The organism is Streptomyces sp. NPDC034037 (assembly GCF_055575715.1).
Window position 1 is genome coordinate 1 of record NZ_JBVISC010000005.1, and the last position, 56,371, is coordinate 56,371.

The window sequence follows — 56,371 nt, forward strand, 5'->3', positions numbered from 1 at the left end:
CGGTTCCCGCTCCGGCCTTTCGGCTTTCGCGTTTCCCTTTCCGGCGGTTCCGACTCTATCAGATCCTTTCGGGCCTGATTCCCGGTCAGAGCGGGTTGTCTTCGCGGCTGTTGGGCCGTTCCGACGAGTGAGACTTTAGCGGAATCCTGGCTCCCGACCTAATCGGGGGCGCCCTCTCGAACGCCGATTCCTCATTTCGCAAATACGCATGAAAACGAGCCGAAGGCGGATCCCGTGAGGGAACGCGACGTCGATCGCTTGAATGGTTGTTGCGGAATGGCCGCCCGGGGACCGACCAGCTGGTGGTCGGCGCTCACGTCGGGCAACTCGGAGAACACTACGTACCCCCTCCAGGAGTGTCAACTCCCTGCCGGGGTGCCCTCCCGGCGCTACCCTGGGGCCCATGACAACGCACGCGTGCACCCAGCTGTGGTGGGCCGCCTGACGGCGGCCGTACTCACGCGCGTGTACCCAACGGCCGCCGCCTCGGCGGCCGTTCGTGTCTCTCCCCCCGGAGGGCCCGGAGCCCGGTCGTCGGGCCGGCGGCCCGGAGCAGGAGGCGGAGAGATGACGAGGATCTTCAGCGGGGTCAAGCCGACGGGGCATCTGACCCTGGGCAACTACCTGGGGGCCGTCCGGCGGTGGGCCGAGGTCGACCAGTACCGCGCCGACGCGCTGTTCAGCGTCGTGGACCTGCACGCGCTGACCGTGGACCACGATCCCGGCCGGGTGCGCAGGCTCAGCAGGCAGGCGGCGACGCTGCTGCTCGCCTCCGGGATCGATCCCGGACGGGCCACCGTCTTCGTCCAGAGCCATGTCGACGAGCACGCCCGGCTCTCGTACCTGCTGGAGTGCGTCGCCACGGACGGCGAGATGCGGCGGATGATCCAGTACAAGGAGAAGTCCGTGCGGGAGCGGGCGCGGGGCGGGAGTGTGCGGCTTTCGCTGCTCACCTATCCCGTGCTGATGGCGGCGGACATCCTCGCGTACGGGGCCGACGAGGTGCCGGTGGGTGAGGACCAGACGCAGCACGTCGAACTCACCAGGGATCTGGCGGTGCGGTTCAACCAGCGCTACGGGCAGACCTTCGTGGTGCCGCGGGCGACGCCGCCCGAGGTCGCCGCGCGGGTCATGGACCTGCAGGACCCGGCGTCGAAGATGGGCAAGTCCCACGAGGCCGGGGCGGGGATCGTCTATCTGCTGGACGAGCCCGACGTCGTGCGGAAGAAGATCCTGCGGGCGGTCACCGACAGCGGGAGCGAGGTCGCGTTCGACCGTGCGGCCAAGCCCGGGGTCTCGAATCTCCTGGAGATCCTCGCCGCCTGCCAAGGGGCGGACCCGGAGGCACTGAGCGGTGCGTACACCTCGTACGGCGCGTTGAAGAAGGACACCGCCGATGCCGTGGTGGAGCTGCTCAGGCCGGTGCAGGAGCGGCACAAGGAGCTGATGGCGGACCCCTCCTATGTGGAGGGGGTGCTGCGGCAGGGGGCCGAGCGGGCCCGGCGGATGGCGCGGCCCACGGTCGACGGCGCCTATCGGGCGATCGGTCTGCTGCCCCCGGAGAACGAGGCGCGATAGGCGCGGGGGCTGGTGGCGAGGCGCGACGCGAAATGCTGGCGCATCGTGACCTCGCTGCCGAAGCCGGCGCGGCGGGCGACCTCCGGCATGGGCAGGTCGGTGCGTTCCAGCAGCTTCTGGGCGGCCGCGACGCGCTGGTCCAGGAGCCACCGCAGGGGCGTCGTGCCGGTCGCCGCCGTGAAGTGGCGGGCGAAGGAGCGTGCCGACATGCCCGCGCGGACGGCGAGGCCGGCGACCGTGAGGGGCTCGTCCAGATGCCGGAGCGCGTACTCACGTACGGCGGCCAGGGTGTCGGCGTCGCGGTCGGCGCGCGGGGTGGGGTGCTCGATGAACTGGGCCTGCGTGCCCGTGCGGAAGGGGGCCGTGACCATGGAGCGCGCGATCGTCGCCGCCGCTTCGGAGCCGTGGGCGGTGCGGACCAGGTGCAGGCACAGGTCGATGCCGGCGGCTGTGCCCGCCGAGGTCCAGATGTTGTCGTCCTCGATGAAGAGGGCGTCGGGCTCGACGCCGACGCGGGGGTGATGGGCGCGCAGCAGGTCGACGAGGTTCCAGTGGGTGATCGCGCGGCGGCCGTCGAGGAGGCCCGCCTGGGCGAGGGCGAAGGCGCCGCCGCACAGCGCCGCGACGGTGATGCCGCGCGCGTGGGCCGTACGCAGGGCGTCGAGGACCGGCGGCGGTACGGGGGCGAGGTGGGCGTCCAGGCCCGGCACGACGACCAGATCGGCGCCGGTGAGCCGGGTCAGCCAGGCGAGGGTGCGGTCCGGGGTGAGGGTGAGGCCGCCCCGGAGGGGGACGGGCGCGGGGTCGGCGGCGACCCGGCGCAGCTCGAAGCGCGGGACGCCCCGGTCGGTGCGGTCGGTCCCCCAGACCTCGTTGATGACGGAGACGTCGAAGGCGCGGATGCCGGGGAAGGCGAGGAGGGCGATGCGCTGAGCGGGGCGGGCGGTCGCCGTCGCCGCCGCCGTGGAGTTCGTCGGGGCTTCCGTCGGGGCGGGCACGGTGGCAGTAAACCATCGATCGCTGGCTTTTGTGGCTCTGGGGCGGCGGGCGCGGGCGCGGCAGCATCGTGGTCATGGAGATCGCGGAGAACGCAGCACTGGTCGTGGTGGACGTACAGAAGGGGTTCGAGGAGGAGGAGTTCTGGGGGCCCCGGAACAATCCGGGGGCCGATGACAACATCGCCGCGCTGATCGACGCCTGGCAGGCCGCGGGGCGCCCGGTCGTCTTCGTACGGCATGACTCGCCGAAGCCGGCGTCGCCGTTGCGGCCGGGATACGCGGGGAACGGCTTCAAGGCGTACGTCGAGGAGCGGCGCGGGAAGGGCGCGGGGGCCGAGCTGCTGGTGACGAAGACGGTGAACTCGGCCTTCTACGGGACGCCGGACCTGGACGCGTGGTTCAAGGCCGAGGGGATCTCGCAGTTCGTGGTGGCCGGGATCCAGACGAACATGTGCGCGGAGACGACCGCCCGGATGGGCGGGAATCTCGGTTATGAGGTGTTGTTCGCGCTGGACGCCACCTACACCTTCGACCTGGAGGGGCCTTTCGGGTGGCGGCGCGAGGCGGAGGAGCTGGCGCAGGCCTCGGCGGTCACCCTGCACGGTGGTGGGTTCGCGCAGGTGGTGACCACCGCGGCGCTTCTCTCCTCGGAGGGCTGAGGGGGCCTTGGGCGGGCGGTGTCAGCTGTTGTTGCCGGAGGCCAGTTCGCGGCTGCGGTCGCGGGCCGCTTCCAGGGCCGCGATGAGGGCGGCGCGCACGCCGTGGTTCTCCAGTTCGCGGATCGCGTTGATCGTCGTGCCCGCCGGGGAGGTGACGGCCTCGCGGAGTTTCACCGGGTGCTCGCCGCTGTCGCGGAGCATTACGGAGGCGCCGACCGCCGCCTGGACGATCAGGTCGTGGGCCTTGTCGCGGGGCAGGCCGAGCAGGATGCCGGCGTCCGTCATGGCCTCGACGAGGAAGTAGAAGTAGGCCGGTCCCGAGCCGGACAGGGCGGTGCAGGCGTCCTGCTGCGTCTCGGGCACCCGCAGCGTCTTGCCGACGGCGCCGAAGATGCCCTCGGTGAGGGCGAGCGCGTCGGCGCTGGCGTGGCTGCCGGCCGAGATGACGGACATGCCCTCGTCCACGAGGACGGGGGTGTTCGGCATGACGCGCACGACGGGCGTCCCGTCGGCAAGGCGCTCCTCGATGAACGCGGTGGTGATGCCGGCGGCGGCGCTGATGACGAGGCGGTCGGGGGTGACGTGCGGGGCCAGTTCGTCGAGCAGCTTCGCCATGTCCTGCGGCTTGCAGGCGAGGATCAGGGTGTCGGCCCGCGTGGCGGCCTCGGCGTTGCTGACGGGGGCGACGCCGTAGCGGGTGCGCAGCTCGTCGGCGCGTTCCTGGCGGCGGGTGGTGACCAGCAGGTCGGCCGGCGCCCAGCCGCTGCGGATCATGCCGCTGAGCAGGGCTTCACCGATCTTTCCGGTGCCGAGGACTGCGACTTTCTGGCTCGTGGTGCGGCTCATGGGCGGGGCCTTCCGGGGTTGCGTCGTCCGGGGGCCATCCTCGCATCGGGCGGCGGCGGTCCGAGGGTGCGTCCGGTGGGCGGACGCGGCCCCGGGGGGCTCGGGGGGGCGGGGGTCAGGCCGTGCGGCGGCGCAGGGTGGCGGCGCCCAGGCCGAGGACCAGGACGGCACAGCCGGCGACGATGACGGCGTCGCGCACGAAGTCGCCGGTGATGTCGGGGTGGCGGAGCACTTCGTTCATGCCGTCGACGGCGTACGACATCGGCAGCACGTCGGAGATCTTCTCCAGGACCGGCTGCATGGCGTCCCGGGGTGCGAACAGGCCGCAGAGCAGGAGCTGGGGGAAGATCACCGCCGGCATGAACTGGACGGCCTGGAACTCGGACGCGGCGAACGCCGAGACGAACAGGCCGAGGGCGGTGCCCAGCAGGGCGTCGAGCAGGGCGACCAGGAGCAGCAGCCAGGCGGAGCCGGTGACGTCCAGGCCGAGGGCCCACAGGGCGAGGCCGGTGGCGAGGGCGGACTGGACGACGGCGAGGGCGCCGAAGGCGAGGGCGTAGCCGGCGATGAGGTCGCCCTTGCCGAGGGGCATGGCGAGGAGGCGTTCGAGGGTGCCGGAGGTGCGTTCGCGCAGGGTGGCGATCGAGGTCACCAGGAACATGGTGATGAGCGGGAAGATGCCGAGGAGCGAGGCGCCGATGGAGTCGAAGGTGCGCGGGGCGCCGTCGAACACGTAGCGCAGGAGCAGCAGCATCACGCAGGGGACCAGGACCATCAGGGCGATGGAGCGGGGGTCGTGGCGCAGCTGGCGCAGGACGCGGGCGGCGGTGGCGAGGGTGCGGTGGGTGTTCATCGGGGGCTCCTTGCCGTGTCCTGGTCGACGAGGTGGAGGAACGCCGCCTCGACCGTGTCGGATCCGGTGCGGGTGCGCAGCGCCTCGGGGGTGTCCTCGGCGAGGATGCGGCCCTCGCGCATGAGGAGGAGGCGGTGGCAGCGTTCCGCTTCGTCCATGACGTGGGAGGAGACGAGGATGGCGGCGCCCCGTTCGGCGGCGATGGTGTGGAAGAGGTGCCACAGGTCGCGGCGGAGCACGGGGTCGAGACCGACGGTCGGCTCGTCCAGTACGAGCAGTTCGGGGGTGCCGAGCAGGGCGACGGCGAGGGAGACGCGGCTGCGCTGGCCGCCGGAGAGCCGGCCGGCGAGGGCGTCGGCGTGGGTGGTCAGGTCGACGTCCTCGATGGCGCGGGTGACGTGTGCGCGGCGGCGTTCGGCCGCGGGGCCGCGGCCGGGGTCGAGGACGGCGGCGAAGTAGTCCAGGTTCTGGCGGACGGTCAGGTCGTCGTAGACGGACGGGGCCTGGGTGACGTAGCCGATGCGGGAGCGCAGGGCGGGGGCGCCGGCGGGCCTGCCGAGGACGCGCAGGGTGCCGGTGACCCTGGCCTGGGTGCCGGCGATCGCGCGCATGAGGGTGGACTTGCCGCAGCCGGAGGGGCCGAGGAGGCCGGTGATCCTGCCTCGGGGGACCGTGAAGTCGAGGCCGCGCAGGACGGTGCGGGGGCCTCGGGTGACGGTGAGGCCTTCGGCCTGGATGGCGGGGCCGTGCGGGGTGTCGTCCTCGGCGGACGGCGGGTCGGCCGACGGGGGCTTTTTATTCATCATGCGATGAATACTCCTCCGGGCGGGGCGGCTCGTCAAGAGTTATTCACCGGGTGATGAATAAAGTGCGGTTGGATCTGCCGGAGGGGTGCCGGGGCCGGGGGGCTGGCGGGGCGGGGGCCTGGCGGGGCCGGAGGTCTGGCGGGCCGGGGGCCTACTGGAGCCGGGGCTCTGCAAGAGCCGGGGGCCCGCCGAAGCCAGGGCTCTGCCGGGTCGGGGGCCTGCCGAAGCCAGGGCTCTGCCGGGTCGGGGGCCTGCCGGGCCCGGCCTGCCGGGCCGGGGCGTCTGCCGGAGCCGGGGCTCTGCCGGGGCCGGGGGCCTGCTGCCTCCGGGGGGGCTTGCGAGGCCGGGGGCCTACCGGGCCGGGGGCCTGCCAGGCCAGGGGCCCGGCAGGGTGATCGGACCCGGTCAGGGGCTCGCCCAGGCACGGCGGCCGGTTCAGGGCTTGCGCTTTTTGCGGGACGGGTTGCCCGCGCGGCGCGCGGCGCGCTTCTCGTACTGGGCGAGTGCCGCCTCGTACTCCTCGCGGTGCAGGCGCTCGCCCGGGGCCTCGGTCAGGGCGCGGAAGAAGTAGGCGAGGAGGCCGCCGATGAAGCCGATGGTGAGCAGGCCCCGTAGCTGCGCCTGGGACGCCGGGTCGTGCCGCTTGGTGAAGCCCTCCCAGGTGCGGCGGAAGGCGATCGCGCTGCAGATCGCGAACATCACGACGACCAGGAGGTTGACGACCGTCCCCACCTCCGCGATGACCAGCCCCTCGTAGGCGAAGCGCAGCACGAGGCAGCCGGCGGCGGCCGCGAGCAGCGAGCCGGCGGCGGCACCGGCCCGGCGCGCGCCGTAGCCGCCGTCGTGGGCGACCCACGTCGTGCCGAAGAAGCGGAGGGGCTCGGGGCGCGGGCCGGGGGCGGTGGTGTCTTCGCTCACCGTTTGATTATCGCCCCGCCCGTCACACAGCGGCGCGCCCTATTCGTCCCCCTCCTTGTCGTGCCCCTGTACCCGGCCGCTAGTTTGGGCGGCGTAAGCCGTAACGGGGGATCACGGGGAGGTCGGACCATGTCACTCCGTGGAGGAGATCCCGAGGAGATCGGCGGCTATCCGCTGGAGGCGCGGCTCGGCTCCGGCGGCATGGGCACGGTGTTCCTGGGGCGTACGGCTTCGGGGCGGCCGGTCGCGATCAAGCTGATCCACCAGCAGTTCGCGGACGACGAGGAGTTCCGGATCCGCTTCCGGCAGGAGGTGGCCGCCGCCCGGCGCGTCAGCGGCGCCTTCACCGCGGCCGTGATCGACGCCGACCCGGAGGCCGCCCACCCGTGGATGGCCACGACGTACATCGAGGGCCCCACGCTCGCCCAGCGCATCGCCCGGCACGGCCCGATCGGCGGCGCCGACCTGCGCAGGCTGGCCATCGGGCTCACGGAGGCGCTGCGGGACATCCACCGCGCGGGGGTCGTGCACCGGGACCTCAAGCCGTCGAACGTGGTCCTCTCCCCCGAGGGGCCGCGGGTCATCGACTTCGGCATCTCACGCGCCGCGGACCAGCAGACGCTGACGATGACGGGGCGGGTCATCGGGACGCCGCCGTTCATGTCGCCCGAGCAGTTGCAGGCGCCGCGCGGGGTCGGGCCGCGCTCCGACGTGTTCTCGCTGGGCACGCTGCTCGTCTACGCGGCGACGGGGCAGGGGCCCTTCGACGCGGACAGCCCGTACATGACGGCGTATCAAGTCGTGCACGAGCCGCCGTCCCTGGGCTCGGTGCCGGCCGCGCTGCGCGAGGTGGTCGAGCCGTGTCTGGCGAAGGACCCCAAGGACCGGCCCTCGGCGGACGAACTGCTGGTACCGCTGCGGGACCTGCCGGCGGACCTCGGGGGCGCGGCGGTCCCGGGCGCGCCGCGCCGCACCCGGGAGACGGACACCCAGCACCATCTGGCCACGGACGACGCGACCCCGCCGCCGACCACTCCCCAGTCGTCCGGCGACGGTGCGGCCGGCGCCGAGCCGGGCGCCGTGCGGCGGCCCGCCGGTGGCCGGCGCCGACTGCGGACCGTGCTGGCCGCCGTGGTCGCCGTCGCGGCGATCGGTACGGGCGCCGCGCTGATGCGGGCCGACGACACCGACAAGCCGGGCGGTGCGCGCGGCGAGGGAGGGGGCCGCGCTGTCGCGGCGACCGAGGCGCCGCTGCCGGACGGGTTCCGGCCGTGGCTCGAGAAGGTGCCGGGCGGTCGGGCCGACATCCCCGACGAGCTGCGGTGCGAGGCGCGCGGCGACGCGCTGTTCTGCGGGGGCGGCGGGGTCGTCGCGACCCGGATCGACGCCTCCGACGGCTCCCGGGTGTGGACGGAGAAGAGCCCGGGCGTCCCGGTCCAGGGCATGCACCTGGTGGGCGTCGCCGGTGACACGGTGCTCGGCTACCGCTTCGCGGCCGAGGGCGCGCCCGGCCCCGCCACCGAAGTGGTCGCCCTCGACGCGGACAAGGGCGAGGAGCTGTGGTCCGTGCCGTCCGGCGCGCAGTCGACGGCCGTGACGGGGCAGACGCGGGACGCCGTGGTGGTGGGTTCCGCCGTCGTGACGGTCGACGCGGACAACTCCCGCTTCGAGGCCCGGCGGGCGCGCAGCGGCAAGGTGCTCTGGCGGCGGCCGTTCCCCTCCGGCACGCGGTGCGCCCCGCTCGCGTCGCGCGCCCGGCTGTACGCGATGTGCGCGTCGGACGCCGAACTGGCCCAGGGCCCCGTGCGCCGACCCGCGCTGCGGACCATGGACCTGGCCTCCGGAGACCTCGGCGGGGCCGTCGCCGTCAAGGGGCCCGTGCTGCCGGCCGGTACGGCGGGTGACAGCCTCGTCTTCCTCCACCAGCGGATGGAGGGGCCGGCCTCGGTCGGCTTCGACGGCGTGACCCGCGTGGACCGGTCGCTGCGCAAGGTGACGTACACGCGGCTGGCGAAGGCGTACGAGGGGACGCCCGGGATGGCGGGCGGCACCGTCTATGTGAGTGGGCGGACCGGGCTCGTCACGGCCCTCGACCCGGTGAGCGGCCGCGAGAAGTGGGCCCGGCAGACGGGCGTCGAAGGGGCGTCGGGGCCGGTGGCGGGCGGCGACGGCGGGGCCCTGTACTTCAGCTCGGCCGGCGGTCGCGTCGTCGCGCTCTCCGCGCGCGGGGGCGAGCCGCTGTGGACGACGGACCCGCGGGCGGACGGTGTCGCGGGCGAGGTGAACGCCGCGCCGCGCGTCACCGTCGCCGGGCGCGTCCTGGTCGTCGCGGCGGCCCAGAACACGGTGTTCGCCTTCGACACGACGAGACCCCCGAAGTCCGGGTGACGGGCCCCCGGGTCTCCGGCTCCTCCTGCCTCGGGGCCTGGCGCGGGGCCCGGGTCCGGGTCCGGGACCGTGGCCGAGCCCAGGTCCGGGACCGTGGCCGAGTCCCGGGGCCTTACCCGGCGGCCCGGGTTCGGGCCCTTGTCCGAATTCGGGCCCTCGCCCGGGGCCGGGCCGTGGCCGCCCGCTGTCCCCCGTAAGGCTTCAGCAGCGCGGCGCCACGTAGCCGTTGCTGCCCGTGCGGACGTAGGTGTCCGAGACGTACCGGCCGCTGCCGATGCGGTCCCAGAGCTTGGAGGTGCCGGTCGGGCCGGTGACCGTCTCGCCCGGCTTCTGGCAGGCGATGGCGACCTGCGAGCCCGCCCTGAGGCGGCCCACCTTGGCGTACGAGGAGCCGGGTCCCGAACGGACGTTGACGTCCGCGGCGATCGTGTAGGTCCTGGCGGCCAGGATGGTCTCGACGGGCTCCGCCGTCCCGGCCAGACCCTCGGGTGTGATGACGTTCTCGCTCACAGTTCTCTCCCCCGTTGACGGACGGCGCGGGCCGTCCCTGGCATGTTCCTCACACCAAGGACGCGCCCGCGCCGCGAAAGGTTTCGGGGGGTCCGCCCGGGTTCAGCCGAGCTTCGACACGTCCCGCACCGCGCCCTTGTCGGCGCTGGTCGCCATCGCCGCGTACGCGCGCAGGGCCGCCGAGACCTTGCGCTCGCGCGCCTTGGGCTCGTACACGCCGCCCAGTGCCTCCCGGCGGCGCGCCAGCTCGGCGTCGTCGACGAGCAGCTCGATCGAGCGGTTCGGGATGTCGATGCGGATGCGGTCGCCGTCCTCGACCAGCGCGATCGTGCCGCCGGACGCCGCCTCGGGCGAGGCGTGGCCGATCGAGAGGCCGGAGGTGCCGCCGGAGAAGCGGCCGTCGGTGACCAGGGCGCAGACCTTGCCGAGGCCGCGGCCCTTCAGGAAGGAGGTGGGGTAGAGCATCTCCTGCATGCCGGGGCCGCCCTTGGGGCCCTCGTAGCGGATGACGACCACGTCGCCCGCCGTGACCGCCTTGTTGAGGATCTTCTCGACGGCCTCTTCCTGCGAGTCGCAGACGACCGCGGGGCCCTCGAAGGTCCAGATCGACTCGTCGACACCGGCGGTCTTCACGACGCAGCCGTCCACGGCGATGTTGCCCTTGAGGACGCCCAGGCCGCCGTCCTTGGAGTAGGCGTGGGCGACGTCGCGGATGCAGCCGTTCGCGGCGTCCGTGTCGAGGGTGTCCCAGCGCTCGGACTGGGAGAAGGCCTCGGCGGAGCGCTTGCAGCCGGGCGCCGCGTGCCACAGCTCCAGGGCCTCCTCCGAGGCGGAGCCGGAGCGGATGTCCCAGGTGTCCAGCCACTCCTTGATGGAGGGCGAGTGGACGGTGTGCACGTCCTCGTTGAGGAGGCCGCCGCGGTACAGCTCGCCGAGGAGCGCGGGGATGCCGCCGGCGCGGTGCACGTCCTCCATGTAGTACGTGGTGGTGGGCGCGGCGTTCGGGGCGACCTTGGCCAGGCAGGGGACGCGGCGCGAGACGGCGTCGATGTCGGACAGGTCGTAGTCGACCTCGGCCTCGCGGGCGGCCGCGAGCAGGTGCAGGATCGTGTTGGTGGAGCCGCCCATGGCGATGTCCAGGGCCATGGCGTTCTCGAACGCGGCGTGCGTGGCGATGTTGCGGGGCAGGACGGAGGCGTCGTCGCCGTCGTAGTACCGCTTGGTGATGTCCACGACCGTGGCGCCCGCGCGCTGGTACAGCTCCTTGCGGGCGGTGTGCGTGGCGAGGACCGAGCCGTTGCCCGGCAGGGAGAGGCCGATGGCCTCGGTCAGGCAGTTCATGGAGTTGGCGGTGAACATGCCGGAACAGGAGCCGCAGGTCGGACAGGCGTTCTCCTCGATGCGGAGGATGTCCTCGTCCGAGATGCTCTCGTCCACCGCGTCGCTGATCGCGTTGACCAGGTCGAGCTTGCGGACCGTGCCGTCGACGAGGGTGGCCTTGCCGGCCTCCATCGGGCCGCCGGAGACGAAGACCGTCGGGATGTTGAGGCGCAGGGCGGCCATCAGCATGCCGGGGGTGATCTTGTCGCAGTTGGAGATGCAGATCAGGGCGTCGGCGCAGTGGGCCTCGACCATGTACTCCACGGAGTCGGCGATGAGGTCGCGCGAGGGCAGGGAGTACAGCATCCCGCCGTGGCCCATGGCGATGCCGTCGTCCACCGCGATGGTGTTGAACTCGCGGGCGATGCCGCCCGCCTCGCGGATCGCCTCCGACACGATGCGGCCGACCGGCTGGAGGTGGGTGTGGCCGGGGACGAACTCCGTGAAGGAGTTGGCGACCGCGATGATCGGCTTGCGCCCGATGTCGGCCCCCGGTACACCGGAGGCGCGCATCAGGGCGCGGGCGCCCGCCATGTTGCGGCCGTGGGTGACTGTGCGGGACCTGAGCTCGGGCATCGTCGCTCGCTCCTTCGGCAGGGATGGGGCTGCTGTCGAGCGTACGCCGCGGCTCCGGGCTCCGGACAGCGTGTCCGAATGGCGGGACGGCCGTCTCACGGCGCAGGCGGCGGCCGTACGAACAGTGGGGTGCTGGCCGTACGAACGTCGGGGCGTCGGCCGTACGAACGTCGGGGCGTCGGCCGTACGAAGGCGGGGTGCCGGTCGTACGAAGGCGGGCCCCAGGGGTCGTACGAGCGGTCAGGCGCCGGTCAGGTGGCCCTGCACCACGGGGGCCACCCGGGCCACGATCTGCTCCATGTCCGCCGAGGCCAGCGGCTCGACCTTGATCACGTACCGCAGCATGGCGACGCCCACCAGCTGGGCGGCGGCCAGTTCGGCGCGCAGCTCCGCGTCCGGCAGTTCGAGCCGGCGCGCGATGCGGCCGAGCAGCTGGGCGGCGACGAGGCGGCGGAAGACCGCGGCGGCCGTCTCGTTGTTCAGCGCGGAGCGCACGACGGCCAGCAGCGGGGTGCGGGTGGCGGGGTTCTCCCAGACGCCGAGCAGGAAGCGGGTCAGGCGCTCGCCGACCCCGTCGAGCGGGCCCTCCTCGACGGCGGCGGGCGCCTCCAGGGCGGGCGCGAAGGCCACGGCGACGGCCGCCTCGAAGACCTGCTCCTTGGTGCCGAAGTAGTGGTGCACGAGCGCGGGATCCACCCCGGCGGCCTTGGCGATGCCGCGCACGGAGGTCTTCTCGTACCCCCGTTCGGAGAATTCGTCGCGGGCCGCCTGGAGGATGCGGTCGCGCGTGGCGGGCCCGGCCTCCGACTGCGTACGGGAGGGACGCCCCCGGCGGCGCGGGGCGGCGGGCTCCGACGGCGCGCCGGAGGTCATGAGCGGGGCACCCGCACCGCCGACGCCAGGTGCAGCCGGGTGAAGGCGAGGGCCTCGGCGAGGTCGGCCTCGCGTTCGGCGCCGGACATCGCGCGCCGGGTGTTGACCTCGATGACGACGTGGCCGTCGAAGCCGGTGGCCGCCAGGCGTTCGAGCAGCTCGGCGCAGGGCTGGTTGCCGCGGCCGGGGACGAGGTGCTCGTCCTTCGCGGAGCCCTTGCCGTCGGCGAGGTGGACGTGCCCGAGCCGGTCGCCCATGCGGTCGATCATGTCCATCGCGTCCGTGCGGGCGGTCGCGGTGTGCGAGAGGTCGACGGTGAAGTGGCGGTAGTCGTCCTTGGTGACGTCCCAGTCGGGGGCGTACGCGAGCATCTCGCGGTCGCGGTAGCGCCAGGGGTACATGTTCTCCACGGCGAAGCGCACGTCCGTCTCGCCGGCCATCCGCCAGATGCCCTCGACGAAGTCGCGCGCGTAGGTGCGCTGCCAGCGGAAGGGCGGGTGCACCACGACGGTGGAGGCGCCGAGCTTCTCGGCGGCGGCCCTGGCGCGCTGGAGCTTGACCCACGGGTCGGTGGACCAGACGCGCTGCGTGATCAGCAGGCAGGGCGCGTGGACGGCCAGGATCGGGATCCGGTGGTAGTCGCTCAGCCGGCGCAGGGCCTCGATGTCCTGGCTGACGGGGTCGGTCCACACCATGACCTCGACACCGTCGTACCCGAGGCGCGCGGCGATCTCGAAGGCCGTCGCCGTCGACTCCGGATAGACCGAGGCCGTCGACAGGGCGACCTTCGCATCCGGGATGCGCACCACTGGATCTGCCACGAGGAACAGGGTACGGGCCGCGCCCGCACACCGGGGAGGCGGCCTCGCGCCGCTCGCTCAGGGGGTCGGGGGCAGGTGGTCGAGCCGCCGCAGGATCACGCCCTCGCGCAGCGCCCACGGGCAGATCTCCACGGACTCGCACCCGAAGAGGTCCAGCGCGCCCTCCGCCACCAGCGCCCCGGCGAGCAGTTGTCCGGCCCGCCCCTCGGAGACGCCGGGCAGCTCCGCGCGCTCGCTCGTGGTCATCGCGGCGAGCTGCGGCACCCAGTCCTCCAGGGACTTCCGCTTCAGTTCGCGCTGTACGTAGAGGCCGTCCGCCGAGCGCGCCGCGCCCGCCAGCCGGGCGAGCTGCTTGAACGTCTTGGACGTCGCCACGATGTGGTCGGGGGTGCCGAAGCGGGCGAACTCCCCCACCGTGCGGGCGATCTGGGCGCGCACGTGCCGCCGCAGCGCCTTCACGTCCGAGGGGTCGGGCGGGTCGGCGGGCAGCCAGGCGGAGGTGAGGCGGCCCGCGCCGAGCGGCAGGCTGACCGCGCAGTCCGGCTCCTCGTCCAGGCCGTAGGCGATCTCGAGGGAGCCGCCGCCGATGTCCAGGACGAGCAGCTTGCCCGCGGACCAGCCGAACCAGCGCCGGGCGGCCAGGAACGTGAGCCTCGCCTCCTCCTCGCCGGACAGCACCTGGAGGTCGACGCCGGTCTCCTGTCTGACCCGGGTCAGGACGGCGTCGGCGTTGGTCGCCTCGCGCACCGCGGAGGTGGCGAACGGCAGCACTTCCTCCACGCCCTTGTCCTCGGCGGCCTCCATCGCCGCGCGGACGGTGGCGACCAGGCGGTCGACACCCTCGGGCCCGATCGCCCCCGCCGGGTCCAGGAGTTGGGCCAGCCGCAGGTCGGCCTTGTGGGAGTGCGCGGGCAGCGGGCGCGCGCCGGGATGGGCGTCGACCACGAGCAGATGCACCGTGTTCGACCCCACGTCGAGGACACCGAGTCTCATGCACGGAACGCTACGCCGGATCGGGCGCTCTGCTGGCCCCGGGCGGCCCACCGCCCGCATACCCTGGAGATGTGCCAAAGACGAAAAAGACGAAGGCCGACAAATCGAAGTCGGGGAAGCCGGAGAAGGCCGGAAAGGCGGAGAAGGAAGGCGCGGCCGGCCGGCCCGGGGAACCCGCGAAGTCCAAGAAACCCGCGGTGTCCGCCAAGACCGCGAAGTCCGCCGAGGAGTCCACCAAGGCCGGTAGGTCCGGGGTGCTCGGCAGGGCGGAGAAGAACGAGGAGATCGGGAAGTCCGGGAAGCCGGCGAAGGTCGCCAGGGCCGAGCCGGACGAGAAGGGCCTGGACTTCGCCCGGGCCTGGGTGGAGTTCCCCGACCCCGCGGACGAGGAGCAGGTCTTCCGCTGCGACCTGACCTGGCTGACCTCGCGCTGGAACTGCGTCTTCGGGAGCGGCTGCCAGGGCATCCAGGCGGGCCGCGCCGACGACGGCTGCTGCACGCTGGGCGCGCACTTCTCGGACGACGACGACGAGAAGCGCGTCGCCGGGTACGTGGAGCGGCTCACGCCCGACATCTGGCAGCACCACGACGTGGGCCGGGAGACCGGCTGGGTCTCCACGGACGAGGACGGCGACCGCCAGACCCGCCCCTTCAACGGCTCCTGCATCTTCCAGAACCGCCCCGGTTTCGCGGGCGGCGCGGGCTGCTCGCTGCACATCCTGGCGCTCCGGGAGGGCCGCGAGCCCCTGGAGACGAAGCCGGACGTCTGCTGGCAGCTGCCGGTGCGCCGGACGTACGACTGGATCGACCGGCCCGACGACACGCGCGTGCTGCAGGTCTCCATCGGTGAGTACGACCGGCGGGGCTGGGGCCCGGGCGGCCACGACCTGCACTGGTGGTGCACGTCGGCGACCTCGGCGCACGGCGCGGGCGACCCGGTGTACGTCTCCTACCGCCCCGAGCTGATCGAGCTGATGGGCAAGGAGGGCTACGACCGTCTCGTGGAGCTGTGCGAGGAGCGGCTGCGCTCCCAACTCCCGCTGTTCGCCCCGCATCCGGCGGATCCCGCCCGCTAGGCGGCGGACCCCGCCGGGGTGGCCGACAGGTTCCGTGCGGGTGGTCGCCGGTGGGGCGGGGCGGATCGGTCAGCCGGGGCCCGTGTCCCCGTCGCCGGGAGGCGATGAGGGGCCTCCCGGGCCGGGGTCCGAGGGCGTGGGGTCGGGATCCGTCGGTGTCGGCGTCGGGTCGGGGCCGGGGTCGGAGGGGCCGGGGTCCGAGGGGCCGGGATCGGACGGGCCGGGGTCGGAGGGCTTCGGGTCCACGGGGCCGGGATCGGTGGGGCGCGGCTTCGGCCCTGGGCCGGGATGGGACGGCGGCCGTCCGTCGCCGTGCCCGTCGATGGAGATGACCGCCCCCGAGGGGGCGACGGCCACCCGGGCGCGCCATGGCCCGTACGGCTCGCGGCTGTGGTCGACGTACACCTGGATGGTGACCGACTCTCCCGGTGCGAGCGTGCCCGACGAGCGGCTCAGGTAGAGCCAGTAGACGTCCTCGGCCGCCGACCAGGCGACCGGTGCGCCCCCGGACGCCGTCAGCGTGATGAGCGTCGTGTCGCCGATGGGCCGGGCCGTGACGGTCAGGCGCCCGGGGCCCGTCCGGGAGCCGGACGGGGAGCCGCCGCTGATGACCTCCACGGAGACGTCCGGTGAGCGGCCGCCCGTGGTGAAGCGGGTGTGGGGTCCCTTGCGGGCGTTGCCCGCGTTCTCGTAGTCGCGGGCGCGGTCGCTGCCGAGGCCGGCGCTGTCGCCCTCGCTCGCGGTGACGGGGTTGCCGTCATGGCCCTCTCCGGTGAGGGGCGCTCCCCGGTAGGCGGCCCACAGGGCGAGCACCGGGGCGGCCACGACGGTGGCGACGACGGTCGTCGTGACGGCACGCGCGCGCAGGCGGTCGCGGCGCGCGGCGTGGTCCTTGGGGTCCATCGGGAAACCGCGCCGGTCGTAGCGGGGGTGGGCGCCGCGCGCGCGGGCGACGTGCGCCATGGCGAGGGGCAGGGCGTCGCGCGGCGCCGCCACGAGGGGGAGCGTGGCCGGGCTCACGGCCGTGCCGGGCCAGGCGCCCGCCCCGGCGCGCTCGGCGGTGCGGCGGCAGCTCGGGCAGTCGTCGACGTGCCGGACCAGCTCGCGGCGCAGGGCGGCGCCGAGCAGCAGCTGGTTGTCGCCGGTCAGGCGGGCGACGATGGGGCAGCTGCCGCTCTCCACGACGGCGAGGGCGGCGCGGGTGCGCTCCACCTCGCAGGCCGCGGAGGCGAGCAGGCCGCGGGCCTTGGCGAGGTCCATGCCGAGGACGGCGGCGACCTCGGCCGGGGTGAGCTGGTGGCGTACGGCCAGTTCGAGGGCCTCGCGCTGCTCGGGGGTGGTGCCGGCCGCCTCCGGCCAGGCGAGCTGCGCCAGCTCCCGGTGCCGCCGCCGGGCGGTCTCCTCCGGGAGGGCGGCGGGGTCCTGGGCGGAGCCGCCGGACGCGCCGGATGCGCCGGGGGTGGCGGGGGTGGCGGGCCGGCTCCGGTTCGGTGCGCCGGGTGCGCCGGGTGCGCCGGGTGCGTCCGGCGCGACACACGCGACCGGTGAGGCGCCCGCGCCGAGTGGGGCGGAGGAGCCCCTCGCGGCGGACGAGCCCGGTGCGGCGGAGGAGCCCGCCGCGGCAGCCGCGCCCGGAGTCGCCATCGCGTCGGCCGAGACGCCCACGCCCCTTGGGGCACTCGCGTCGGCCGGCGCGGACGCCCCCGACGAGGCAGACGCCCCCGATGAGGCGGACGCCGGCGGCGAGGCGGACCCGGCGGACCGCGCGGCCCGGGTGGCGGCGGCCGCGTCCCGGCCCGCCCTGCGGCCGGCGCCCGCACCCCGGGCCGCGTGCGCGCCCTGGCGGTTGCGCTTGGCCTCGGCGAGCCGACGCAGGCAGACCCAGCGCGCGAGGGCGTAGAGCCAGGGGCGCAGCAGCTCGCCCTCGGCGCCGGGGCCCCGCGAGCCCCTGCGCTCGGCGAGCTGGAGCACGTCGCCCAGCGCCGCGGTGGCCGCGTCGTGATCGCACAGGACGGAGAGGCAGTAGGTGAAAAGGCCGTCCAGGCACGGTTCGTAGCGCGCGGGCGGCGCCGTCCGGGACGCCTGACGGGGCGCCGAACGCTTGCGCGAGTCACGGTGCGCCCGGTGTGCGCCGGTTGCGTTCGCGGGAGTTTCCGGCCTGCTGCTCATCACCCGTGCGAAGGTAGGCGGATGATGCAGGCCCCTTCCTCCGTCTCGGGCACATTTAATCCTTACGGGTGAACAGATCCCTCAAAAGGGGACAGGAACCCACCCTTCCGAAACCTCGTTCCCCACCCGGGGCGGGCGCTCGGCGCCCCGGGCCGGGTTGTCAGTGGGCTCGGCTACGGTTCGAGCATGGCTGCCCGTACGAAATCCACCAAGGACCGTCCGTCCTACCGCTGCACCGAATGCGGCTGGCAGACGGCCAAGTGGCTCGGCCGCTGCCCCGAGTGCCACGCCTGGGGGACGGTCGAGGAGTACGGCGCGCCCGCGGTCCGCACCACCGCCCCCGGCCGGGTCACCTCCTCCGCCGTCCCGATCGGCGAGGTCGACGGCCGCACGGCCACCGCGCGCTCCACCGGCGTGCCCGAGCTGGACCGGGTCCTCGGCGGCGGTCTGGTGCCGGGCGCCGTCGTGCTGCTCGCGGGCGAGCCGGGCGTCGGCAAGTCCACGCTGCTGCTCGACGTCTCGGCGAAGGCCGCGAGCGAGCAGCACCGCACGCTCTATGTGACGGGCGAGGAGTCGGCGAGCCAGGTCCGGCTGCGCGCCGACCGCATCGGCGCCATCGACGACCACCTGTATCTGGCGGCGGAGACCGATCTGTCCGCCGTCCTCGGCCACTTGGACGCCGTCAAGCCCTCCCTGCTGGTCCTCGACTCGGTGCAGACGATCGCCTCGCCGGAGATCGACGGCGCACCCGGCGGCATGGCGCAGGTCCGCGAGGTCGCGGGCGCCCTGATCCGCGCCTCCAAGGAGCGCGGCATGTCCACGCTCCTGGTCGGCCACGTCACCAAGGACGGCGCGATCGCGGGACCGCGCCTGCTGGAGCATCTCGTCGACGTGGTCCTCCAGTTCGAGGGCGACCGGCACGCGCGCCTGCGCCTGGTCCGCGGCGTCAAGAACCGGTACGGCACGACGGACGAGGTCGGCTGCTTCGAGCTGCACGACGAGGGCATCACCGGCCTCACCGACCCCAGCGGTCTCTTCCTGACCCGCCGCGCCGAGCCCGTGCCGGGCACCTGTCTGACCGTCACCCTGGAGGGCCGCCGCCCCCTGGTCGCCGAGGTCCAGGCGCTCACGGTCGACTCGCAGATCCCGAGCCCCCGGCGCACCACCTCCGGCCTGGAGACCTCGCGCGTGTCGATGATGCTGGCCGTCCTGGAGCAGCGCGGCCGGATCACGGCCCTCGGCAAGCGGGACATCTACAGCGCGACGGTCGGCGGAGTGAAGCTCTCCGAGCCCGCCGCGGACCTCGCCATCGCCCTCGCCCTGGCCAGCGCGGCGAGCGACACCCCGCTGCCGAAGAACCTCGTGGCGATCGGGGAAGTCGGCCTGGCGGGCGAGGTCAGACGGGTCACGGGGGTGCAGCGCAGGCTGTCCGAGGCGCACCGGCTCGGCTTCACCCACGCGCTCGTACCGGCCGATCCGGGCAGGATTCCCGCCGGTATGAAGGTCATCGAAGTCGCCGACATGGGTGAGGCGCTCCGCGTCCTTCCGCGATCCCGTCGCCGAGAGGCCCCACGGGAGGAGGAAGAGCGCCGGTAGACTTTGCCCTGGTCTCGCCCATCCGTACGAAGACAGACGTACGGAGGAGGCTTGGAGTACGTGCGACCGAGGGAGTGCAGTGGCAGCCAACGACCGGGCAGCGAGTCCCGGCAAGCCCGGCGGAAGCACCGCTGCCGAAGTGCTGATGCGCGCCTCCCTGAGCGCCGTCGCCCCCGGCACGGCCCTGCGTGACGGCCTCGAACGCATCCTGCGCGGCAACACCGGCGGTCTGATCGTCCTCGGCTGGGACAAGACGGTCGAGTCGATGTGCACGGGCGGTTTCATCCTGGACGTCGAGTTCACCGCGACGCGCCTGCGCGAGCTGTGCAAGCTCGACGGCGGCATCGTCCTCGACAAGGACATCACCAAGATCCTGCGCGCCGGTGTGCAGCTGGTGCCGGACCCGAAGATCCCCACCGAGGAGACGGGCACCCGGCACCGCACGGCGGACCGCGTCTCCAAGCAGGTCGGTTTCCCCGTCGTCTCCGTCTCCCAGTCCATGCGCCTGATCGCGCTGTACGTGGACGGTCAGCGCCGCGTCCTGGAGGACTCGGCGGCGATCCTCTCCCGCGCCAACCAGGCCCTCGCGACGCTGGAGCGGTACAAGCTGCGCCTCGACGAGGTCGCGGGCACGCTCTCCGCCCTGGAGATCGAGGACCTGGTGACGGTGCGGGACGTCACGGCGGTCGCCCAGCGCCTGGAGATGGTGCGCCGCATCGCCACGGAGATCGCCGAGTACGTGGTGGAGCTGGGCACGGACGGGCGTCTTCTCGCCCTCCAGCTGGACGAGTTGATCGCGGGCGTCGAGCCCGAGCGCGAGCTGGTCGTCCGGGACTACGTGCCCGAGCCGACCGCCAGGCGCTCCCGCACGGTGGACGAGGCGCTCCAGGAGCTGGACGCCCTCTCCCACGCGGAGCTGCTCGAACTGTCCACCGTCGCCCGCGCCTTGGGCTACACCGGCTCTCCGGAGGCCCTGGACTCGGCCGTCTCGCCGCGGGGCTTCCGCCTCCTGGCCAAGGTCCCCCGGCTGCCCGGCGCCATCATCGACCGCCTCGTGGAGCACTTCGGGGGCCTGCAGAAGCTGCTCGCCGCCAGCGTGGACGACCTGCAGACGGTGGACGGCGTGGGCGAGGCCCGCGCGCGCAGCGTCCGCGAGGGCCTCTCCCGCCTCGCGGAGTCCTCGATCCTGGAGCGGTACGTCTAGCCGCTGGCCGGACAAGGCCCTGGAGGAGCCGGCGGCGGCCGGCCCTCCCGGAATCATCGACCCTTCTTTGGGTCAGTCCTTCTCCAGCACGAACGAGGCGCGGGCGGTGCCAAGTCCGGGCGTCTTCGCCTCGATGAGATAGGTACCGGCCTTCGCCGTCGCCCCCGAAGGCGTGGCGCAGCGCGGCTCGCTGCCCCGCCGGTCCCACTGCACGGTGTGCGTCACGTGCCCCTCGGCCGGCACGCGCAGCAGCAGGCTGCCGCCACCGGAGGGGCAGTCGGCCGAGGACCAGAACTCCTCGTCGCCGTCGGCCCGGGTGATCGTCACGACCGTGCCCTTGCCGCCCAGGTCGACCTTGCAGGCCTTGCCGCCGCGGTTCTCGGCGATCAGCTCGAACTTCGGCTTCTCGCCGCGCTCGTACGCGTTCTTGACGCTGCGCAGCTTCAACTTCGCGCTGCTGCCGGTGCAGTTGGGCACCTTCGTGCCGGCCGGGAGCCGGTCGCCGGAGCCGCCGCCCCCCTTGGCGTCGTCGGCCGAGCCGCCGCCACCGCCGGAACCCGCCGCCCCTCCGGAGCCCGCGGCACCCCCGGAACCGCCGGCGCCACCCGAGCCCCCCGACCCGCCCGAACCGGAACCGGAGTCCGAGCCGTCGTCCGACTCGTCGCGCCCGCCCGGGTGTTCGGTGATCGCGGACCCCGATTCGGAGGGGCCCGGCGTGATGGACGTCGCTGGGCCGTTGCCGTTCGGCCCGTCGGCGCCGTTCTCGCCACCACCACCGGAGGTGGCGACCCAGACGGCGAGGAGCACCAGCAGACCGAACACGGACAGCAGGACGGCCCTCCGACGCCAGTAGATGGTGGAGGGAAGCGGCCCGACCGGATTGCGCAGAGATCCCACGCCCAAACCTTACGAGAGATCCGGCGCTTGTCCCGCCCCACCCGCCGCCCTGAGCGACAAAGTTTGCCGATCATCATCCCGGAGAGCCGTTCCGGACCCTTCCGGCACTGTCCATCGTCAGGGGTGCGCACGGAACGATCGCCGGATGTGACGATTCGGACTCACTCCGTACCGTCCGTAATCATGGACACCATGGACGACGATCTCTACCGCGACATCACCGACTTCGCCCACGACACACCGTCGTGGTTCCAGCACCTCGCGGAGGTGTGGACGGAACTCGGGCTGCTTCTCTTCGGCGTGCTCTTCGTCGTCGCCTGGTGGCGTGCCCGGCGCGGTGATCCTCGCGCCCTGGCCGTCGCGGTGCTCGCTCCCCTGGCCACCGCGGTGGCCTATGTGTGCAGCGAGTTGGCCAAGTCCGCCATCGACGAGGAGCGGCCCTGCCGGGCCGTGTCCGGCGCGTTGAAGCCGCTCGTCGAGTGCCCCGCGTACGGCGACTGGTCCTTTCCCAGCAACCACTCGACGATCGCGGGTGCCGCCGCCATCGGCCTCGCGCTCGCCTGGCCGCGGCTGGCGGCGCTGACGGTTCCGATGGCCGTGCTCATGGCCTTCTCGCGGGTCTTCGTCGGCGTGCACTACCCGCACGACGTGGCGGTCGGCCTGGTCTTCGGCGCGTTGATCACGTACGCGGTCGTCCGGCTCGCCACGCGGCCCGTGGCGCGGGTCGCGCAGACGATGCGCGGGTCCTCGACGGGCGTGGTGCGCTGGTTCGCCGGCCCCGGCCCGGCGCTCGCCCCCTCCCCGGCGACGGATCCGGCGGCGTACGACACCCCGACGATGACGTTCCGCCGCCAGGACCCGCACGGACACGACCCGTACGGGCACGACCCGCACGCCCATGGTTCGCACGACGCACCCAGCCACGGCTCGCGTCGCCGCAACTCGCATCGCCGCTGAACCGGGCCCCGTTCGGGGTGATTCGGTTCCTTCGGTGGCAGGGCGGGACTCAGTCCGGGTCCGGGACGAGCCCCGCCTCGTACGCGACGATCGCCGCCCGCACGCGGTTCTTGACCCCGAGTCGTTCGAGGACCGCGCTCACATAGGCCTTGACGGTGCCTTCCACGAGGTGGAGCCGGGCGGCGATCTCGGGGTTGGACAGGCCGGCGCCGACCAGCGCGAGGACCTCGCGTTCGCGGGGTGTGAGGGCCTCGACGCGGGTGCGCGCGGCGGCGCCTCGGCCGAGCCGGCGCACGCCCGAGCGGTCGATGACGTGCCGGGCCACTTTGGGCGAGAGGAACGCGGCGCCGCCCGCCACGGCCCGCACGCCCGCGATGAGTTCGTAGGGATCGCCGGACTTCAGGAGGAAGCCGGTGGCCCCGCCGCCGAGGGCGCGGGCCACGTACGCGTCCTCGGAGAACGTCGTCAGCATGGCCACCGCGGTGCCCGGCACCGTACGGACGATCTCCTCGGCCGCCGCGAGGCCGTCCAGGCGCGGCATGCGGATGTCGAGCAGCGCCACGTCGGGCCGGTGGGCCTGGGCCAGGGAGACGGCCTCGCGCCCGTCGGCGGCCTCCGCGACGACCTCGATGTCCCCGCCCGCGGCGAGGATGGCCCGCACGCCCGCGCGGAGCATGGCCTCGTCGTCGGCCAGCAGAACCCGGATGGCCTTGGCCTGATCCACCGCACACACTCCTTGTCGCTCACGTTCTTCGCTCATCCGTCGGCCGTCGGGATCACGGTCTTGTCCACGAGTCGGCCGCCGTCGCCGCCGAAGCAGATCCTGAAGTAGGGGACGGCGGTGAAGAGTTCACCGCTCGCGCGGTAGTACGCGCAGTCGGCGCCGTCCGGCGGGGGGCTCGGCGCGCGTTCCACGGGCGGGTCCGAGGCGGCCCGGTCCGGCAGCACGGACTCGACGGCGGCGCGGGGCGCCCCGACGCGCAGGCGCGCGTAGTCGGCGGGGTCGAGCACGGAGTGCGTCCGTGAGTACGCGTACCAGGCGAACGCCCCGCCGACGAGCAGGACACCGGCGGTGACGGCGCCGCCGAAGGCCAGCACGGTCCGGCGGCGCGCGGAGGCGAGGCGGGCGCCGGAGTGCGGGGGCGGCGCGGGGGCGCTCCCCGCGACCGGCAGACGGGCGGCGACCCGGAAGCCGTCCGCGTGCGGCCCCGCGTCGAAGGTGCCGCCCAGGTCGGTGACCCGGGCCCGCAGACCGCGCAGCCCGGTACCGCCCTCCGAGGGCCGAGCGGGCTGTCGGGGGCGGCCGTTGACGACGGTGACCGTCGTCGCGTCCTCGCCGCGCCGCACGATGACGGTGACGGGGGCACCGGGCGCGTGCCGGGCGGCGTTGGTCAGCGCTTCCTGGACGACGCGGTGGGCGGCGGGGTCGGTCGGGCGCGCCGGCGCGTCGTCGTCGTAGGTGATGTCCAGGCCGGACTCCGCGGCGCGTGCGACGAGGTCGGCGGTGCTCTCGCCGGTGGGTGCGAGCGGGGCCCGCTCGTCGTCGTCCTCGCGGAGCAGGCCGATGATCGCGTGCAGGCGGTCCGTGGCCTGCGAGGCGGCGGCGCGCAGGTCGGCGGCGGCCGCGCGGTGCCGGTCCGCCAGGTCGGGGGCGACCTGGAGGGCACCCGCGCGGACGGCGATGAGGCTCAGTTCGTGGCCCAGGGAGTCGTGCATGTCCTGGGCGATGCGGGCGCGTTCGCGCAGCCGCGCGCGGTCGGCGACGATGCGCTGCTCGCGCTCCAACTGCTCGGCCCGCGCCCAGCCCGCGGCGGCCAGCTCGCGGCCCTGGCGCCAGTAGCGGCCGCCGAGCCAGGGGAAGACGGCGCCGAACACGAGCGTCCCCACGAGGACGAGCCACTCGACCACGGGATCGACGTCCCGCACGGCGATCTTGACCGTGCCGACGACGGCGACGCCCGCGAAGGCGAGCAGCGCGGGCCCGGTGCGGGGCGCGCGGCGGCCGAGGAGCAGCGCGAAGAGGGCGAGGGCGGGGCCGTGGGAGAGCGTGAAGAGGGAGGGGGCGGTGACGAGGCCGAGGGCGGCCGCGGCGAGGAAGGCGAGCAGCGGGCGGGCGCGGCGGACACCGACGGCGGCGGCCAGCACGGCCGACGCGGCGAGCAGCGCGCCGACGGACCGGGGCTCCTCCAGCCCCAGCCACCCCACCACCACCCCGGGCAGCACAAGCCCCACCCACACCCCGACCCCCCACACCCACCTCTCCACACCCCGACGCTACTTCCCCACCCCCCCACCCCACCCCTGCCGATAGTCAGTACCGACCCACTTACCGAGCCCCGAACCCCGTGCCCCAACCCCCGAGACCCGGGGTAACGGGTGGGTGGGTGGGAAAACAACCCGCGCGAAGCGCGGGAAACAAGACAACGCACCCGCAGACAAAAGACGACCCCACCCCGAGCCACCCCGGAGAACCGCCAAGGCCATGGCAGGATCGACCCTGCCATGACTGCTCCCACCAAGCCCACGCCGAACAGCCCGGCCCCGGGGGACTCCCCCGAGTACGCCGGGGACGCCCTCCACACCCCCGTCATCGCCTGGTTCGACGCACACGCCCGCGACCTGCCGTGGCGGCGCGAGGACGCCGGGCCGTGGGGCGTGATGGTCAGTGAGTTCATGCTCCAGCAGACGCCGGTCAGCCGCGTCCTGCCCGTGTACGAGCAGTGGCTGGCCCGCTGGCCCCGCCCCGCCGACCTCGCCGCGGAGGCCCCCGGCGAGGCGGTCCGCGCCTGGGGGCGGCTCGGTTACCCCCGCCGCGCCCTGCGGCTGCACGGCGCCGCCGTGGCCATAACGGAACGGCACGGTGGCGACGTACCGGCGCAGCACGCGCAGTTGCTCGCCCTGCCCGGCATCGGGGAGTACACCGCGGCGGCCGTGGCGTCCTTCGCGTACGGGCAGCGCCACGCCGTCCTGGACACGAACGTGCGCCGGGTCTTCGCGCGGGCCGTGACCGGCGTGCAGTACCCGCCGAACGCCACCACCGCCGCCGAGCGCAGGCTGGCCCGTGCCCTGCTCCCCGAGGACGAGCGCACGGCGTCGCGCTGGGCCGCCGCCTCCATGGAGCTGGGCGCCCTGGTGTGCACCGCCAAGAACGAGGCCTGCGGGCGTTGCCCGATCGCCGACCGGTGCGCCTGGCTCTCGGCGGGCAAACCGGCGCACGACGGCCCGGCCCGGCGCGGCCAGACGTACGCGGGCACGGACCGCCAGGTGCGGGGCAAGCTGCTCGCGGTGCTCCGCGAGGCCCTGACCCCCGTGCCGCAGGCCGCCCTCGACCGGGTGTGGGACGAGCCGGTGCAGCGGGCGCGCGCGCTGGACGGCCTGGTCGCGGACGGTCTGGTCGAGCCGCTGCCGGACGGTCTGTACCGCCTGCCGCTGACCTGACGGGCGGAGCGCCGCGACCCGCGCCCCGCGTAACCGAGGACCCGGCAGGACCCCCGCTTTACGCGCGCCCTACTTCTGTTACACAACCTACGCACAGCCGTGCGCCCGCCGCTGGCTGCTCCGCACAACCCCGTGACACGGCCTCCGTAGCTTCATACCCGTACCGCACGAGCAGGGACGGCGGTCGACATCGGGGATGGAACGGAGGCGGTTTGATATGGCGCACGGCGAGGTGCTCGAGTTCGAAGAGTACGTCCGCACTCGGCAGGATGCCCTGCTGCGCAGTGCCCGGCGCCTGGTTCCGGACCCCGTGGACGCCCAGGACCTGCTGCAGACCGCGCTCGTGCGCACGTACGGCCGCTGGGACGGCATAGCCGACAAGCGGCTCGCGGACGCCTATCTGCGCCGCGTCATGATCAACACCCGTACGGAGTGGTGGCGGGCCCGCAAGCTCGAAGAGGTGCCCACCGAGCAGCTGCCCGACTGCTCCGTGGACGACTCCACGGAGCAGCACGCGGACCGCGCCCTGCTGATGGACATCCTGAAGGTGCTCGCACCCAAGCAGCGCAGCGTCGTCGTGCTGCGACACTGGGAGCAGATGTCCACAGAGGAGACGGCCGCCGCACTCGGCATGTCGGCCGGAACGGTCAAGAGCACGCTGCACCGGGCACTCGCCCGGCTCCGCCAGGAGCTGGAGAACCGGGATCGCGAGGAACTCCTCGCACGCGCGCTCGAACGTGAGGAGCGGGAGCGTTGCGCGGCCTAGGCCCCCGGGCCACCAGAAACGTGAAGGCGGTGAGCACGGCGGTGGCCGGGCTCACCGCCGTCGGCCTTTTCCTCTCCGCCTGCTCGACGGGCGGTTCCGGCGCCCGCGACGAGGGTCCGGCCCGCAGCGAGCCGGTGGTGTCCGCGTCGCCGTCGCCCTCCGCCTCCACGGTGGAGAAGAAGATCGACGCGGTGCGGCTGGTCAAGAGCGACCCGAAGGTCAGCACGGCGATCAAGCGGGACCTCAAGCCCTGCGCCGGTGAGTCGTATCCGGTGGACGTGTCGTACGGGAACCTCACCGGAGGAACTGCCTCCGATGTCGTGGTGAACGTGCTGACCTGCGCGGACGCCGTGGGCATCGGCAGTTACGTGTACCGCGCCGAGGGCGGCCGGTACGAGAATGTCTTCGCGGCCGAGGAGCCCGCCTCGGTCTACGCCGAGATCGACCGGGGCGACCTGGTCGTGACCAAGCAGCTCTACGAGAAGGGTGACGAGGTGCCCTACCCGTCCGGCGAGGAAGTGATCACCTATCACTGGTCCTCGCGCCACTTCGCCGAGACCGGGCGCACCCGCAACGACTTCAGCAGCGCGGTGAGCGCGGAGTCGCCCCCCGCGCCGTCGGCGTAGCCCCGTACAGCACCCCCAGGCACGAAACGCACCGAGAAGGACTGAGAGCAGCCGATGGCAGAACAGACCCATGTCCTGTTCGTCGAGGACGACGACGTCATCCGTGAGGCCACCCAGCTCGCCCTGGAGCGCGACGGCTTCGTGGTGACGGCCATGCCCGACGGACTGGCGGGCCTGGAGGCGTTCCGCGCGGACCAGCCGGACATCGCGCTGCTCGACGTCATGGTGCCGGGCCTGGACGGCGTCTCGCTGTGCCGCCGCATCCGCGACGAGTCGACCGTCCCGGTGATCATGCTGTCGGCGCGCGCCGACTCCATCGACGTCGTCCTCGGCCTGGAGGCGGGCGCCGACGACTACGTGACCAAGCCGTTCGACGGAGCCGTCCTGGTGGCCCGCATCCGCGCCGTCCTGCGCCGGTTCGGGCACGCGAGCGGCTCCGGCTCGGCCACGGGCGCCGGCGACGACCGGTCGTCGGCGGACGGCGGGGTGCTGCAGTTCGGCGAACTGGAGATCGACACGGAGGGCATGGAGGTCCGCAGGGACGGCACCCCGGTCGCGCTGACGCCGACCGAGATGCGGCTGCTGCTCGAATTCTCCTCCGCGCCCGGCACCGTGCTCTCCCGCGACAAGCTCCTGGAGCGTGTCTGGGACTACGGCTGGGGCGGTGACACCCGCGTCGTCGACGTCCATGTGCAGCGGCTGCGCACGAAGGTGGGCCAGGACCGCATCGAGACGGTCCGTGGCTTCGGCTACAAGCTCAAGGCGTGAGCGGGCCCGTGAACGGCTTCCGTGGGGCCACGGACCGGGTACGCGGGGCCCGCGGGGTCCGTGGGGCGACCGGGCGCGTGCGTGAGGCGCTGCGCTCCCGCCTTCGCACCGGCGGGCGCGCGAACCCGCGCGGGAGTGCGCGCGCGGGCCTGCGCACCGGCGTGCGCTGGAAGATCAGCGCGGCGATCGCGCTGGTCGGCGCGCTGGTCGCGGTGGCGCTGAGCCTGGTCGTGCACAACGCGGCGCGCGTCTCGATGCTCGACAACGCCCGGGACGTGCAGGACGAGCGCATCCAGTTCGCCCTGCGGCTGTACTCCGCCTCGCAGCGCCAGACCCTCCAGTTCGGCACGAAGGTCGACGATCCGGCGCTCCCCGAGGAGCTGCGGCAGACGGTCCTCAAGGGCCGCCGTGCCACCTTCGTGGAGGACAAGCCCGACGGGGTGCCGGACATCTGGGCGGCCGTGCCGCTCGCCGACGGGCATGTCCTGTCGCTGCACTCCCGGTTCACCGACCGCAGCGCCACCGTCATGAAGGACCTCGACCAGGCCCTGGTCATCGGCTCCATCGCGGTCGTCTTCGGCGGCTGTGCGCTGGGCGTCCTGATCGGCGGGCAGCTGTCGCGGCGCCTGCGCAAGGCGGCCACGGCGGCGAGCGAGGTCGCCCAGGGCCAGACGGACGTCAGCGTCCGCGATGCCATCGGTGGCGTGGTGAAGGACGAGACCGATGACCTGGCGAGTGCCGTGGACGCCATGGCCGACGCCCTCAAGCAGCGCCTGGAGGCCGAGCGGCGGGTCACCGCCGACATCGCGCACGAGCTGCGCACGCCGGTCACCGGACTGCTGACGGCGGCGGAGCTGCTGCCGCCGGGCCGGCCGAGCGAGCTGGTCAAGGACCGCGCGCAGGCCATGCGCACGCTCGTGGAGGACGTCCTCGAAGTGGCCCGCCTGGACTCGGCGGCCGAGCGGGCCGAGCTGCAGGACATCACCCTCGGCGAGTTCGTGACGCGGCGGATGGCGTCCCTGACCACGGAGGTGACGGTCACGGTGGTGCACGAGTCGGAGGTCACCACCGACCCGCGCCGCCTCGAGCGCATCCTCGGCAATCTCGTCGCCAACGCCGCCAAGCACGGCAAGCCGCCCATCGAGGTCAGCGTCGAGGGCCGCGTGGTCCGGGTGCGCGACCACGGGCCCGGCTTCCCCGAGGCGCTGCTGCACGAGGGCCCGAGCCGCTTCCGCACCGGCAGCACCGACCGGGCGGGGCACGGCCACGGCCTCGGCCTGACGATCGCCGCCGGCCAGGCCCGCGTCCTCGGCGCCCGGCTCACCTTCCGCAATGTGCGCCCGGCGGGGGCCGCGCCCCACGCGAGGTCCGAGGGCGCGGTGGCCGTGCTGTGGCTGCCGGAGCACGCGCCGACCAACACGGGCAGCTTCCCGATGCTTCAGCTCCCGGACAACCTCTGACGCGCCGCCGGGTGCGCCGCCAGCAGCTCCACTCCTTGTCGAGGTCGAGGCCGCCCTCGCGGCGCTGGCAGCATCAGCGCACCCACAACGGCCCCCCGGCGCGAGAGCGCCGAGGGGCCGTGGAGCCGCCGAGAGGCCGTGGAGCTGCCGATGAGCTGTGGGCCCGCCGAGAAACGGCGTGCCGGGTCAGGCGATGACGCCCGTGACCGGCTCCTCGGCCGCCCGCGCCGCCGGGTTCGCGTCGCCGTCGCCCGCGGGCTTCTTGTCGGCGGGGCCCGCGCCGCGCAGCGGGATCTCCTTCACGAAGAGGGAGGCCAGCAGCGCGATGACGGCGACGGCCGTGCCGAGCAGGAAGGCCGAGTGCGTCCCGGAGGCCACCGCGAACTTGTACGCGTCGCTCACCTGCTCCGGGAGCTTCGCGAGGCTGTCCGCGTCGAGCTGGGCCGACTTCTCGGTGACCTTGCCGCCCAGTTCGCCGGCGCGCTCGGCCATCACGTCCTGGACGCGGTCGTTGAAGAGGGCGCCCATGATCGCGACGCCGAACGAGGAGCCGAGCGTACGGAAGAGGGTGGCCGAGGACGAGGCGACGCCCATGTCCTTCAGCTCGACGCTGTTCTGCGCGACGAGCATGGTGACCTGCATCAGGAAGCCCATGCCGGCGCCGAGCACCGCCATGTAGAGGCCCGAGGTGAGCCGCGTCGTCCCCGTGTCCATCTGGGCCAGCAGGAAGAAGCCGACGATCATCAGGACGGTGCCGGCGATCGGGAAGACCTTGTACTTGCCGGTCGCCGTGGTGAACCGGCCGGCGAACATGGAGACGGCCATCATCGACAGCAGCATCGGGAGCAGCAGCAGCCCGGAGTTGGTCGCCGAGGCGCCCTGCACCGACTGCTGGAAGAGCGGCAGGAAGAGCATCGCGCCGAACATCACGAAGCCGGTGATGAAGCCGATGACGGCCATCAGCGAGAAGTTGCGGCTGCGGAAGATGTGCAGCGGCATGATCGGCTCGGCGGCCTTCTTCTGTACGAGGAGGAAGCCGATGAGCGAGACGACGCCGATCGCGATGAGCTCCATGATGACGGCCGAGCTCCAGGCGTACTCCGCGCCGCCCCAGGTGGTGACCAGCACGAGCGCGCTGATGCCGACGGTGAGCAGGGCCGCGCCGAGGTAGTCGATCCGTCCCTCGGCCTTCTTCTTCGGCAGGTGCAGGACGGCGGTCACCATGGCGAGCGCGACGGCGCCCAGCGGCAGGTTGATGTAGAACGCCCAGCGCCAGCCGAGGTGGTCGGTGATGGTGCCGCCGACGAGCGGACCGCCGATCATCGCGACCGCCATGACGCCGGTCATCATGCCCATGTACTTGCCGCGCTCCCGCGGCGGCACCAGGTCGCCGATGATCGCCATGACGCCGACCATCAGGCCCCCCGCGCCCAGTCCCTGGACGGCGCGGAAGCCGATGAGCTGCTCCATGTCCTGCGCCATGCCGCTGAGCGCGGAGCCGGCGAGGAAGATGACTATGGAGGTGAGGAAGGCGCCCTTGCGGCCGTACATGTCGCCGACCTTGCCCCAGATGGGGGTGGAGGCGGCGGTGGCCAGCGTGTAGCCGGTGACGACCCACGACAGGTGCTCCAGGCCGCCGAGGTCGCCGACGATCGTCGGCATGGCGGGGCTCACGATCATGTTGTCGAGCATCGCGAGCAGCATCGCGATCATCAGGGCCATCAGCACGACGCGCACACTGCGCTGTCGGGGTTCGCCCTGCGCGGCCGGTCCGGCCTTGTCCAGCTCCGGTTCGGCTCGCGCCGTGGTCTTGTCGTTCATGGTCCCCATTCCCCGCACTTCCCCAGGTCCGCCCTGGCCCCACCGGCGCCTTACTTGCCGACCGGCTAGCTGACTACACTGAGGGAAGGTAGACCCCCAACTAGCCGGGCGTCAAGTAAGTTAACCGGAGTCGAGGAGCACCCGATGGGCACGGGCACAGACAAGCAGCAGCGCCGCGGGAACACCCGCCAGCGCATTCAGGACGTGGCCCTCGAACTCTTCGCCGAACAGGGGTACGAGAAGACGTCACTGCGCGAGATCGCGGAGCGGCTGGAGGTCACGAAGGCGGCGCTGTACTACCACTTCAAGACCAAGGAGGCCATCCTCACCAGCATCTTCGACGACCTCACACGGCCCATCGACGAGCTGATCGCCTGGGGTCACGAGCAGCCCCAGCCGCCGTCCCTGGAGGTCCGCCAGCAGGTCCTGCGCCGCTACAGCGACATCCTGGTCGACGCGGCGCCGCTGTTCCGCTTCATGCAGGAGAACCAGGCCACCATGCGGGACCTGAAGACGGGCGAGAGCTTCAAGGACCGCATGTTCGGGCTCTACGAGATCCTCAAGGACCCCGGGGCGCCGATGACCGACCAGGTGCGGTGCTTCAGCGCGCTGTTCACCATGCACGGCGGGATGTTCGTCCTCAAGGACGTCGAAGGCGACCCCGAGGAGAAGCGCAGGGCCATCCTCGAAGTCGCCATCGACCTGGTCACGCAGGCCCACTCGGGCGGCTGAGCCGCCCCCGGGTCAGACGCGCACGCCGACCGAGCGCAGGAAGGCGACGGGGTCGACGGCCGAGCCGTAGTTGGGGGTCGTGCGGATCTCGAAGTGCAGGTGCGGGCCGCTGGAGTTGCCGGTGTTGCCGGACAGGGCGACGCGCTGGCCGGTGGCGACGTTCTGGCCCACCCGGACGTCGACGCGCGAGAGGTGCGCGTACTGCGAGTACGTGCCGTTGCTGTGCCTGATCACCACGGCGTTGCCGTAGGCCGGACCGTCACCGGCGCCGTTGGGGCCGGCCTTGACGACCGTACCGCCGTGCACGGCGGCGACCGGGGTGCCGACCGGGACGGCGAAGTCCTGGCCGGAGTGCTTGTGGGCCCACATGCTGCCGCCGCGGCCGAAGGTCGCGGAGAGCGTGTAGCGCTCGACCGGGTGAATCCAGGAGGCGGCCTTCGCGGCGGCGGCCTTCTTGATGCCGGCGGCCTTCTTGGCCGCGTCCTGCTGGGCCTTCTCGGCGGCCTTGGCCTGGGCGGCGGCCTGCGCGTGCACCGAGTTCACGGTGACGCCGGGCAGGACACCACCGCTCCTGGCGCTGTCCGCAGCGACCGAGACCCCGGCTCCGAGCACCGCCGACGCGCCGAGGCCGACGGCGAGAACGGCCGCCCGCGTACGGAGCGTGGACGGGCGGGGATGGTGGGACCTGGTGCGCTTCGACATGGGGACGTCCTTCGGGTGACGGGGAGGGGGCGTGCGACGACCCGGCGGACGGGAGCGGGAACGGGCCCCGCACCACCGCGCTTCACCGGGTCGGCCATCCCTTGGTAACCCGTGCTCGAACCCCTGCCAAACCCCCCATCTACTACCGAAAGCCGTAGCGGCCCATGATGATTTTGGACCCTTGACACCACCAAATCCGGACAATTCCCTCGTTGCGTGGCATGTGAATCCTTGGCCTCTCATGCGTTTGACCCCACGGGGGACAGCCCCGCGCCCCGCGCCACCCCTGGATCCCCACCCCGGGCCCCGCGACGCGGTGAAGGTCCCGGCGGTTACGGGCCGAAGGTCCCGAACCGTTCGCCCCGGGCGCCCACTATCGGACGTAGTACCGCGCGAACCCCCTGTGCGGCATGTCACCGGCGCCGAGGATCCGCCCCACCGCCGATGTGACGCCCACTACGCTCACGCCCATGGATCCCGCGGTCGTAGGCACCCGCCTCGCGTCGAGCGTCGTCACCCCGTTGATCAAGAAGCTGTTCGCCCGTGAGGGCCCCGGCGCCGGGCTCGTGGGCCGGCCCGTGCGGGTGTCCGCGCTCGTGTCCTTCCGGGGCGAGAAGCGGACCCTGACCGAGCCGGACGTACGCCGTGTCGCGGAGCGGCTCGTGGCCCGGTCCCTGTCCTCACCGGGCGAGCGGCCCTTCCCGCCGGACGAGGCTGCGGCGGTCACCGACGCCCTGACCCGTGTGCTCCTGGCCCTCGGCGACCTCGACATGGACGACGTCCAGGCGGTCGGCCTCGGCCACCAGAAGCTGGCCCGCCTGCTCCTGCGCGCGGCGCGGGACGCCGACGCCTGGCTGTCCGAGGACGCCGCCCGCCACCTCCACTCGGTCACCGAGTGGGCCTGCCTGCACATCCTCCAGTTCTTCACGCAGCGCTCCACCTTCGTGGCGGCCACGCTGGTCGCCCAGCGGCGGAGCCAGGACGAACTCATCGCCAAGGCCGACGCGCTGATCGCCCGCAGCCCGCTCCCCGGGGCGCGGGACGCCGCCTTCGAAGAGCGCTACCTCGCGTACGTGGCGAAGAAGCACGGCAAGCTGACGATCTTCGGGATCGATCTGACGGACACCCCGGGCAAGTGGCCGCTGGACGCGGCCTACATGTCCCTGGAGGCGACCGCTCCCGGACGCGTGATGTCGGCCTGGTTCCTGACCGGCGCGGAGTACCACGCGGAAGAGGTGGAGGTCGTCGAGCACACCTCCCCGCTCCCCGCCGACCAGGCCCTCGCCGCCCACGACCGGGTCCTGCTGCGCGGCGAGGCCGGTTCCGGCAAGACGACCCTCGTGCAGTGGCTCGCGGTCAGCGCCGCCCGCCAGGACCTGGCCGAGGGTCCCATGACGTACCTCGCCGACCGCGTCCCCTACGTCCTGCCCCTGCGCGCCCTCACCCGGCACGGCGAACGCCTGCCCGCCCCCGCCGACTTCCTCTCCGCCGTCGGCTGCCCGCTCGCCGGTTCGCAGCCCGCCGGCTGGGAGGCGCGCGTCCTGGCGGCCGGCCGCGCCCTGATCCTGGTCGACGGCATCGACGAGGTCCCCGACACCGAACGCGCCGCCACGCGCGCGTGGCTCACCGACCTCCTCGACGCCTACCCCGGCAACCGCTGGCTGGTGACCTCGCGCCCGGCGGCCGTACGGGCCGACTGGCTGGCGGACGAGGGCTTCACTGAGCTGACGCTCTCCGCGATGAACGAGAAGGAGGTGAGCGCCTTCATCGAACGCTGGCACGCGGCGGCGGCCACGGGCGCGCCCGACGAGGACGCGGCCCTCACCGCGTACGAGAGTCAGCTCCTCGCGGCGGTGAAGTCGAAGCCGGATCTCGGCCGCCTGGCCACCAACCCCCTGATGTGCGGCCTGATCTGCGCACTGCACCGCGACCGCAGGGGCTTCCTGCCGCTGGGCCGCAAGGACCTCTACAGCGCCGCCCTCTCCATGCTGCTGGTCCGCAGGGACCGGGAACGCCACATGGCCGTCCCCGAGCTGCGGGAGGAGCCGCAGCTCCAGCTGCTCCAGCGCCTCGCGTACTGGCTGATCCGCAACGGCCGCACGGTCCTGGACCGGACACGGGCGGAGACGATCATCGCGGACGCGCTGCCGGCCGTACCGGAGCTGGCCGCACTCGGCGACGCCCGCGCCGTCTACACGCACTTCCTGCACCGCAGTGGCCTGTTGCGCGAACCGGGCCCGAACACCGTCGACTTCGTCCACCGCACCTTCCAGGACTTCCTCGGCGCCCGCGCCGCCGTCGACGAGGGCGACTTCGGCGTCCTCGCCCGGCACGCGGCGGACGACCAGTGGCAGGACGTCATCCGCATGGCGGTGGCCCAGGCCCGCCCCCGCGAACGGGCGGAGCTCCTGCGGGACCTGCTGGCCCACGGCGACGCCCACACCGACGAGCGCTCCCGCAAGCGCGTCCACCTCCTCGCCGCGGCCTGCCTCGAACACGCGGCGGAACTGGCCCCGGCGGTACGCGAAGAGGTGGAGCGCAGGACCGCCGGGCTCATCCCGCCCCGGGACGCCGACGACGCCCGCGCCCTCGCGCAGGTCGGCCCCATGGTCCTCGACCTGCTGCCGGGCCCGGATTCGCTGACCGCCGAGGAGGCCCGCCTGGTGACGGTCACCGCGACCCACGTGCGCTCCGACGCGGCCATCCCCTTCCTGGCCCGCTTCGCCCGCCACCCCAGCGTCCTCGTCCGCAGCCAGCTGATGTGGGGGTGGCACCGCTTCGACTGCCGCGCGTACGCGGACCAGGTCATCGCCCATCTCGACGCCACCGCCCTGCACTTCACGCTCCGGGACGACGTACAGATCGCGGAGCTGGAGCGGCTGGGGCTGTTTCCGAGGCGGCTCGACATGCGGGTCGGCGTCTTCCCCGAGGTCGCGTCCCGCTTCCTCGTCGCCTGCGAGCCGGCCTTCCTGCTGCTCTCCTACTCCCCGGCCCACCTCACGCCGGAGGCCCTGGCCGCCCTGCACGGCCTGGAGGGGCTGAATGTCTTCAGCGTCGGCGACACCGACGAGCCCTGGAGCCTGACCCTGTTCCCCGCCGAGGCCCCGCTGACGTTCTTCGGGCTCACGGGCTCCCGCTCCTCCGTGCGGGACCTGGAGCTGCTGCCCCGCTGGCCGCTCCTTGAACGCGTCGCCTTCGGGGAGAGCGGTCCGGACTCGGCCGCCGACTGGGAGACACTCGCCCGCCTGCCCCGGCTCGCCCGGCTGCACTGCGGCTCCCGCAGCCTCGCGTACGCGTCCGAGGGGCTGAGCCTGCCGCGCCTCACCGAGCTCTGGCTCTCCCCCGACGGCGCCTGGGAGGCGGCGACGGCCCGCATCGCCACCCTGATGCCGGGGCTCCAGCGCCTCCACGTGGAGCCCCCCACCGACAGAGGGACGGCGGAAGAGCCGAGGCGGCACCTCGACGTCTCCGCCCTGCCCGACCACATCGACGTACAGGTGTGGGAGCCGTCCAAGCTCTGAGCGCCCCCTCCCCCGCCGCGCGGGGCACGGGGCACGAAAAAAGGGACTGCCCCGGAACCGTACGAAACGGTCCGGGGCAGCCCCTGTCAGCGCGCCCTGGGAGGGCTACGCCTCCTTGCTCAGGTTCGGGCCCGCGCCGCCACCGGCGGCCGACTCGATCGGCGGCACGTCGGGCAGTGCCGCCTTCTCCTCGCCGCGGAAGGTGAAGGTCTTGGTCTCGCCCTCGCCCTCCGTGCCGACGACCACGATGTGGCCGGGGCGCAGCTCGCCGAAGAGGATCTTCTCGGAGAGGGTGTCCTCGACCTCGCGCTGGATCGTGCGCCGCAGCGGACGCGCGCCGAGCACCGGGTCGTAACCCTTCTTCGCGAGCAGTTCCTTCGCGGACTGGGAGAGCTCCAGGCCCATGTCCCGGTCCTTCAGGCGCTCGTCCACCTTGGTGATCATCAGGTCGACGATCTGGAGGATGTCGCCCTGGCTGAGCTGCGGGAAGACGACGACGTCGTCCACGCGGTTCAGGAACTCCGGACGGAAGTGCTGCTTCAGCTCGTCGCTGACCTTGTTCTTCATGCGCTCGTAGTTGGACTTCGTGTCGCCCTGGGCGGCGAAGCCCAGGTTGAAGCCCTTGGAGATGTCACGGGTTCCAAGGTTGGTCGTCATGATGATGACCGTGTTCTTGAAGTCCACGACGCGGCCCTGGGAGTCGGTCAGGCGACCGTCCTCCAGGATCTGCAGGAGCGAGTTGAAGATGTCCGGGTGGGCCTTTTCGACCTCGTCGAAAAGGACGACGGAGAACGGCTTGCGGCGGACCTTCTCGGTCAGCTGACCGCCCTCTTCGTAACCCACGTAACCGGGGGGCGAACCGAAGAGCCGCGAGACCGTGTGCTTCTCGCTGAACTCCGACATGTCGAGGGAGATCAGCGCGTCCTCGTCACCGAAGAGGAACTCGGCGAGCGCCTTGGACAGCTCGGTCTTACCGACACCGGACGGGCCGGCGAAGATGAACGAACCGCCGGGCCGCTTCGGGTCCTTCAGACCCGCACGCGTACGCCGGATCGCCTTCGAGAGCGCCTTGACGGCGTCCGTCTGGCCGATGACGCGCTTGTGGAGCTCGTCCTCCATGCGCAGCAGACGGGAGGACTCCTCCTCCGTCAGCTTGAAGACCGGAATGCCGGTGGCGGTCGCGAGGACCTCGGCGATCAGCTCGCCGTCGACCTCGGCGACGACGTCCATGTCGCCGGCCTTCCACTCCTTCTCGCGCTTGGCCTTCGCCGCCAGCAGCTGCTTCTCCTTGTCACGGAGAGACGCCGCCTTCTCGAAGTCCTGGGAGTCGATGGCCGACTCCTTGTCGCGACGGACGCCCGCGATCTTCTCGTCGAACTCGCGGAGGTCCGGCGGCGCGGTCATCCGGCGGATGCGCATCCGGGAACCGGCCTCGTCGATCAGGTCGATCGCCTTGTCCGGCAGGAAGCGGTCCGAGATGTACCGGTCGGCCAGGGTGGCGGCCTGGACGAGCGCCTCGTCGGTGATCGACACGCGGTGGTGCGCCTCGTACCGGTCGCGCAGACCCTTGAGGATCTCGATGGTGTGCGGCAGCGACGGCTCCGCGACCTGGATGGGCTGGAAGCGGCGCTCCAGCGCGGCGTCCTTCTCCAGGTGCTTGCGGTACTCGTCGAGCGTGGTGGCACCGATGGTCTGGAGCTCACCGCGGGCCAGCATCGGCTTCAGGATCGAAGCGGCGTCGATGGCGCCCTCGGCGGCACCCGCACCGACCAGCGTGTGCAGCTCGTCGATGAACAGGATGATGTCGCCGCGGGTGCGGATCTCCTTGAGGACCTTCTTCAGGCGCTCCTCGAAGTCACCGCGGTAGCGGGAACCGGCGACCAGCGCGCCGAGGTCGAGGGTGTAGAGGTGCTTGTCCTTGAGGGTCTCGGGCACCTCGCCCTTGACGATGGCCTGCGCGAGGCCCTCGACGACGGCGGTCTTGCCGACGCCGGGCTCACCGATCAGGACCGGGTTGTTCTTCGTGCGGCGGGACAGCACCTGCATGACCCGCTCGATCTCCTTCTCGCGCCCGATGACCGGGTCGAGCTTGGACTCACGGGCGGCCTGCGTCAGGTTCCGGCCGAACTGGTCGAGCACCAGGGACGTGGAGGGCGTGCCCTCGGCAGGACCGCCGGCGGTGGCGGTCTCCTTGCCCTGGTAACCGGAGAGCAGCTGGATGACCTGCTGCCGCACCCGGTTGAGATCGGCGCCCAGCTTGACCAGGACCTGGGCGGCGACGCCCTCGCCCTCGCGGATCAGGCCGAGCAGGATGTGCTCCGTGCCGATGTAGTTGTGGCCCAGCTGAAGGGCCTCGCGGAGCGAAAGCTCCAGGACCTTCTTGGCACGGGGGGTGAAGGGGATGTGCCCGGACGGGGCCTGCTGGCCCTGGCCGATGATCTCCTCCACCTGCTGGCGGACCGCCTCGAGCGAAATCCCGAGGCTCTCCAGGGCCTTAGCGGCGACACCCTCGCCCTCGTGGATCAAGCCCAGGAGGATGTGCTCGGTGCCGATGTAGTTGTGGTTGAGCATCCGGGCTTCTTCCTGAGCCAGGACGACAACCCGCCGCGCGCGGTCGGTGAACCTCTCGAACATCGTTAATCGCTCCTCAGAGCGGTCAGGCAGTAAGGGGTCGGTCCCCTCCCTGTCCTTCCGCAGCTTAGTCCCGCAAGCGGGGACCGCTCATTCCAACTGCCGACACCCGGCCCCCATCTCGGGGGATCTCCTGACCGCGAACGCCGACAATTGCTCCAACCCGATGGTGCGAGACGATGTTCCCGCAGGCCAGGCAGTTACCCCCACCATCAGTACGCCGATGGCGAACGTGAGACGCCCCGAACCGCGTGTCGCCCCTCCCCACTAGGGATGTCTTACCCGTAAAGCCCGGCAGTCCATGCGGCGCACCCCCATTCCCTCCGCTACGGGCGAACACCCTTGCGCCGCCGAGTGCGCTCTTGCGCCCCGCCTCCCGCCACCGAACGCATCCGGGCGGCCACCCTGCGTAACCCGGAAGGCCTTCGGACTGTTGCTGGGACATGGCCCCCACAGTTCCTCAGCCCCGGACGCCGGTCGAGCGACGCGACCCGGTGCGGCAGTGGTACGAGAACGGACTCGGCTGGGCGACCGTGCCCGGCCCCGGCCCGGTCCGGCTGGTGACGGGGCTGCGCTTCGACGTCCTCGAACTGCCCGCGGAGGCGGGCTTCGCCGCGCTGCGCCACCTCGGGCCGAAGGCACCCGTGGCGCTGTGCGGGGAAACGATGCGGCTGCTGGTGGGCGCGGGGAGCGCCGACGAGCTGCCGGGACTGCTCGACTGGCTGGAGTGGGGGGACATCCCCCTCGGCCTCACCGCCGTCGGGGCGGGCGGACGGATCGACGCGCCCACGCCTCCGGGGTGGTCCGGCTCACGGGGGGCCGCCGTGTGGCTGCGACCCCCGGAACCCGGGTGCGAGGTGGAGCCGACGCTGCCGGCGCTCGTGTCCCTGCCCTCGGTGGGGCGAGGCGGGACCGCGCACCACAGCGACCCCGCCGTGGGCTCCGATCTCGTACGGCTCGTGGACACGGCGGCGACGCAGTGCCACCGGGTCCGGCTGCGTCGTCGCAGCCGTCAGCCGTTGGCCTTCTCGTAGGCCTCACGGATCGAGGCGGGAACACGGCCGCGGTCGTTGACCTCGAAACCGTTCTCCTTCGCCCAGGCGCGGATCGCGGCGGTGTCCTGACCACCGCTCGCCGCCGACGCGCGGGCCTTGCCGCGGCCGCCCGAACTCCGGCCGCCGGTACGCCGACCGGCCTTGACGAAGTCCTCCAGGGCGCCACGGAGCTTGTCCGCGTTGGCCGTGGTGAGGTCGATCTCGTAGGACTTGCCGTCCAACGCAAACGTCACGGTCTCGTCCGCCTCGCCACCGTCGAGGTCATCGACAAGAAGGACCTGAACCTTCTGTGCCACCGGATTTCCTTTCATCGATAACTTTGAGGCCGGCCCGCACGGCGTCGCCGCCGATTCACCGGCCCCTGTTATATGCAGTACTGCAGTACGTCGGAAAGCAAACCGCTTTTGCCGGGAAAACACAAACCCTTGGCAGAGACCAGGGGGCCGGGGAAGCCCGGAAACATGCGCGTTTCGGACATAGGCCACCGGGGCAGCCGGTCGGATCGGAATACCACAGAGGCGATCACAGATGCAGAAGCATCCGACTGTTGCCCAAGGTGTTCGGTTTCACTCGTTCGAGGCCGAGGAACTCCGCGACGCCCTCGTCATAGGAACGCAGCAGCTCGCTGTAGACATCTCCGTCGACCGGAGTCTCGCCGATCTCCACGAAGCCGTGCTTGGCGAAGAAGTGGACTTCGAAGGTGAGGCAGAAAACCTTGCGCACGCCGAGCCACCGGGCGGTCTGCAGCAACTTCCCGAGCAGCTGATGCCCCACCCCGGCCCCCTTCATCGCCGGATTCACCGCGAGGGTGCGGACTTCCGCGAGGTCTTCCCACATCACGTGCAGGGCGCCGCAGCCGACCAACTCGGCGTTGTCGTCGCGTTCCGCCACCCAGAACTCCTGGATGTCCTCGTAAAGCGTCACCGTCGCTTTGTCCAGGAGGATGCGCTCGCGGACGTAGGAGTCCAGGAGCCGACGCACGGCCGGCACATCGGAGGTGCGCGCCCGGCGGACGGAAACCGCTTTTGCGCTGAGTTCGCTGAGTTCGGGGACCTCTGCTGCCATGACGCGGACGCTACCGCTCCGCGGCGCGCTCCGCGGCGCCGGGGTTCTCCGGGCCCTGGACGATACGCATGGCGTCGGTCAGGGCTTCCCGCTGTTCCGACGACATCATGCCGAAGAAGGCGACGAGAGCGGCCGCGGGGTTGTCGCTGCGCGACCAGGCTTCGTTCATCAGTGCGGCCGCGTAGGCGGCGCGGGTGGAGACCGCCTCATATCGATAGGCGCGGCCTTCCGCTTCGCGACGCACCCAGCCCTTCTGATGGAGATTGTCCAAAACGGTCATCACGGTCGTGTACGCGATGGACCGTTCCTGCTGAAGGTCTTCCAGGACTTCTCGAACGGTCACGGGGCGGTTCCACTTCCACACCCGTGTCATGACGGCGTCTTCGAGTTCTCCCAATGGACGAGGCACAGCTGAACAATAGTGGGAGACGTCCCCGATTACGGGACATTACGGGATGTTGCCCAGCAAAAAGGGCGTACGACTCGGGGGATCCGTGAGTCGTACGCCCTGCGGGGTGCCCGGGCCGGCCGGAACGGGCCTCAGGCGTTGCTCGTGTCGGGGCGCTGGCGGAGCGCTTCGGCGCGGGAGATCGCGGCGTCCGCGGCCGCGTCCTCCTTGGCCTTGTTGGCACCGCCCTGGGTCTTCACGATCGTCACGATGAGACCGCCGAAGAACACGGCCATCACTACGGGGGGCACGAGCGCGGAAACGTAGTCCATGCCCCCAGAGTAGCTAGCCCGCGGCGAGCTGGTGCGGGGGGCCCGCCGGCGCGGGGGGCGCGGGAGGCGGGGGCGGGCCGGGGGCCGTGGGGGCGGGCGAGGGCGCCGGGCGGCGCTTGGGCGGGAAGACCTCGGCCGGGGTGGGGACCGGGCGGGGGCGCTCCTGGTCCGCGGAGGTGCGGCCGCCCGGCAGGGCCAGCAGGTGGGTGCGGGACGCGGGGACCGTGGCGGTGGCCGTGGCCGTGGCGGCGGGCAGGGGGGAGCGGGTCGGGGCCGGGACGGAGCGGCCCGCGAGGCGGGCGCGCAGGGCCCGCTCGGCCAGGACCCGGCAGCGGTCGAGCAGGGTGGCCGCGAGGGCGTTGCCGCGCAGGGCGCGCAGGGCGGCGAGGTCGTCGGGGCCCGGCTGGTAGCCGGCGCCGAGCACGTCTTCGAGGAGGGCGAGATAGCCGGACGCGGTGCCGGGCAGGGAGGCCCGGTAACGGGCGAGATCGGCCATCAGGAAGGCGCGGAGCCTGGCGCCCTCCCACACGGCCTCGTCCACCGACTCCGCGAGGCGGAGACAGTCCTGGACGTCCTCGTCATGGGCGGGGCTGCGGTGCGGGCTGGGGTGGAGGGCAAGGGCCAGAGCGCGGCGGAGCACACGCAGCTCCTCCGCGCTGAAGGCCATGCCGCCACGGGATCCGTATGGCGTGGGCATGAATTGACAATACGTGCTAAACGGACAAAATCGGGTTAACGCCAATGAAGTCGTTCCGCGCGTCTTCTGGCAGGGGCGCCTTGGGGGTGGGTGGACCGCCGCTTCGCGGCGAATTTTGCCCACCCAACCCGCCCGTCTCGCCGGGTTGGTGCTGCGAGGAACAGGCGGCCATTCGTCCGTCTCGCCGCGTTCGGTCCCCTGAGGGTGGTCAGGTGCGGGTGATGTTTCGTTCGTAGACCAGGCGGAGCCCTATCAGGGTCAGCCATGGTTCGTGTTCGTCGATGACCGCCGCCTCGCCCAGGACCATCGGCGCGAGGCCGCCCGTCGCGATGACCGTCACGTCGTCGGGGTCGCCGCCCGCGCCCGCCAGCTCGCGGGCCATGCGGTTCACGACGCCGTCGACCTGGCCCGCGAAGCCGTACAGGATGCCGGCCTGCATGGCCTCCACGGTGTTCTTGCCGATGACGCTGCGCGGCCGGGCCAGCTCGATCTTGCGGAGCTGTGCGCCGCGTACGCCGAGCGCCTCCACGGAGATCTCGATGCCGGGGGCGATGACGCCACCGGCGTACTCCCCGCGCGCGGAGACCGCGTCGAAGGTGGTGGCCGTGCCGAAGTCGACGACGATGGCCGGCCCTCCGTAGAGCTCCACCGCCGCGACCGCGTTGATGATGCGGTCGGCGCCGACCTCCTTGGGGTTGTCCATCAGGATCGGGACGCCGGTCTTGATGCCGGGCTCGACCAGGACGGCGGGGACGTCTCCGTAGTAGCGGCGGGTGACTTCGCGCAGCTCGTGCAGGACCGAGGGGACCGTCGAGCAGATCGCGATGCCGTCGATGCCGTCGCCCAGCTCCTCGCCGAGCAGCGGGTGCATGCCCATCAGGCCGTTGAGCAGGACGGCCAGCTCGTCGGCCGTGCGGCGCGCGTCGGTGGAGATGCGCCAGTGCTCGACGATGTCCTCGCCGTCGAAGAGGCCGAGGACGGTGTGGGTGTTGCCTACGTCGATCGTCAGCAGCATCAGTCGCGCACCGCTTCCCGCAGGTCGAGGCCGACGTCCAGGATCGGGGAGGAGTGGGTCAGCGCGCCCACCGCGAGGTAGTCGACGCCCGTCTGCGCGTACGCGCGGGCGTTGTCCAGGGTGAGGCGGCCCGAGGACTCCAGGAACGCGCGACCGTCCACGATCGCCACGGCCTCCGCGGTCTCGCCCGGCGTGAAGTTGTCCAGGAGGATCAGGTCGGCGCCCGCCTCCACGACCTCGCGCAGCTGGTGGAGGGTGTCGACCTCGACCTCGATCGGCACGTCCGGGAAGCGCTCGCGCACGGCCGCGAAGGCCTGCGCGACGCCGCCCGCGGCGACCACGTGGTTGTCCTTGACCAGGGCCGCGTCGGAGAGCGACATGCGGTGGTTGACGCCGCCGCCCATGCGCACCGCGTACTTCTCCAGGGCGCGGTAGCCGGGCGTCGTCTTGCGGGTGTCGCGGACCTTCGCCTTGGTGCCGTCCAGGGCGTCGGTCCACGCGCGCGTGGCCGTCGCGATGCCGGAGAGGCGGCACAGGATGTTCAGCGCGCTGCGCTCGGCGGTGAGCAGGTCGCGGGTGCGGGTGGTGATGCTCAGCAGCGTGTCGCCCGCCTCGACGCGGTCGCCGTCCTCGACGTGCCGCTCGACCTCGAACTCCTCCTCGCACACCACGGACATGACGGCCTCGGCGATGCGCAGGCCCGCCACGGTGCCCGCCTCGCGGGCGGTGAAGTCGGCGGTGGCGACGGCGTCCTCGGGAATGGTGGCGACCGTGGTGACGTCCACGCCGCCCGCCAGGTCCTCCTCGATGGCCATGTGCGCGATGTCCTCGACCTGGAGGGGGTCGAGGCCCGCCTCGGCCAGGAGGCGGGCGAGAGCGGGGTCGAGACCGCACTCCAGGGGGTCGAAGGTGTTGTCCCCGCCGCAGCCGCAGGCGTCGCCGCAGCCACCGCCTGCGGCTGAGGGGGCGGCGAGGTGGAGGTCGTCGGGGGTGCTCACGGTCACTGCTCCTGGGGACTGGGGCGGGTGGGAGGGAAGTCGGCGGTGCGGGTGGTGTGGGTGGCCAGGGTCCTGTCCGGGTTCAGGCGTACGACGATGTGGCGCCGCCAAGAGGCGTCGTCGCGGTCGGCGTGGTCCTCGCGCCAGTGGCAGCCCCGGGTCTCCTCGCGGCGCTGGGCGGCGGCCACCAGGACCCGGGCCACGCACAGGAGGTTGGTGGTCTCCCAGGTGTCGACGCCGGGCTCGGCGGTCTTGCCGTCCACGGCGAGGGCGCCCGCCGCCTCGGCGTGGATCCGGGCCAGGCGGGCCGCGGCCTCGCTGAGGGATTCGGCGGAGCGGAGCACGCCGGCGCCCTCGGTCATGACGCGCTGGATGGTGAAGCGGGCCTCGGGCGGCAGCAGGGGGTGGGACGGCGTCTCCGGCTGGGCGACGGGCTGCGGCACGCGCGCGCGCAGGGTGTTCCGCGCGTGCTTCGCCGTGATGTCGGCGACGATGCGCTCGGCGTAGACGAGGCCTTCGAGCAGGGAGTTGGAGGCGAGGCGGTTGGCGCCGTGCACGCCGGTGCAGGCGACCTCCCCGCAGGCGTACAGGCCGGCGACGGTGGTGCGGCCGTGGAGGTCGGTGCGGACGCCTCCGGAGGCGTAGTGCGCGGCCGGGGCGACCGGGATCGGCTCGGTGACCGGGTCGATGCCGTGGGCGCGGCAGGCGGCGAGGATCGTCGGGAAGCGGTGGGCCCACATGTCGGCGCCGAAGTGCCGCCCGTCGAGGTACATGTGCTCGGCGCCCTGTTCCTGCATGCGGCGCGTGATGCCCTTGGCGACGATGTCGCGGGGGGCCAGCTCGGCCAGTTCGTGCTGGCCGACCATGAAGCGCACGCCGTCGGCGTCCACGAGGTGCGCGCCCTCGCCCCGCACGGCTTCGGAGACCAGCGGCTGCTGGCCCTCGGCGTCCGCGCCGAGGAAGAGCACGGTGGGGTGGAACTGCACGAATTCGAGGTCGGAGACCTCGGCGCCCGCGCGCAGGGCGAGCGCGACGCCGTCGCCCGTGGAGACCGACGGGTTGGTGGTCGCCGAGAAGACCTGGCCCATGCCGCCGGTGGCGAGGACCACGGCGGGGGCGTGGACGGCGCCCACGCCGTCGTGCTGGCCCTCCCCCATGACGTGCAGGGAGACGCCGGCGGTGCGGCCGTCGGCGTCGGTGAGCAGGTCCAGGACCAGGGCGTTCTCGACGGTCGGGATGCCGCGTGCGCGGACCGCCTCGACCAGGGCGCGGGAGATCTCCGCGCCGGTCGCGTCGCCCCCGGCGTGCGCGATGCGGCGGCGGTGGTGGCCGCCCTCGCGGGTCAGCTCGATGGCGCCCGCGGGGCCGGTGTCGAAGCGGGCGCCGGTCTCGATCAGGCGGCGCACGGCGTCGGGGCCCTCGGTGACGAGGGTGCGCACCGCCTCCTCGTCGCACAGGCCGGCGCCCGCCACGAGGGTGTCCTCCTGGTGCTGTTCGGGGGTGTCGCCCTCGCCGAGGGCCGCGGCGATGCCGCCCTGGGCCCAGCGGGTGGAGCCGTCGTCCAGGCGGGCCTTGGTGACCACGACCGTCCGCAGGCCGGCGGCGGCGGCGCGCAGCGCCGCGGTCAGGCCCGCGACCCCGGAGCCGACGACGACGACGTCCGCGTCCAGGGACCAGCCGGGGGCGGGGGCGTGCAGCCGTATTCCGGTGGCAGTCATACGGCGGCTCCGAAGGTCAGCGGGATGTTGTCGATCAGCCTCGTGGAGCCGACCTTGGCGGCCACCGCGAGGATGGCGTCCCCGGTGTGGCCGGGGCGGACCTCGGTGAAGTCGGCCGGGTCCACCAGCGCCACGTAGTCCAGCTCCAGCGGGGGGCGCAGGCGGGCGGCCTCGTCGAGGAGCTGGCGGGCCGCGGCGACGACGGCGGCGGGCCCGCCGGACGCGGAGGGTGCCGCGGACTGGGCGACGGCGTGGGCGTCGGCCGCGGCGCGGGTCTCGCCGAGCGCGCTGAGGGCGGCGGCGCGCGCGTGGGTGGCGGGCTCGCCGGCGGCACGCGCGCGCAGCGCCTCCTGCGCGGCATGCCGGTCGCGGCCGGCGAAGAGAGCCTGGGAGAGGGCGAGGGCGGTGTGCCGCTCGTCCGGGGAGAGGTAGCGGTTGCGGCTGGAGAGGGCCAGGCCGTCGTCCTCGCGGACGGTGGGGACGCCGACGATCTCCACGGGGAAGTTCAGGTCGCGGACCATGCGGCGGATGAGGGCGAGCTGCTGGGCGTCCTTCTGACCGAACAGCGCCACGTCGGGCCGGGTGAGGTGCAGCAGCTTGGCGACGACGGTGAGCATGCCGTCGAAGTGGCCGGGGCGGGTGGCTCCTTCGAGGACCGTGCCCATGGGGCCGGCGCTCACCCGCACCTGGGGTTCGCCGCCGGGGTAGACCTCGTCCACGCCGGGGGCGAACACGGTGTCCGCGCCGGCCTGTTCGGCGATCTTGAGGTCGGCGTCGAGGGTGCGGGGGTAGCGGTCCAGGTCCTCGCCCGCCCCGAACTGCAGGGGGTTCACGAACACCGTGACGACGACCTCGCCGTCGGGGCCCGCGATGCGGCGCGCGGCGCGGATCAGCGAGGCGTGCCCCTCGTGCAGGGCGCCCATGGTCATGACGACGGCCCGGCGGCCTTCACGCGCGCGCGTGCGCAGCGGTTCGGCGGTGTGCAGGAGGGTGGTGGTCATCGGCTGCTGCCTCCTTCGGTTCCGCCGGGTCCGCCGGCGCCGCCCGCGCCGGGGACCCCGCCGGACAGGACGCCGAGGAGGTCTTCGGCCAGCTCCGGCTTGAGCAGGCCGTGGGCGAGGGCGCGGTCGGCGGTGGCGCGGGCCATCGCGAGATATCCGGGGACGGTCTGCGGGGCGTGCGCGCGCAGCTCGGCGACGTGGGCGGCGACGGTGCCCGCGTCGCCGCGCGCGACGGGGCCGGTGAGGGCCGCGTCGCCCGAGCGCAGGGCGTTGTCCAGGGCCGCGCCGAGCAGGGGGCCGAGCATCCGGTCGGGGGCGGCCACGCCCGCGGCGCGGAGCAGGTCCATGGACTCGGCGACCAGGGTGACCAGGTGGTTCGCGCCGAGGGCGAGCGCCGCGTGGTAGAGCGGGCGCATCTCCTCGGCGATCCACTCGGGCTCGCTACCCATCTCGATGACCAGCGCTTCCGCGGCGAGGCGCAGCTCCTCGGGCGCGGTCACGCCGAAGGCGCACCCGGCCAGGCGCTGGACGTCGACGGGGGTGCCGGTGAACGTCATGGCGGGGTGCAGCGCGAGCGGCAGGGCGCCGGCCCGCAGGGCCGGTTCGAGGACCTTGGTGCCGTACCGCCCGGAGGTGTGCACGAGGAGCTGGCCCGGGCGCACCGCGCCGGTCTCCGCGAGGCCTTCGACCAGGCCCGGCAGGGCGTCGTCGGGCACGGTCAGGAGCACCAGGTCGGCGCGGTCCAGCACGTCGGCCGGGGGGACGAGGGGGACGTCGGGCAGCAGGGCGGCGGCCCGGCGCACCGAGGTGTCGGACACCCCGGACACGGCCACCGGACGGTGCCCGGCGAGCTGGAGCGACGCGGCGAGCGCGGGGCCGACGCGGCCCGCTCCCACGACTCCCACCGTGAGCCTCGCGGGGCGCTCCCGCGGGTCCGGCTGATGCGATGCGTTCACGCGATGACGCCTTCCGTTCCAGTCCGCTCGGGGTACCGGACGATTTCTCGTCATGCTAACGCGATCGGCCTCCGCCGCGTCCTGCGCTGTCCACAGGCTGTGGTTATTCATATGACTGGCGGGGGCGGGCGGGCCATGCTCGGGGGATGACTGCCGATGACACGGACCAGACGCGCCCCGAGGAGCCGGCCACGTCGCCGGGCGAGGAGGCGGACCCCCGGGCCAGACGGGTGGCGGCCGCCCGGGGCGCCACCCGGATCCTGCACCGCTCCCCCCTGCACCTCCCGCTCGTCGAACGCCTAGCGGCGCTCGCGGCGGCGGCCCCCGAGGTCGTCGGCGCGGACGAGCCCGTCGACGTCTATGGAGACGGCGTCGTCGCCGCCTTGGAGGAGGAGGTCGCGCGGCTGCTCGGCAAGGAGGCGGCCGTCTTCTTCCCGACCGGCACGATGGCCCAGCAGGTGGCCCTGCGCTGCTGGGCGGGGCGCACGGGCAACGCGACCGTGGCGCTGCACCCCCAGGCACACCCCGAGCTGCACGAAGGCGGCGCCTTCGGCGCGGTCAGCGGTCTGCGTCCGGTGCACCCGACGCGTGAGCCGCGCCTGCCCACGGCCGGTGAGGTGCGGGACTTCCCGGAGCCCTTCGGGGCGCTGATGCTCGAACTGCCGCTCAGGGAGGCCGGCTTCGTCCTGCCGACGTGGGAGCAGCTCGAAGCCGTCGTGGAGGCGGCGCGGGAACGGGACGCGGTCGTGCACGTCGACGGCGCCCGGCTGTGGGAGTGCACGCGGCACTTCGGCCGCCCGCTCACGGAGATCGCGGGGCTCGCGGACAGTGTGTACGTGTCGTTCTACAAGTCTCTGGAGGGGCTGAGCGGGGCGGCGCTCGCCGGGCCGCGGACGCTCGTCGAGGAGGCGAGGGTGTGGCGCCACCGGTACGGCGGGCAGTTGTTCCAGCAGTTCCCGGCCGCCGTGTCCGCCCTGCTCGGCCTGGAGCGCGTCCTGCCGCGGCTGCCCGATTACGTCGCCCACGCGCGCGTGGTGGCCGAGGCGCTGCACGAGGGATTCGCGGCCGCCGGGGTGCCCTGGTCGCGCGTGCACCCGCGCCCGCCGCACACCCATGAGTTCCAGGTCTGGCTGCCGTACGCGGCCGACGTGCTGGACGAGGCGTCGGTGGGGCAGGCCGAGGAGACGGGCACCTGCCTGTTCGGCCGGTGGTTCGCGGACGGGCCGCCCGGCCTCTCGGTCACGGAGGTCACCGTGACCGAGGAGGGCCTGAAGTGGACGGCGGCCGACGTCAAGGAAGCGGTCGCGGAGTTCGTGCGCCGGCTCCCGCGCTGAGGCGGCCGCCGTGCAGGAGGCGGGCCAGGGCGGCGCGGACCCTGCCGTGGGCGGGGCGTTCCTCGACGACGGCACGGAAGCGGCCGTAGTCGCGCACCTCGCGGACGGCCTGCCAGTCCCGCAGGCCGGGGGCGGGCGGCGTCCGCTCGCCGTGCTGGGCGGCGCGGTAGGTGTCGAGCAGGTACTGCTGGGTGACGCTCATGACGTATCGCCTCTCGGGATAAAGGGTACTTTCCGGGCGCCAAGGGGTCACGGGGTCCCAGCGGCGCGGGATGCGGAGGTGGCGGGGGATGTGGTGGTCGTCCGGAGGCTTCGGCGGCTCCGGCGATGACCTCAGCCTGCTCCCGCGGGACCGCCCCCGTCGCGTCGATTGACGGTGCTCGTCAATCGGCGGCGGCGCTGTCGGTGGCGCGGTGCACCATGGGGCCATGAGCGTGAGCATCGACATCAGCGGGCTGTCCCACCAGCGGATCCACGTCGTGCCCTCGCCCCTGGCGGAGCTGGGCATGGCGCTGCACGCGCTGTCCGAGCCGGGCCATCACCCGGGCCTCCAGGGCTGGGCGACGGCCGTCTCGGCCCGCCTGGACCCCTGCCTGGCGGACCGCTTGTGCGAGGCCGACTTCCTGTGGCGCTCGACGTTCTCGGACGTGTTCGCGCCCTTCGCGGGCCTGCCCGGGCAGAGCGCGCTGCCCGGGGCCACGCTCGCCGAGGAGCTCGACCAGCTGGACAAGCTGACGGACGAGCAGTTCGTGGACGCCGCCCTGGAGTTCACCTGCCAGACGACGTACTCCGAGCCGGAGCGCGACATCCTGGCCGATCCCGCCGTGCAGCGGCGCGCGCTGGACCTGGCCGCCGCCCGCGGCCCGCAGCAGGTGCGGTTCACCCGGCGGCTGCTGGAGGAGCCGCCCGCCGTGCGCGCGTGGCTGCGCCAGCTGCTGCAGGACTGCGACGAGGCGTTCTTCGCCGACACCTGGGCCCGGCTGAGCCACCAGCTGGCCGCGGACGCCCGCCACAAGACCGAGCTGCTGCGCCGCAAAGGACTTGCGGAGGCCCTCAAGGCGATCTCCGGGGCGGTGTCCCTGGACGAGAGCGGCCGGCGCATCGTCGTCGACAAGATCTCCACGGGGCACACGACCACGGGCGCCGGCGGACTGGTGCTCGTCCCGACCAGCCTCGGCTGGCCGCATCTGATGGTGCTGCACCGCAAGGGCTGGCAGGCCGCCATCACGTACCCCGTCAGCGCTCCGGGCCTCACCGCCCCGCCCACCGTGGAGCAGCTGACCCGCCGCATGTCCGCGCTCGCCCACCCGGTGCGGATGCGCCTGTGCCGCCATCTCGCGCGCGGGGCGTACACCACGAGCGAGCTGGCCGACGCGCACGGCATGACGGCGCCCGAGATATCCCGGCACCTGAGCGTCCTGAAGAAGGCCGAGCTGATCACCACGCGCCGCCGCGGACGCTATGTGCAGCATCAGCTGGACATCGGCGTGGTGTCCCGTCTGGGCAGCGACTTCATCGAGGGAGTACTGCGCTAGGACGCGCTTCGTGAGCCCCGCCGCGGGACCCTCGGGTCACGCTTTCAGGAACCGCCCCCGGCCCGTACGAGCCCCGTCTCGTAGGCGAGGACGACGACCTGCACGCGGTCCCGCAGGTCGAGCTTGGTCAGGATGCGGCCGACGTGCGTCTTGACCGTGGCCTCCGAGAGCACGAGCCGCGCCGCGATCTCGCCGTTCGACAGGCCCTGCGCGACGAGCACCATCACCTCGCGCTCGCGGCTGGTCAGGCGCTCCAGCCGCTTGTGCTGCGGCTGTCCGCCCGCGTTCGGCAGCATCGGCGCGAAGCGGTCCAGCAGGCGCCGTGTGGTGGACGGCGCGACCACCGCGTCACCGCTGTGCACGGCGCGGATCGCGGCGAGCAGGTCCCCCGGGGGCACGTCCTTGAGCATGAAGCCGGAGGCGCCCGCCTTCAGCCCCGAGAAGGCGTACTCGTCCAGGTCGAAGGTGGTCAGGATCAGCACCTTCGGCGGGTTCGGGTCCTGGCAGACGCGCCGGGTCGTCTCGACGCCGTCCAGCTTGGGCATGCGGACGTCCATGAGCACCACGTCGACCTTGGTGGCGCGGAGCACCTCGAGGGCCTCGACCCCGTCACCCGCCTCGGCGACCACCTCCATGTCCGGCTGCGCGGCGAGCACCATCCGGAACCCGGTGCGCAAGAGCGCCTGGTCGTCGACGAGCATGACGCGGATCGACATCTTGGGGTGTCCCTTCGAGGGTCAATGCGGGGGGAAAGCACCGGTGACAGGTGTCATCGCCGGACATGATCGAGTTCAGTGTGCCGGTTTGAGGGGCAGCAGCGCGCTGATCCGGAAGCCGCCGCCCGGGCGCGGACCGGCGTCCAGGGTGCCGCCGACCATGCCGACGCGCTCCCGCATGCCGATCAGCCCGTGCCCGCGGCCGTCGGCGCCGCCGTCCTCGTACAGCTCGTGGGGGGCGCCCTTGCCGTCGTCCTCGACGAGCAGCCCGAGGCCGTCGTCGAAGTAGACGAGGCGCACGCTCGCACCGGCGTGCTCGCCGCCGTGCTTGCGGGTGTTCGTGAGCGCTTCCTGCACGATGCGGTACGCGGTCAGCTCCACGCCGCTGGGCAGCGGGCGCGGGGTCCCCTCGACCTTGTAGTCGACGGGCAGGCCCGCCGTGCGCACCTGCTCGATCAGCTCGTCGAGCTGCTCCACGTCGGGCTGCGGGACGTACTCGGAGCCCTCCTCGGGCTCTCCCGTGCGCAGCACGCCGAGCAGGCGGCGCATCTCGGCCAGCGCCTGGCGGCCGGTCCCCGAGATGGTCTCCAGGGCCTTCTTGGCCTGATCGGGCGCGGCGTCCATGACGTAGGCGGCGCCGTCCGCCTGGACGACCATCACCGAGACGTTGTGCGCGACGACGTCGTGCAGCTCCCGCGCGATGCGGGCCCGCTCGGCCGCCACCGCGACCTTCGACTGGGCCTCGCGCTCCTTCTCCAGGCGGGCGGCGCGCTCCTCCAGTTCGGCGAAGTACGCGCGGCGGGTGCGGATGGAGTCGCCGAGGACCCAGGCGAGCGCGAAGGGGACGATCTGGAAGATCGTGTAGAAGACGTTGCCGAGGACGGAGGTGCCCGTCACGGGCCAGCGCAGCGACGCCAGGGGGGCCGCGCACAGGCCGCCCACCAGGGCGAACCGCGAGGCCCACTGCGGCCCGTCGGCGGCCGCGGTGTAGATGACCACCAGCATGGCGAAGTTCGCCGGCATGATCTCCAGGTCGATGACGAGCTGGCAGGCGCCGAGGACCGCGGCGAGCACGAGCATCGGCCCGGTCATCCTCCGGCGCAGCGCGATCACCAGGGAGTACCCGAGGACGAGCGGGATCGCCGGAATGACCGGCAGGTCGTCGTCCACACCGGACATGGACACCAGACCGATACCGGAGACGCCGAGGAGGACGACGGCCCAGAAGGCGTCGACCCATGTCGGGTGTCTGCGGAGAAAGTCATAGAGGCGCTGCACGTAACCCAGCGTAGGCAGGCCCGCGGTGCCCCGGGGTCAACCGGAGGGGCGATCCGCGGGGAGCACGTGTACTCCCCAAGGTGGAGGCCCCCTTAGCCTGCGGTCTGTGACGAACGACGAGCACGGTGACGCGGCGGGCGGTCCGCGCGGCTGGCGCGAGGCCGCCGAAACGGCCCTGTACGGCCCCGAGGGCTTCTACCGCCGCCCCGAAGGGCCCGCCGGCCACTTCCGCACGTCCGTGCACGCCACGCCGCTCTACGCGGCGGCGGTGGCCCGCCTCCTGTGCCGGGTGGACCGGCGGCTCGGCCACCCGGAGGAGGTCGCCTTCGTCGACATGGGCGCGGGGCGCGGCGAGCTGACGGCGGGCGTTCTCGCCGCGCTCCCCGCCGACGTGGCGGCACGCGTGCGCGCGTACGCGGTGGAGCGCGCGGAGCGCCCCCGGGGGCTCGATCCGCGCATCGCCTGGCGGGATGCGCCCCCGGCCGGCGTGAGCGGCCTGCTCTTCGCCAACGAGTGGCTGGACAACGTCCCCGTGGACGTCGCCGAGGTGGCCGCCGACGGAACAGTGCGCCGTGTCCTCGTGCGCGAGGACGGTTCCGAGGCGCTGGGCGGGCCCGTGGCCGGGCCGGACGCGGCGTGGCTGGCGCGCTGGTGGCCGCTGGCGGACGAGCCCGGCCTGCGCGCGGAGATCGGCCGCCCGCGCGACGAGGCGTGGGCGGCCGCCGTGGCGTCCTTGGCACGCGGCCTCGCCGTCGCCGTCGACTACGCGCACGCCAAGGGGAACCGGCCGCCCTTCGGGACGCTCACGGGCTTCAGGGCGGGCCGCGAGACGCCTCCCGTGCCGGACGGCAGCTGTGACCTCACGGCCCATGTGGCGCTGGACGCCTGCGCCGGGGAAGGCGCCGAGCTGCTCACCCAGCGGGCGGCGCTCGCCGCGCTCGGGGTGAGCGGCGGCCGCCCCCCGCTCGCCCTGGCCTCCACCGACCCGGCGGCGTACGTGCGCGCCCTGTCGCGCGCGGGGCAGGCCGCCGAGCTGACGGCGCCCGGCGGCCTCGGGGACTTCGGGTGGCTGCTCCAGCCGGTCGGCCTGCCCGGCGGCGCGGCGCTACTTGTCGATGTCGCCGACCACGAAGAAGAGTGACCCGAGGATCGCCACCATGTCCGCCACGAGCTGCCCCGGCAGCAGTTCGGCCAGCGCCTGGATGTTGTTGTACGACGCCGAGCGCAGCTTCAGGCGGTAGGGGGTCTTCTCGCCCTTGGAGACCAGGTAGTAGCCGTTGATGCCGAGGGGGTTCTCCGTCCACGCGTACGTGTGGCCTTCGGGGGCCTTCAGGACCTTCGGCAGGCGCTGGTTGATCGGGCCCCGCGGGAGTTCGACGAGCCGGTCCAGGCAGGCGTCGGCGAGGTCCAGGGCGTTGTGGGTCTGCTCCAGGAGGCACTCGAAGCGGGCCAGGCAGTCGCCCTCCTGGCGCGTGACGACCTTCAGGGTGTCCTGGAGTTCGCCGTAGGCCAGGTAGGGCTCGTCGCGGCGCAGGTCGAAGTCGACGCCGGAGGCGCGGGCGATGGGGCCGCTCACTCCGTAGGCGTGCACCGCCTCGGCGCTCAGGACGCCGACGCCGCGCGTGCGGCCCCGGAAGATCTCGTTGCCGAGGACGAGCCGGTCGTAGACGTCCATGCGCGAGCGCACCGAGGCGACGGCCGCACGCGCGCGGGAGGGCCAGCCGGCGGGCAGGTCCTCCTTGAGGCCGCCCACGCGGTTGAACATGTAGTGCATGCGGCCGCCGGAGATCTCCTCCATCACGTTCTGCAGCTCCTCGCGCTCGCGGAACGCGTGGAAGACCGGGGTGATGCCGCCCAGCTCCAGGGGGTAGGACCCGAGGAACATCAGGTGGTTCAGCACGCGGTTCAGCTCCGCGAGCAGGGTTCGCGTCCACACCGCGCGCTCGGGGACCTCCATGCCCAGCATCCGCTCGACGGCCATCACCACGCCCAGCTCGTTCGAGAACGCCGACAGCCAGTCGTGGCGGTTGGCCAGCATCACGATCTGCCGGTAGTCCCGGGCCTCGAAGAGCTTCTCCGCGCCGCGGTGCATGTAGCCGATCACCGGCTCCGCGTGCTGGATGCGCTCGCCGTCCAGGACGAGGCGCAGCCGGAGCACGCCGTGCGTGGACGGGTGCTGGGGGCCGATGTTGAGCACCATGTCGGTGCTCTCGGCCGCGCCGCCGATGCCGAGCGTGGTCTGCGTGGTGGTCTCCGCCGTGGGACTCATGCGCACAGTCTCTCGTACGCGCTCTCGTACGCGCTCCCCGCGCGGACGCGGCCATCGGGCCTACGCGGCTGTCGGAGGGCGTACGTACGCTGGGGGGCATGGAAACGGGGACGGCAGGGACCGCTGGACCGGCGGGGGCACGGGTCGAGCCGGGGTGGACGGGGCTGCCGCGGGGCCTGCTGAGGATGCGGCGGCTGCTGCTGGTGGCCTGGCTGGTGCCGCTCGCGGCGGCGACCGGCGTGCTGCTCGGCCTCTTCGCGGGCCCGGTGTGGGCGGCCTGCGCGCTGCTGCCGCTCTCCGTCGTGGCGGGCGGCTGGCCGCTGCTCGGGCGCAACTGGCGCTCGTGGCGCTACGCCGAGCGCGCCGACGACCTGCTCATCAGCCGGGGCGTGCTGTGGCGCGAGGAGACCGTGGTGCCCTACGGGCGGATGCAGCTCGTCGAGGTGACGTCCGGGCCCGTGGAGCGGCACTTCGGCCTGGCGAGCGTGCAGCTGCACACCGCGGCCGCCGCCACCGACGCCCGCATCCCCGGACTGCTCCCTGAAGAGGCCGAGCGGCTGCGCGACCGTCTGACGGAGCTGGGCGAGGCCCGATCGGCGGGGCTGTGAGCGGCGAGGGGGCGGCCGAGGGCGGCGGGGCGCCGCACGACGTACGGGACGCCCCGGACGCCGGCGGGCCGGTGGAGACCGCGGCCGTGACCGAGCGGCGGCTGCATCCCGTGACGCCGCTGCGGCGCGCCTGGGCGCCCTTCGCGGTCCTGGTGGGCTGGTCCGTCCACGACCCGAACGGCACCCAGCAGCGCCTGACCGAACTGACCGCCACCACGCTGCTGCTGGGCTGCCTGGCCGTGGTCCTCGGAGGCGCCGCGTACGGCTTCCTGAGCTGGTGGTTCACCCACTTCGCGGTCACCGAGACCGAACTGCGCATCCGGACCGGGCTGTTCTTCCGGCGCACCGCCCACATCCGGCTCGACCGGCTCCAGGCGGTCGACGTGACGCGGCCGCTGCTGGCCCGGATCGCGGGGGTCGCCAAGCTGAAGATGGACGTCGTCGGGGCGGACACCAAGGACGAGCTGGCCTATCTCGGCGAGCGCGACGCCGCCGAACTGCGGGCCGAACTGCTCGCGCGCGCCGCCGGTTTCACCCCGGCGCGTGCCCGCGAGGTCGGCGAGGCGCCGGTGCGGGGCCTTCTGCACGTACAGCCGCGCATGCTGGCCCTCTCCCTGATGCTGACCGGCGCCCCCTGGGCGATGCTCGTCGCCGCGGCCGTCGTACCGGCCTTCCTGTGGTTCGCCACCCACAACCTGTGGACAGTACTCGCCACCGGGCTGCCGATCCTGGGCGGCGCGTTCGCCGGCAGTGTCGGCCGCTTCGTCAAGGAGTACGACTGGACGGTGGGCGAGTCCCCCGACGGCCTGCGCATCGACCGCGGGCTGCTCGACAAGGCGCACG

The 56,371-nt window shown here is 73.1% G+C and carries 50 protein-coding genes and 1 pseudogene (1 of these 51 cut by a window edge); 20 read left to right on the top strand and 31 right to left on the bottom strand.

What is annotated here, in order from left to right:
- Positions 1 to 567 precede the first annotated feature (567 nt).
- Positions 568 to 1,578: a tryptophan--tRNA ligase gene (gene trpS / locus ACZ516_RS18200; RefSeq protein ID WP_361080186.1), complete on the top strand. Its 1,011-nt coding sequence runs from the start codon at positions 568 to 570 to the stop codon at positions 1,576 to 1,578.
- On the opposite strand, the gene ACZ516_RS18205 is transcribed toward trpS, so the two are convergent.
- Positions 1,533 to 2,504, bottom strand: a complete 972-nt coding sequence (locus ACZ516_RS18205) for a GlxA family transcriptional regulator (protein WP_469011354.1) — start codon at positions 2,502 to 2,504, stop codon at positions 1,533 to 1,535. The genes trpS and ACZ516_RS18205 overlap by 46 nt on opposite strands.
- 146 nt (positions 2,505 to 2,650) lie before the next feature.
- Between ACZ516_RS18205 and ACZ516_RS18210 the strand changes: the two genes are divergently transcribed.
- A complete protein-coding gene (locus ACZ516_RS18210) occupies positions 2,651 to 3,235 on the top strand; it encodes a cysteine hydrolase family protein (protein ID WP_358590262.1) in 585 nt (194 codons plus the stop codon).
- Positions 3,236 to 3,256: 21 nt separating this feature from the next.
- Here ACZ516_RS18210 and proC read toward each other — a convergent pair whose 3' ends face one another.
- From proC to ACZ516_RS18230, 4 genes are all read right to left on the bottom strand, one after another.
- Complete coding sequence (gene proC / locus ACZ516_RS18215) at positions 3,257 to 4,081, bottom strand: pyrroline-5-carboxylate reductase (RefSeq protein WP_358590264.1); 825 nt, start codon at positions 4,079 to 4,081, stop codon at positions 3,257 to 3,259.
- A 115-nt stretch (positions 4,082 to 4,196) separates the two neighbouring features.
- Entirely contained in the window at positions 4,197 to 4,934 is a 738-nt protein-coding gene (locus ACZ516_RS18220; protein ID WP_361080182.1) for an ABC transporter permease, read from the bottom strand.
- A complete protein-coding gene (locus tag ACZ516_RS18225) occupies positions 4,931 to 5,740 on the bottom strand; it encodes an ABC transporter ATP-binding protein (protein WP_469011047.1) in 810 nt (269 codons plus the stop codon). Before ACZ516_RS18225 ends, ACZ516_RS18220 begins: the two co-directional genes overlap by 4 nt.
- A gap of 435 nt (positions 5,741 to 6,175) precedes the next feature.
- Entirely contained in the window at positions 6,176 to 6,658 is a 483-nt protein-coding gene (locus ACZ516_RS18230) for an EamA/RhaT family transporter (RefSeq protein WP_358589459.1), read from the bottom strand.
- A gap of 129 nt (positions 6,659 to 6,787) precedes the next feature.
- Here ACZ516_RS18230 and ACZ516_RS18235 point away from each other — a divergent pair, with 129 nt between their 5' ends.
- The gene (locus tag ACZ516_RS18235; protein ID WP_469011048.1) at positions 6,788 to 9,046 is read left to right on the top strand and encodes a protein kinase domain-containing protein; all 2,259 of its coding nucleotides are present in this window, start codon (positions 6,788 to 6,790) and stop codon (positions 9,044 to 9,046) included.
- Positions 9,047 to 9,247: 201 nt separating this feature from the next.
- On the opposite strand, the gene ACZ516_RS18240 is transcribed toward ACZ516_RS18235, so the two are convergent.
- The 5 genes from ACZ516_RS18240 to ACZ516_RS18260 form a co-directional block, all read right to left on the bottom strand.
- Entirely contained in the window at positions 9,248 to 9,556 is a 309-nt protein-coding gene (locus ACZ516_RS18240) for an SH3 domain-containing protein (protein WP_469011050.1), read from the bottom strand.
- 102 nt (positions 9,557 to 9,658) lie between these two features.
- On the bottom strand, positions 9,659 to 11,512 hold the full coding sequence (gene ilvD, locus ACZ516_RS18245; protein ID WP_358589454.1) for a dihydroxy-acid dehydratase: 1,854 nt from the start codon (positions 11,510 to 11,512) through the stop codon (positions 9,659 to 9,661).
- Positions 11,513 to 11,752: 240 nt separating this feature from the next.
- The gene (locus tag ACZ516_RS18250; protein WP_358914024.1) at positions 11,753 to 12,385 is read right to left on the bottom strand and encodes a TetR/AcrR family transcriptional regulator; all 633 of its coding nucleotides are present in this window, start codon (positions 12,383 to 12,385) and stop codon (positions 11,753 to 11,755) included.
- Positions 12,382 to 13,206, bottom strand: coding sequence for a sugar phosphate isomerase/epimerase family protein (locus tag ACZ516_RS18255; RefSeq protein ID WP_361080174.1), 825 nt, complete (start codon positions 13,204 to 13,206; stop codon positions 12,382 to 12,384). Before ACZ516_RS18255 ends, ACZ516_RS18250 begins: the two co-directional genes overlap by 4 nt.
- Before the next feature lie 57 nt (positions 13,207 to 13,263).
- The gene (locus ACZ516_RS18260; protein WP_358589447.1) at positions 13,264 to 14,199 is read right to left on the bottom strand and encodes a Ppx/GppA family phosphatase; all 936 of its coding nucleotides are present in this window, start codon (positions 14,197 to 14,199) and stop codon (positions 13,264 to 13,266) included.
- 284 nt (positions 14,200 to 14,483) lie between these two features.
- On the opposite strand from ACZ516_RS18260, the gene ACZ516_RS18265 reads away from it, so the two are divergent.
- The gene (locus ACZ516_RS18265) at positions 14,484 to 15,275 is read left to right on the top strand and encodes a DUF3109 family protein (RefSeq protein WP_358589462.1); all 792 of its coding nucleotides are present in this window, start codon (positions 14,484 to 14,486) and stop codon (positions 15,273 to 15,275) included.
- A gap of 69 nt (positions 15,276 to 15,344) precedes the next feature.
- Here the strand turns inward: ACZ516_RS18265 and ACZ516_RS18270 are convergent, their stop codons facing one another.
- On the bottom strand, positions 15,345 to 17,444 hold the full coding sequence (locus ACZ516_RS18270; protein ID WP_469011052.1) for a BACON domain-containing protein: 2,100 nt from the start codon (positions 17,442 to 17,444) through the stop codon (positions 15,345 to 15,347).
- Positions 17,445 to 17,630: 186 nt separating this feature from the next.
- Here ACZ516_RS18270 and radA point away from each other — a divergent pair, with 186 nt between their 5' ends.
- Together radA and disA are read left to right on the top strand one after the other, a co-directional pair.
- The gene (gene radA, locus ACZ516_RS18275; RefSeq protein ID WP_358586120.1) at positions 17,631 to 19,040 is read left to right on the top strand and encodes a DNA repair protein RadA; all 1,410 of its coding nucleotides are present in this window, start codon (positions 17,631 to 17,633) and stop codon (positions 19,038 to 19,040) included.
- Between the two features lie 79 nt (positions 19,041 to 19,119).
- Positions 19,120 to 20,244 carry a DNA integrity scanning diadenylate cyclase DisA gene (gene disA / locus ACZ516_RS18280; protein ID WP_358586119.1) on the top strand — a complete coding sequence of 375 codons (1,125 nt, stop codon included), beginning with the start codon at positions 19,120 to 19,122 and terminating at the stop codon, positions 20,242 to 20,244.
- A 72-nt stretch (positions 20,245 to 20,316) separates the two neighbouring features.
- Here the strand turns inward: disA and ACZ516_RS18285 are convergent, their stop codons facing one another.
- Complete coding sequence (locus tag ACZ516_RS18285; RefSeq protein WP_469011053.1) at positions 20,317 to 21,141, bottom strand: hypothetical protein; 825 nt, start codon at positions 21,139 to 21,141, stop codon at positions 20,317 to 20,319.
- A gap of 183 nt (positions 21,142 to 21,324) precedes the next feature.
- Between ACZ516_RS18285 and ACZ516_RS18290 the strand changes: the two are divergent.
- Positions 21,325 to 21,927: pseudogene (locus ACZ516_RS18290) on the top strand (phosphatase PAP2 family protein); the annotation flags it as partial.
- A gap of 220 nt (positions 21,928 to 22,147) precedes the next feature.
- On the opposite strand, the gene ACZ516_RS18295 reads toward ACZ516_RS18290, so the two are convergent.
- Complete coding sequence (locus ACZ516_RS18295) at positions 22,148 to 22,858, bottom strand: response regulator transcription factor (RefSeq protein WP_467466460.1); 711 nt, start codon at positions 22,856 to 22,858, stop codon at positions 22,148 to 22,150.
- Entirely contained in the window at positions 22,855 to 24,363 is a 1,509-nt protein-coding gene (locus ACZ516_RS18300; protein ID WP_469011055.1) for a sensor histidine kinase, read from the bottom strand. The genes ACZ516_RS18295 and ACZ516_RS18300 overlap by 4 nt, the downstream gene beginning before the upstream one ends.
- Positions 24,364 to 24,600: 237 nt before the next feature.
- Here ACZ516_RS18300 and ACZ516_RS18305 point away from each other — a divergent pair, with 237 nt between their 5' ends.
- From ACZ516_RS18305 to cseC, 5 genes are all read left to right on the top strand, one after another.
- Positions 24,601 to 25,536, top strand: coding sequence for an HhH-GPD family protein (locus ACZ516_RS18305; protein ID WP_358586112.1), 936 nt, complete (start codon positions 24,601 to 24,603; stop codon positions 25,534 to 25,536).
- 217 nt (positions 25,537 to 25,753) lie between these two features.
- Positions 25,754 to 26,302: a SigE family RNA polymerase sigma factor gene (locus ACZ516_RS18310; RefSeq protein WP_358586110.1), complete on the top strand. Its 549-nt coding sequence runs from the start codon at positions 25,754 to 25,756 to the stop codon at positions 26,300 to 26,302.
- A 20-nt stretch (positions 26,303 to 26,322) separates the two neighbouring features.
- Complete coding sequence (locus ACZ516_RS18315; protein WP_361080163.1) at positions 26,323 to 26,928, top strand: hypothetical protein; 606 nt, start codon at positions 26,323 to 26,325, stop codon at positions 26,926 to 26,928.
- A 54-nt stretch (positions 26,929 to 26,982) separates the two neighbouring features.
- A complete protein-coding gene (gene cseB, locus ACZ516_RS18320; RefSeq protein ID WP_358586106.1) occupies positions 26,983 to 27,696 on the top strand; it encodes a two-component system response regulator CseB in 714 nt (237 codons plus the stop codon).
- Positions 27,693 to 29,156: a two-component system sensor histidine kinase CseC gene (cseC, locus tag ACZ516_RS18325; RefSeq protein WP_469011058.1), complete on the top strand. Its 1,464-nt coding sequence runs from the start codon at positions 27,693 to 27,695 to the stop codon at positions 29,154 to 29,156. Before cseB ends, cseC begins: the two co-directional genes overlap by 4 nt.
- A 186-nt stretch (positions 29,157 to 29,342) precedes the next feature.
- Here the strand turns inward: cseC and ACZ516_RS18330 are convergent, their stop codons facing one another.
- Positions 29,343 to 30,977, bottom strand: a complete 1,635-nt coding sequence (locus tag ACZ516_RS18330) for an MDR family MFS transporter (RefSeq protein WP_469011060.1) — start codon at positions 30,975 to 30,977, stop codon at positions 29,343 to 29,345.
- 144 nt (positions 30,978 to 31,121) lie between these two features.
- Here ACZ516_RS18330 and ACZ516_RS18335 point away from each other — a divergent pair, with 144 nt between their 5' ends.
- Positions 31,122 to 31,709 (top strand): TetR/AcrR family transcriptional regulator, encoded by a 588-nt coding sequence (locus tag ACZ516_RS18335; protein WP_358586102.1) that lies wholly within the window; start codon positions 31,122 to 31,124, stop codon positions 31,707 to 31,709.
- A 12-nt stretch (positions 31,710 to 31,721) separates the two neighbouring features.
- Here ACZ516_RS18335 and ACZ516_RS18340 read toward each other — a convergent pair whose 3' ends face one another.
- On the bottom strand, positions 31,722 to 32,411 hold the full coding sequence (locus tag ACZ516_RS18340; protein ID WP_469011062.1) for a M23 family metallopeptidase: 690 nt from the start codon (positions 32,409 to 32,411) through the stop codon (positions 31,722 to 31,724).
- A gap of 470 nt (positions 32,412 to 32,881) precedes the next feature.
- Between ACZ516_RS18340 and ACZ516_RS18345 the strand changes: the two genes are divergently transcribed.
- Positions 32,882 to 35,932 (top strand): NACHT domain-containing protein, encoded by a 3,051-nt coding sequence (locus ACZ516_RS18345; RefSeq protein ID WP_469011064.1) that lies wholly within the window; start codon positions 32,882 to 32,884, stop codon positions 35,930 to 35,932.
- 105 nt (positions 35,933 to 36,037) lie between these two features.
- Here the strand turns inward: ACZ516_RS18345 and ACZ516_RS18350 are convergent, their stop codons facing one another.
- Entirely contained in the window at positions 36,038 to 38,566 is a 2,529-nt protein-coding gene (locus tag ACZ516_RS18350; protein WP_358586096.1) for an ATP-dependent Clp protease ATP-binding subunit, read from the bottom strand.
- A gap of 440 nt (positions 38,567 to 39,006) precedes the next feature.
- On the opposite strand from ACZ516_RS18350, the gene ACZ516_RS18355 reads away from it, so the two are divergent.
- Positions 39,007 to 39,597: an SCO3374 family protein gene (locus ACZ516_RS18355; RefSeq protein ID WP_358586095.1), complete on the top strand. Its 591-nt coding sequence runs from the start codon at positions 39,007 to 39,009 to the stop codon at positions 39,595 to 39,597.
- Here ACZ516_RS18355 and ACZ516_RS18360 read toward each other — a convergent pair.
- The 10 genes from ACZ516_RS18360 to ACZ516_RS18405 all read right to left on the bottom strand — a co-directional run bounded on the left by ACZ516_RS18360 (position 39,576) and on the right by ACZ516_RS18405 (position 47,788).
- Positions 39,576 to 39,914, bottom strand: coding sequence for a histone-like nucleoid-structuring protein Lsr2 (locus ACZ516_RS18360; RefSeq protein WP_358586093.1), 339 nt, complete (start codon positions 39,912 to 39,914; stop codon positions 39,576 to 39,578). The two genes, ACZ516_RS18355 and ACZ516_RS18360, sit on opposite strands and share 22 nt — an antisense overlap.
- 226 nt (positions 39,915 to 40,140) lie before the next feature.
- Positions 40,141 to 40,683 (bottom strand): amino-acid N-acetyltransferase, encoded by a 543-nt coding sequence (locus ACZ516_RS18365; protein WP_358586092.1) that lies wholly within the window; start codon positions 40,681 to 40,683, stop codon positions 40,141 to 40,143.
- 10 nt (positions 40,684 to 40,693) lie between these two features.
- Positions 40,694 to 41,092 (bottom strand): BlaI/MecI/CopY family transcriptional regulator, encoded by a 399-nt coding sequence (locus ACZ516_RS18370; protein WP_358586090.1) that lies wholly within the window; start codon positions 41,090 to 41,092, stop codon positions 40,694 to 40,696.
- 131 nt (positions 41,093 to 41,223) lie between these two features.
- The gene (locus tag ACZ516_RS18375; RefSeq protein ID WP_358586088.1) at positions 41,224 to 41,403 is read right to left on the bottom strand and encodes a hypothetical protein; all 180 of its coding nucleotides are present in this window, start codon (positions 41,401 to 41,403) and stop codon (positions 41,224 to 41,226) included.
- A 13-nt stretch (positions 41,404 to 41,416) separates the two neighbouring features.
- Entirely contained in the window at positions 41,417 to 42,070 is a 654-nt protein-coding gene (locus ACZ516_RS18380) for a hypothetical protein (RefSeq protein ID WP_469011355.1), read from the bottom strand.
- Between the two features lie 238 nt (positions 42,071 to 42,308).
- Positions 42,309 to 43,115: a type III pantothenate kinase gene (locus ACZ516_RS18385; protein ID WP_358590524.1), complete on the bottom strand. Its 807-nt coding sequence runs from the start codon at positions 43,113 to 43,115 to the stop codon at positions 42,309 to 42,311.
- Positions 43,115 to 44,113, bottom strand: a complete 999-nt coding sequence (gene nadC, locus ACZ516_RS18390) for a carboxylating nicotinate-nucleotide diphosphorylase (RefSeq protein WP_469011066.1) — start codon at positions 44,111 to 44,113, stop codon at positions 43,115 to 43,117. Before nadC ends, ACZ516_RS18385 begins: the two co-directional genes overlap by 1 nt.
- A 2-nt stretch (positions 44,114 to 44,115) precedes the next feature.
- Positions 44,116 to 45,831, bottom strand: coding sequence for an L-aspartate oxidase (locus ACZ516_RS18395; protein WP_469011068.1), 1,716 nt, complete (start codon positions 45,829 to 45,831; stop codon positions 44,116 to 44,118).
- Positions 45,828 to 46,832 (bottom strand): pantoate--beta-alanine ligase, encoded by a 1,005-nt coding sequence (gene panC / locus ACZ516_RS18400; protein WP_361080151.1) that lies wholly within the window; start codon positions 46,830 to 46,832, stop codon positions 45,828 to 45,830. The genes ACZ516_RS18395 and panC overlap by 4 nt, the downstream gene beginning before the upstream one ends.
- The gene (locus tag ACZ516_RS18405; protein ID WP_469011070.1) at positions 46,829 to 47,788 is read right to left on the bottom strand and encodes a Rossmann-like and DUF2520 domain-containing protein; all 960 of its coding nucleotides are present in this window, start codon (positions 47,786 to 47,788) and stop codon (positions 46,829 to 46,831) included. Before ACZ516_RS18405 ends, panC begins: the two co-directional genes overlap by 4 nt.
- A 146-nt stretch (positions 47,789 to 47,934) precedes the next feature.
- Here ACZ516_RS18405 and ACZ516_RS18410 point away from each other — a divergent pair, with 146 nt between their 5' ends.
- Positions 47,935 to 49,122, top strand: a complete 1,188-nt coding sequence (locus ACZ516_RS18410) for a threonine aldolase family protein (protein ID WP_358909332.1) — start codon at positions 47,935 to 47,937, stop codon at positions 49,120 to 49,122.
- Here the strand turns inward: ACZ516_RS18410 and ACZ516_RS18415 are convergent.
- Complete coding sequence (locus tag ACZ516_RS18415; RefSeq protein ID WP_469011071.1) at positions 49,079 to 49,324, bottom strand: hypothetical protein; 246 nt, start codon at positions 49,322 to 49,324, stop codon at positions 49,079 to 49,081. The two genes, ACZ516_RS18410 and ACZ516_RS18415, sit on opposite strands and share 44 nt — an antisense overlap.
- 226 nt (positions 49,325 to 49,550) lie before the next feature.
- Here ACZ516_RS18415 and ACZ516_RS18420 point away from each other — a divergent pair, with 226 nt between their 5' ends.
- Positions 49,551 to 50,657, top strand: coding sequence for a DUF5937 family protein (locus ACZ516_RS18420; protein ID WP_469011073.1), 1,107 nt, complete (start codon positions 49,551 to 49,553; stop codon positions 50,655 to 50,657).
- A 44-nt stretch (positions 50,658 to 50,701) separates the two neighbouring features.
- Here ACZ516_RS18420 and ACZ516_RS18425 read toward each other — a convergent pair whose 3' ends face one another.
- A complete protein-coding gene (locus tag ACZ516_RS18425; protein ID WP_358582891.1) occupies positions 50,702 to 51,373 on the bottom strand; it encodes a response regulator transcription factor in 672 nt (223 codons plus the stop codon).
- Between the two features lie 75 nt (positions 51,374 to 51,448).
- Positions 51,449 to 52,651, bottom strand: coding sequence for a sensor histidine kinase (locus ACZ516_RS18430; protein ID WP_358582894.1), 1,203 nt, complete (start codon positions 52,649 to 52,651; stop codon positions 51,449 to 51,451).
- Positions 52,652 to 52,757: 106 nt separating this feature from the next.
- Here ACZ516_RS18430 and ACZ516_RS18435 point away from each other — a divergent pair, with 106 nt between their 5' ends.
- Positions 52,758 to 53,792 carry an SAM-dependent methyltransferase gene (locus ACZ516_RS18435; RefSeq protein ID WP_469011075.1) on the top strand — a complete coding sequence of 345 codons (1,035 nt, stop codon included), beginning with the start codon at positions 52,758 to 52,760 and terminating at the stop codon, positions 53,790 to 53,792.
- Here the strand turns inward: ACZ516_RS18435 and ACZ516_RS18440 are convergent.
- On the bottom strand, positions 53,757 to 54,920 hold the full coding sequence (locus ACZ516_RS18440; RefSeq protein WP_358909336.1) for an NADH-quinone oxidoreductase subunit D: 1,164 nt from the start codon (positions 54,918 to 54,920) through the stop codon (positions 53,757 to 53,759). The two genes, ACZ516_RS18435 and ACZ516_RS18440, sit on opposite strands and share 36 nt — an antisense overlap.
- 98 nt (positions 54,921 to 55,018) lie before the next feature.
- Between ACZ516_RS18440 and ACZ516_RS18445 the strand changes: the two genes are divergently transcribed.
- A complete protein-coding gene (locus ACZ516_RS18445; RefSeq protein WP_469011076.1) occupies positions 55,019 to 55,528 on the top strand; it encodes a PH domain-containing protein in 510 nt (169 codons plus the stop codon).
- A protein-coding gene (locus tag ACZ516_RS18450) for a PH domain-containing protein (RefSeq protein ID WP_467466449.1) crosses the window boundary here: on the top strand, positions 55,525 to 56,371 show its 5' portion. It continues 536 nt past the right edge of the window; only the first 847 of its 1,383 coding nucleotides appear in the window; it begins with the start codon at positions 55,525 to 55,527; its stop codon lies off the right edge, out of view. The genes ACZ516_RS18445 and ACZ516_RS18450 overlap by 4 nt, the downstream gene beginning before the upstream one ends.

Coding starts and splice junctions, on each gene's coding strand:
- ACZ516_RS18270 (WP_469011052.1), bottom strand. CDS start 17,444: ATGAGCAGCAGGCCGGAAACTCCCGCGAACGCAACCGGCGCACACCGG.
- ilvD (WP_358589454.1), bottom strand. CDS start 11,512: ATGCCCGAGCTCAGGTCCCGCACAGTCACCCACGGCCGCAACATGGCG.
- proC (WP_358590264.1), bottom strand. CDS start 4,081: ATGAGCCGCACCACGAGCCAGAAAGTCGCAGTCCTCGGCACCGGAAAG.
- ACZ516_RS18310 (WP_358586110.1), top strand. CDS start 25,754: ATGGCGCACGGCGAGGTGCTCGAGTTCGAAGAGTACGTCCGCACTCGG.
- ACZ516_RS18380 (WP_469011355.1), bottom strand. CDS start 42,070: ATGGCCTTCAGCGCGGAGGAGCTGCGTGTGCTCCGCCGCGCTCTGGCC.
- ACZ516_RS18250 (WP_358914024.1), bottom strand. CDS start 12,385: ATGACCTCCGGCGCGCCGTCGGAGCCCGCCGCCCCGCGCCGCCGGGGG.
- ACZ516_RS18225 (WP_469011047.1), bottom strand. CDS start 5,740: ATGATGAATAAAAAGCCCCCGTCGGCCGACCCGCCGTCCGCCGAGGAC.
- ACZ516_RS18420 (WP_469011073.1), top strand. CDS start 49,551: ATGAGCGTGAGCATCGACATCAGCGGGCTGTCCCACCAGCGGATCCAC.
- ACZ516_RS18330 (WP_469011060.1), bottom strand. CDS start 30,977: ATGAACGACAAGACCACGGCGCGAGCCGAACCGGAGCTGGACAAGGCC.
- ACZ516_RS18440 (WP_358909336.1), bottom strand. CDS start 54,920: ATGAGTCCCACGGCGGAGACCACCACGCAGACCACGCTCGGCATCGGC.
- ACZ516_RS18365 (WP_358586092.1), bottom strand. CDS start 40,683: ATGGCAGCAGAGGTCCCCGAACTCAGCGAACTCAGCGCAAAAGCGGTT.
- ACZ516_RS18340 (WP_469011062.1), bottom strand. CDS start 32,411: ATGTCGAAGCGCACCAGGTCCCACCATCCCCGCCCGTCCACGCTCCGT.
- ACZ516_RS18445 (WP_469011076.1), top strand. CDS start 55,019: ATGGAAACGGGGACGGCAGGGACCGCTGGACCGGCGGGGGCACGGGTC.
- ACZ516_RS18355 (WP_358586095.1), top strand. CDS start 39,007: ATGGCCCCCACAGTTCCTCAGCCCCGGACGCCGGTCGAGCGACGCGAC.
- ACZ516_RS18425 (WP_358582891.1), bottom strand. CDS start 51,373: ATGTCGATCCGCGTCATGCTCGTCGACGACCAGGCGCTCTTGCGCACC.
- ACZ516_RS18335 (WP_358586102.1), top strand. CDS start 31,122: ATGGGCACGGGCACAGACAAGCAGCAGCGCCGCGGGAACACCCGCCAG.
- trpS (WP_361080186.1), top strand. CDS start 568: ATGACGAGGATCTTCAGCGGGGTCAAGCCGACGGGGCATCTGACCCTG.
- radA (WP_358586120.1), top strand. CDS start 17,631: ATGGCTGCCCGTACGAAATCCACCAAGGACCGTCCGTCCTACCGCTGC.
- ACZ516_RS18345 (WP_469011064.1), top strand. CDS start 32,882: ATGGATCCCGCGGTCGTAGGCACCCGCCTCGCGTCGAGCGTCGTCACC.
- ACZ516_RS18410 (WP_358909332.1), top strand. CDS start 47,935: ATGACTGCCGATGACACGGACCAGACGCGCCCCGAGGAGCCGGCCACG.
- ACZ516_RS18375 (WP_358586088.1), bottom strand. CDS start 41,403: ATGGACTACGTTTCCGCGCTCGTGCCCCCCGTAGTGATGGCCGTGTTC.
- ACZ516_RS18220 (WP_361080182.1), bottom strand. CDS start 4,934: ATGAACACCCACCGCACCCTCGCCACCGCCGCCCGCGTCCTGCGCCAG.
- ACZ516_RS18295 (WP_467466460.1), bottom strand. CDS start 22,858: ATGAGCGAAGAACGTGAGCGACAAGGAGTGTGTGCGGTGGATCAGGCC.
- panC (WP_361080151.1), bottom strand. CDS start 46,832: ATGACCACCACCCTCCTGCACACCGCCGAACCGCTGCGCACGCGCGCG.
- ACZ516_RS18235 (WP_469011048.1), top strand. CDS start 6,788: ATGTCACTCCGTGGAGGAGATCCCGAGGAGATCGGCGGCTATCCGCTG.
- ACZ516_RS18210 (WP_358590262.1), top strand. CDS start 2,651: ATGGAGATCGCGGAGAACGCAGCACTGGTCGTGGTGGACGTACAGAAG.
- ACZ516_RS18385 (WP_358590524.1), bottom strand. CDS start 43,115: ATGCTGCTGACGATCGACGTAGGCAACACCCACACCGTCCTCGGCCTC.
- cseB (WP_358586106.1), top strand. CDS start 26,983: ATGGCAGAACAGACCCATGTCCTGTTCGTCGAGGACGACGACGTCATC.
- ACZ516_RS18395 (WP_469011068.1), bottom strand. CDS start 45,831: ATGACTGCCACCGGAATACGGCTGCACGCCCCCGCCCCCGGCTGGTCC.
- ACZ516_RS18305 (WP_358586112.1), top strand. CDS start 24,601: ATGACTGCTCCCACCAAGCCCACGCCGAACAGCCCGGCCCCGGGGGAC.
- ACZ516_RS18350 (WP_358586096.1), bottom strand. CDS start 38,566: ATGTTCGAGAGGTTCACCGACCGCGCGCGGCGGGTTGTCGTCCTGGCT.
- ACZ516_RS18415 (WP_469011071.1), bottom strand. CDS start 49,324: ATGAGCGTCACCCAGCAGTACCTGCTCGACACCTACCGCGCCGCCCAG.
- ACZ516_RS18260 (WP_358589447.1), bottom strand. CDS start 14,199: ATGAGACTCGGTGTCCTCGACGTGGGGTCGAACACGGTGCATCTGCTC.